Source organism: Mesorhizobium sp. M7A.F.Ce.TU.012.03.2.1, from assembly GCF_004006095.1.
Taxonomy (GTDB): Bacteria; Pseudomonadota; Alphaproteobacteria; order Rhizobiales; family Rhizobiaceae; genus Mesorhizobium.
Map to the genome: position 1 here is coordinate 2006330 of NZ_CP034779.1, position 57671 is coordinate 2064000.

The 57671-nt window shown below is 59.0% G+C and carries 48 protein-coding genes and 7 pseudogenes; 34 read left to right on the forward strand and 21 right to left on the reverse strand.

Annotated features, from left to right (window positions below; translation table 11 throughout):
• Positions 1-1223: beta-ketoacyl-[acyl-carrier-protein] synthase family protein (locus tag EJ079_RS09710; RefSeq protein ID WP_164873756.1), on the forward strand; the 1223-nt coding region annotated here is incomplete at its 5' end.
• A 562-nt stretch (positions 1224-1785) separates the two neighbouring features.
• On the opposite strand, the gene EJ079_RS09715 is transcribed toward EJ079_RS09710, so the two are convergent.
• A complete protein-coding gene (locus EJ079_RS09715) occupies positions 1786-2013 on the reverse strand; it encodes a hypothetical protein (protein WP_127331210.1) in 228 nt (75 codons plus the stop codon).
• Positions 2014-2075: 62 nt separating this feature from the next.
• Here EJ079_RS09715 and nifA point away from each other — a divergent pair.
• Both nifA and EJ079_RS09725 read left to right on the forward strand, forming a co-directional pair.
• Positions 2076-3119 (forward strand): annotated as a pseudogene (nifA, locus tag EJ079_RS09720) (nif-specific transcriptional activator NifA); the annotation flags it as partial.
• Between the two features lie 587 nt (positions 3120-3706).
• The gene (locus EJ079_RS09725; RefSeq protein WP_024505228.1) at positions 3707-4273 is read left to right on the forward strand and encodes a sugar O-acetyltransferase; all 567 of its coding nucleotides are present in this window, start codon (positions 3707-3709) and stop codon (positions 4271-4273) included.
• Positions 4274-4579: 306 nt separating this feature from the next.
• Here EJ079_RS09725 and EJ079_RS09730 read toward each other — a convergent pair whose 3' ends face one another.
• The 15 genes and pseudogenes from EJ079_RS09730 to EJ079_RS09805 all read right to left on the reverse strand — a co-directional run bounded on the left by EJ079_RS09730 (position 4580) and on the right by EJ079_RS09805 (position 16081).
• Complete coding sequence (locus EJ079_RS09730; RefSeq protein WP_127331208.1) at positions 4580-5473, reverse strand: SIR2 family protein; 894 nt, start codon at positions 5471-5473, stop codon at positions 4580-4582.
• Positions 5474-5507: 34 nt separating this feature from the next.
• Positions 5508-5720, reverse strand: a complete 213-nt coding sequence (gene nifT, locus EJ079_RS09735) for a putative nitrogen fixation protein NifT (protein ID WP_024505230.1) — start codon at positions 5718-5720, stop codon at positions 5508-5510.
• On the reverse strand, positions 5717-6037 hold the full coding sequence (locus EJ079_RS09740; RefSeq protein WP_127811310.1) for a nitrogen fixation protein NifZ: 321 nt from the start codon (positions 6035-6037) through the stop codon (positions 5717-5719). Before EJ079_RS09740 ends, nifT begins: the two co-directional genes overlap by 4 nt.
• A gap of 85 nt (positions 6038-6122) precedes the next feature.
• The gene (locus EJ079_RS09745; protein ID WP_024505232.1) at positions 6123-6317 is read right to left on the reverse strand and encodes a 4Fe-4S binding protein; all 195 of its coding nucleotides are present in this window, start codon (positions 6315-6317) and stop codon (positions 6123-6125) included.
• Between the two features lie 26 nt (positions 6318-6343).
• Positions 6344-7825: a nitrogenase cofactor biosynthesis protein NifB gene (gene nifB, locus EJ079_RS09750; protein ID WP_127331206.1), complete on the reverse strand. Its 1482-nt coding sequence runs from the start codon at positions 7823-7825 to the stop codon at positions 6344-6346.
• 273 nt (positions 7826-8098) lie between these two features.
• Positions 8099-8202, reverse strand: a pseudogene (locus tag EJ079_RS09755) (helix-turn-helix domain-containing protein); the annotation flags it as partial.
• A gap of 907 nt (positions 8203-9109) precedes the next feature.
• Positions 9110-9592 carry an alpha/beta fold hydrolase gene (locus EJ079_RS33755; RefSeq protein WP_348629731.1) on the reverse strand — a complete coding sequence of 161 codons (483 nt, stop codon included), beginning with the start codon at positions 9590-9592 and terminating at the stop codon, positions 9110-9112.
• 255 nt (positions 9593-9847) lie between these two features.
• A complete protein-coding gene (locus EJ079_RS09770) occupies positions 9848-10147 on the reverse strand; it encodes a ferredoxin family protein (RefSeq protein ID WP_024505235.1) in 300 nt (99 codons plus the stop codon).
• Between the two features lie 12 nt (positions 10148-10159).
• Complete coding sequence (locus EJ079_RS09775) at positions 10160-11464, reverse strand: FAD-binding protein (protein ID WP_024505236.1); 1305 nt, start codon at positions 11462-11464, stop codon at positions 10160-10162.
• A 10-nt stretch (positions 11465-11474) separates the two neighbouring features.
• The gene (locus EJ079_RS09780) at positions 11475-12584 is read right to left on the reverse strand and encodes an electron transfer flavoprotein subunit alpha/FixB family protein (RefSeq protein ID WP_024505237.1); all 1110 of its coding nucleotides are present in this window, start codon (positions 12582-12584) and stop codon (positions 11475-11477) included.
• Positions 12585-12600: 16 nt separating this feature from the next.
• Positions 12601-13452 carry an electron transfer flavoprotein subunit beta/FixA family protein gene (locus tag EJ079_RS09785; protein ID WP_024505238.1) on the reverse strand — a complete coding sequence of 284 codons (852 nt, stop codon included), beginning with the start codon at positions 13450-13452 and terminating at the stop codon, positions 12601-12603.
• A gap of 185 nt (positions 13453-13637) precedes the next feature.
• Positions 13638-14018 carry a nitrogenase stabilizing/protective protein NifW gene (gene nifW / locus EJ079_RS09790; RefSeq protein WP_127808908.1) on the reverse strand — a complete coding sequence of 127 codons (381 nt, stop codon included), beginning with the start codon at positions 14016-14018 and terminating at the stop codon, positions 13638-13640.
• 180 nt (positions 14019-14198) lie between these two features.
• A complete protein-coding gene (gene nifS, locus EJ079_RS09795) occupies positions 14199-15410 on the reverse strand; it encodes a cysteine desulfurase NifS (protein WP_063169388.1) in 1212 nt (403 codons plus the stop codon).
• Between the two features lie 12 nt (positions 15411-15422).
• A complete protein-coding gene (locus EJ079_RS09800) occupies positions 15423-15743 on the reverse strand; it encodes a hypothetical protein (protein WP_127331198.1) in 321 nt (106 codons plus the stop codon).
• A gap of 17 nt (positions 15744-15760) precedes the next feature.
• Positions 15761-16081, reverse strand: a complete 321-nt coding sequence (locus EJ079_RS09805) for an iron-sulfur cluster assembly accessory protein (RefSeq protein ID WP_024505241.1) — start codon at positions 16079-16081, stop codon at positions 15761-15763.
• Positions 16082-16667: 586 nt separating this feature from the next.
• On the opposite strand from EJ079_RS09805, the gene EJ079_RS09810 reads away from it, so the two are divergent.
• Entirely contained in the window at positions 16668-17804 is a 1137-nt protein-coding gene (locus tag EJ079_RS09810; protein ID WP_127808909.1) for a ChuX/HutX family heme-like substrate-binding protein, read from the forward strand.
• Between the two features lie 156 nt (positions 17805-17960).
• Here EJ079_RS09810 and EJ079_RS09815 read toward each other — a convergent pair whose 3' ends face one another.
• The gene (locus EJ079_RS09815; protein ID WP_127808910.1) at positions 17961-19193 is read right to left on the reverse strand and encodes an MFS transporter; all 1233 of its coding nucleotides are present in this window, start codon (positions 19191-19193) and stop codon (positions 17961-17963) included.
• A 1480-nt stretch (positions 19194-20673) separates the two neighbouring features.
• Here EJ079_RS09815 and EJ079_RS09820 point away from each other — a divergent pair.
• From EJ079_RS09820 to EJ079_RS09840, 6 genes and pseudogenes are all read left to right on the forward strand, one after another.
• Positions 20674-21852 (forward strand): cytochrome P450, encoded by a 1179-nt coding sequence (locus EJ079_RS09820; protein ID WP_164873932.1) that lies wholly within the window; start codon positions 20674-20676, stop codon positions 21850-21852.
• 29 nt (positions 21853-21881) lie between these two features.
• A pseudogene (locus tag EJ079_RS33760) lies at positions 21882-22004 on the forward strand (ferredoxin); the annotation flags it as partial.
• 138 nt (positions 22005-22142) lie between these two features.
• Positions 22143-22730, forward strand: a complete 588-nt coding sequence (locus EJ079_RS09825) for a nuclear transport factor 2 family protein (RefSeq protein ID WP_050580531.1) — start codon at positions 22143-22145, stop codon at positions 22728-22730.
• A gap of 148 nt (positions 22731-22878) precedes the next feature.
• Positions 22879-24480 (forward strand): SDR family oxidoreductase, encoded by a 1602-nt coding sequence (locus EJ079_RS09830; RefSeq protein WP_063169384.1) that lies wholly within the window; start codon positions 22879-22881, stop codon positions 24478-24480.
• Positions 24481-24618: 138 nt separating this feature from the next.
• The gene (locus EJ079_RS09835; RefSeq protein WP_024505249.1) at positions 24619-25671 is read left to right on the forward strand and encodes an LLM class flavin-dependent oxidoreductase; all 1053 of its coding nucleotides are present in this window, start codon (positions 24619-24621) and stop codon (positions 25669-25671) included.
• Entirely contained in the window at positions 25658-26284 is a 627-nt protein-coding gene (locus EJ079_RS09840) for a nitrogen fixation protein NifQ (protein WP_127808911.1), read from the forward strand. The genes EJ079_RS09835 and EJ079_RS09840 overlap by 14 nt, the downstream gene beginning before the upstream one ends.
• Here EJ079_RS09840 and rpoN read toward each other — a convergent pair.
• The gene (rpoN, locus tag EJ079_RS09845; protein WP_127808912.1) at positions 26281-27714 is read right to left on the reverse strand and encodes an RNA polymerase factor sigma-54; all 1434 of its coding nucleotides are present in this window, start codon (positions 27712-27714) and stop codon (positions 26281-26283) included. The two genes, EJ079_RS09840 and rpoN, sit on opposite strands and share 4 nt — an antisense overlap.
• 68 nt (positions 27715-27782) lie before the next feature.
• A complete protein-coding gene (locus EJ079_RS09850; protein ID WP_024505252.1) occupies positions 27783-28316 on the reverse strand; it encodes a peroxiredoxin in 534 nt (177 codons plus the stop codon).
• A gap of 2318 nt (positions 28317-30634) precedes the next feature.
• On the opposite strand from EJ079_RS09850, the gene hisC reads away from it, so the two are divergent.
• From hisC to EJ079_RS09870, 3 genes and pseudogenes are all read left to right on the forward strand, one after another.
• The gene (gene hisC / locus EJ079_RS09860) at positions 30635-31789 is read left to right on the forward strand and encodes a histidinol-phosphate transaminase (protein WP_127808913.1); all 1155 of its coding nucleotides are present in this window, start codon (positions 30635-30637) and stop codon (positions 31787-31789) included.
• 47 nt (positions 31790-31836) lie between these two features.
• Positions 31837-32871 carry an LLM class flavin-dependent oxidoreductase gene (locus EJ079_RS09865; protein ID WP_095484287.1) on the forward strand — a complete coding sequence of 345 codons (1035 nt, stop codon included), beginning with the start codon at positions 31837-31839 and terminating at the stop codon, positions 32869-32871.
• Positions 32872-33125: 254 nt separating this feature from the next.
• A pseudogene (locus EJ079_RS09870) lies at positions 33126-34329 on the forward strand (IS3 family transposase).
• On the opposite strand, the pseudogene EJ079_RS09875 reads toward EJ079_RS09870, so the two are convergent.
• A pseudogene (locus EJ079_RS09875) lies at positions 34321-34465 on the reverse strand (transposase); the annotation flags it as partial. The pseudogenes EJ079_RS09870 and EJ079_RS09875 overlap by 9 nt on opposite strands.
• A 356-nt stretch (positions 34466-34821) precedes the next feature.
• Between EJ079_RS09875 and queC the strand changes: the two are divergent.
• The 21 genes and pseudogenes from queC to EJ079_RS33775 all read left to right on the forward strand — a co-directional run bounded on the left by queC (position 34822) and on the right by EJ079_RS33775 (position 54960).
• On the forward strand, positions 34822-35520 hold the full coding sequence (gene queC / locus EJ079_RS09880; RefSeq protein ID WP_024505257.1) for a 7-cyano-7-deazaguanine synthase QueC: 699 nt from the start codon (positions 34822-34824) through the stop codon (positions 35518-35520).
• A complete protein-coding gene (gene queD / locus EJ079_RS09885; protein ID WP_024505258.1) occupies positions 35520-35876 on the forward strand; it encodes a 6-carboxytetrahydropterin synthase QueD in 357 nt (118 codons plus the stop codon). The genes queC and queD overlap by 1 nt, the downstream gene beginning before the upstream one ends.
• A gap of 5 nt (positions 35877-35881) precedes the next feature.
• Positions 35882-36607, forward strand: a complete 726-nt coding sequence (gene queE, locus EJ079_RS09890) for a 7-carboxy-7-deazaguanine synthase QueE (protein WP_164752747.1) — start codon at positions 35882-35884, stop codon at positions 36605-36607.
• A 767-nt stretch (positions 36608-37374) separates the two neighbouring features.
• Entirely contained in the window at positions 37375-38127 is a 753-nt protein-coding gene (locus tag EJ079_RS09895; protein ID WP_024505260.1) for a carbonic anhydrase, read from the forward strand.
• Positions 38128-38287: 160 nt separating this feature from the next.
• Positions 38288-38484, forward strand: a pseudogene (locus tag EJ079_RS33765) (7-carboxy-7-deazaguanine synthase QueE); the annotation flags it as partial.
• A 1092-nt stretch (positions 38485-39576) separates the two neighbouring features.
• The gene (nifH, locus tag EJ079_RS09905) at positions 39577-40470 is read left to right on the forward strand and encodes a nitrogenase iron protein (RefSeq protein ID WP_024505261.1); all 894 of its coding nucleotides are present in this window, start codon (positions 39577-39579) and stop codon (positions 40468-40470) included.
• A gap of 87 nt (positions 40471-40557) precedes the next feature.
• Positions 40558-42060: a nitrogenase molybdenum-iron protein alpha chain gene (gene nifD / locus EJ079_RS09910; protein WP_127811312.1), complete on the forward strand. Its 1503-nt coding sequence runs from the start codon at positions 40558-40560 to the stop codon at positions 42058-42060.
• 129 nt (positions 42061-42189) lie between these two features.
• Positions 42190-43731 carry a nitrogenase molybdenum-iron protein subunit beta gene (nifK, locus tag EJ079_RS09915; protein WP_024505263.1) on the forward strand — a complete coding sequence of 514 codons (1542 nt, stop codon included), beginning with the start codon at positions 42190-42192 and terminating at the stop codon, positions 43729-43731.
• A gap of 61 nt (positions 43732-43792) precedes the next feature.
• On the forward strand, positions 43793-45268 hold the full coding sequence (gene nifE / locus EJ079_RS09920; protein ID WP_095489376.1) for a nitrogenase iron-molybdenum cofactor biosynthesis protein NifE: 1476 nt from the start codon (positions 43793-43795) through the stop codon (positions 45266-45268).
• 8 nt (positions 45269-45276) lie between these two features.
• Positions 45277-46629, forward strand: coding sequence for a nitrogenase iron-molybdenum cofactor biosynthesis protein NifN (gene nifN, locus EJ079_RS09925; protein WP_126104986.1), 1353 nt, complete (start codon positions 45277-45279; stop codon positions 46627-46629).
• Positions 46626-47123 (forward strand): nitrogen fixation protein NifX, encoded by a 498-nt coding sequence (gene nifX, locus EJ079_RS09930; protein WP_126097324.1) that lies wholly within the window; start codon positions 46626-46628, stop codon positions 47121-47123. Before nifN ends, nifX begins: the two co-directional genes overlap by 4 nt.
• Positions 47124-47139: 16 nt before the next feature.
• Positions 47140-47619 carry a NifX-associated nitrogen fixation protein gene (locus tag EJ079_RS09935; protein WP_024505267.1) on the forward strand — a complete coding sequence of 160 codons (480 nt, stop codon included), beginning with the start codon at positions 47140-47142 and terminating at the stop codon, positions 47617-47619.
• Positions 47616-48431, forward strand: coding sequence for a response regulator transcription factor (locus EJ079_RS09940; protein WP_063169370.1), 816 nt, complete (start codon positions 47616-47618; stop codon positions 48429-48431). Before EJ079_RS09935 ends, EJ079_RS09940 begins: the two co-directional genes overlap by 4 nt.
• 95 nt (positions 48432-48526) lie before the next feature.
• On the forward strand, positions 48527-49399 hold the full coding sequence (locus tag EJ079_RS09945; RefSeq protein ID WP_063169369.1) for a universal stress protein: 873 nt from the start codon (positions 48527-48529) through the stop codon (positions 49397-49399).
• A gap of 842 nt (positions 49400-50241) precedes the next feature.
• Positions 50242-51540, forward strand: coding sequence for a SidA/IucD/PvdA family monooxygenase (locus EJ079_RS09950; RefSeq protein WP_063169368.1), 1299 nt, complete (start codon positions 50242-50244; stop codon positions 51538-51540).
• Between the two features lie 675 nt (positions 51541-52215).
• A complete protein-coding gene (locus EJ079_RS09955; protein ID WP_127808914.1) occupies positions 52216-53220 on the forward strand; it encodes a TlpA disulfide reductase family protein in 1005 nt (334 codons plus the stop codon).
• A gap of 335 nt (positions 53221-53555) precedes the next feature.
• Positions 53556-53953 (forward strand): annotated as a pseudogene (locus EJ079_RS33770) (DUF269 domain-containing protein).
• Between the two features lie 45 nt (positions 53954-53998).
• Entirely contained in the window at positions 53999-54202 is a 204-nt protein-coding gene (locus EJ079_RS09965; protein WP_127811313.1) for a CCE_0567 family metalloprotein, read from the forward strand.
• Positions 54199-54516, forward strand: coding sequence for a ferredoxin III, nif-specific (gene fdxB, locus EJ079_RS09970; protein WP_174800308.1), 318 nt, complete (start codon positions 54199-54201; stop codon positions 54514-54516). The genes EJ079_RS09965 and fdxB overlap by 4 nt, the downstream gene beginning before the upstream one ends.
• Positions 54517-54596: 80 nt before the next feature.
• The gene (locus EJ079_RS09975; protein ID WP_245481891.1) at positions 54597-54758 is read left to right on the forward strand and encodes an exopolysaccharide production repressor protein; all 162 of its coding nucleotides are present in this window, start codon (positions 54597-54599) and stop codon (positions 54756-54758) included.
• A gap of 79 nt (positions 54759-54837) precedes the next feature.
• Positions 54838-54960 (forward strand): exopolysaccharide production repressor protein, encoded by a 123-nt coding sequence (locus EJ079_RS33775; RefSeq protein ID WP_245467838.1) that lies wholly within the window; start codon positions 54838-54840, stop codon positions 54958-54960.
• Positions 54961-55557: 597 nt separating this feature from the next.
• On the opposite strand, the gene EJ079_RS09985 is transcribed toward EJ079_RS33775, so the two are convergent.
• Positions 55558-57360 (reverse strand): ABC transporter ATP-binding protein, encoded by a 1803-nt coding sequence (locus tag EJ079_RS09985; RefSeq protein ID WP_127808917.1) that lies wholly within the window; start codon positions 57358-57360, stop codon positions 55558-55560.
• Positions 57361-57671: the final 311 nt, after the last annotated feature.

Sequence of the window (57671 nt, forward strand, 5' to 3'; positions counted from 1 at the left end):
AAGGCCGCTCCGCCATCGGCCCGATCGCCAATTCCGAGCTTCATGACCTGGAGGGCATGACCGGCGCTGAGATCAAGGCGCTGCCCCAGCACGACATCGATCGCAAGCAGCTCGTCTCCATGGCCCGCTTCAGCTTGCTCGCCGTGCTTGCAGCGCGCGAAGCCATGCGGCAGGCCGGACTTTCCTGCGACGARGGGAATGCCCATCGCTTCGGCGCTACAGTGGGCGTCGGCGGCTTGGGCTGGGATGTGATGGAGGAAACTTACCGGGCCCTCCTTTTGGACGGCGCGAGGCGAGTTGGCATCCTCGCTGTACCCAAAACGATGCCAAGCGCCGCCGCCGGCCAGGTGAGCTTGAGCCTCGGCTTGCGCGGGCCGGTCTTCGGGGTGAACTCCGCATGTGCCTCGGCCAACCATGCGATCGCCTCGGCRGTGGACCAGATCAAGCTGGGCCGGGCCGACGTAATGGTTTCCGGRGGCAGCGACGCACCCTTCGCATGGGGCGTGCTGAAAGCATGGGAAGCAATGCGCGTGCTTTCACCCGATACCTGCCGGCCCTTCTCCGCCGATAGGAANGGCAGCGACGCACCCTTCGCATGGGGCGTGCTGAAAGCATGGGAAGCAATGCGCGTGCTTTCACCCGATACCTGCCGGCCCTTCTCCGCCGATAGGAAGGGCCTGGTGCTGGGCGAGGGTGCGGGCATGGCCGTGCTGGAAAGCTACGAGCATGCCACGAGGCGTGGTGCCACAATTCTTGCCGAGATCGCCGGCGTCGGCCTTTCCGCCGATGCCTTCCACATTGCCGCGCCATCTGTCGAGGGGCCAGCGTCGGCGATGCGCGCCTGCCTTGCCGATGCCGGGCTGAATGCCGAGGACGTCGACTACCTCAACGCGCACGGCACCGGTACCAAGAGCAATGATCAGACTGAAACGGCGGCGATCAAGCGTGTGTTTGGAAACCACGCTTATTCGATGTCCATCTCTTCCACCAAGTCCACGCACGCGCATTGCCTCGGCGCAGCGAGCGCGCTTGAAATGATCGCCTGCGTGATGGCAATCCAAGAGGACGTCGTGCCGCCGACCGCCAACTATCGCGAGCCAGATCCCGCTTGCGACCTCGACATCACACCCAATGTGCCGCGCGAGCGCAAGGTGCGCGTCGCCATGAGCAACGCCTTCGCCATGGGCGGTACGAACGCAGTTCTGGCATTCAGGCAGGTGTAGAAGCCATGCAAGACGCCTCATTTGAGGTCACCTGTCGTATCTAGCTGCTTGNTCGCCATGGGCGGTACGAACGCAGTTCTGGCATTCAGGCAGGTGTAGAAGCCATGCAAGACGCCTCATTTGAGGTCACCTGTCGTATCTAGCTGCTTGAGGGGCGGGGCATTGTGATACAGGGAGAGCTGTGGGGTCCCTCCTTCTCGGCCTCGACGATGTGGAAGGAGCCTGTGCGGCGAAACGGGCTAGACGCCCCCCAGGCCCAGAACTTGGGCGAAACCAACACCAAAGGACAGCCGGTTTAGTAGCCGAACAATGAACCCTCGCTCGACGAGCCGCCGTCTCTACTGTCTCCGGCCTCACGCGGTTGACAGCGCAGCGGCTACTGTTCCGCACAACTCGGATGGCAATTGGGACAAGTCCGCACATGTCGTCACGTACGCTGAACGCCGCAGATACAGCCAAATTGGGGGCGGGGCGTTTCTGCCGTTTTGATAGAATTCTATCAAACTGACAATTTTCCTTGCATAAATGCAAGGAAAGCTCGGTTGACTCCCCTCCTTTCTTGTCAAGGATGAGTTTGCAGGCTGCGGTGCGGCAGAAGCCGGACAGAACAGCGACCGGTCGAGTAAAGGCCTGCGCAAACCGCATACTGCGAGCGCCCGCGCGGAGGAAGACGCTCGTCCTGGTGAAAGGCAACGATGCTCAGGCGCCATTGCCATTGCCGAGGGCGTCCGCGCGCCGGAAATTTCGAAGCAACAAAGGTGAGATCGAGAATGATGATGACGAAATACAACACAGCTCACCGTCCAGTGCAGTTCTACCGGCGGGTGGCGGAGTGGGATGGGCTGCCAAATGGAACGTAAAAAGATCAGCAAGGAGATGCTTGGCGATAGTCAGGCGCTGCGCAAGCTGCGTGAGCACCTTGTCAAGGTGGCCAAGGCGAAGACTACGGTCCTGTTGCGAGGTGAATCCGGAACCGGCAAGGAGCTGGTTGCCAAAGCCATTCACGAGCTCTCGCCTCGCGCCAAGCAGCCCTTCATCAAGGTCAATTGCGCGGCGCTCACCGAGACGCTTCTGGAATCTGACTTGTTCGGTCATGAGAAGGGTGCCTTCACCGACGCGAGCAGTTTGCGCAAGGGGCGCTTTGAGGCTGCCGACAAAGGCACATTGTTTCTGGACGAGATTGGCGAAATATCAGGTTCGTTCCAGGCTAAGCTGCTGCGTGTCCTGCAGGAGCAGGAGTTTGAGCGCGTCGGCAGCAACCACACCATTAAAGTTGATGTTCGCGTGATTGCCGCAACGAACAGGGACTTGGAAACGGCAGTTCAACGCAAGGAGTTCCGGCAAGACCTCTATTATCGCATCAACGTCGTCACTTTACGCGTGCCGGCATTGCGCGAAAGGCGAGGTGATATTCCGCTCTTGGCCGCTCAGTTTCTCAAGAATTTCAATACTGAGAATGATCACACGCTGACCTTCGCTCCCGAAGCGATTGAGGTGCTAATGAACTGCGAATTTCCAGGCAACATCCGAGAGCTCGAAAACTGCGTTCAACGGACGGCAGTTCTGGCGACGGGTCCATCAATCCTCAGAACTGACTTTGCCTGTTACGCGGATCAGTGCTTGGCCGCGGCGCTGTGGAAGAACGGACCGCCGACGTCAGAGAAGTCGACTACGATCGAGCCTTCCGCCGCCTGTGCCGCCCCGCCCGTCGGCGACGGGCAAGCGCCGATAGGCCCTGCCACGAGTCGTGGTAGGGTGCCCGATGCCGATACGGTCATTGCTGCCATGGAAAAGTGTGGCTGGGTGCAGGCAAAGGCGGCGCGCCTGCTCGGTTTGACCCCGCGCCAGATCGGCTACGTGCTGAGAAAACGCGGTATCGAGATCAAGCGTCTCTGAAAAAACCCGCCGAGCAAGAGTTGGAGCAGGCCAAGCATTGGTGCTCTGGCGCCGAGCCCATCGGCCAGGCTTACGAAGTGGGTTTGAACAGCGCTCCCAAGATTCCGGCCGTGTGCTTTCTACCACGCAGTCATACTGGGGCTCTGCGACTGACAAACTAAAGAGGAGTAATCCTATGGCTAGTAACTTCGCTCTACACCGCAAGGGCAAATCAATTCGACGTGCCTGGAATCCAGAAATAATCGATGTATCATTGGTGACACGCCAGCATGCGTAGAGGCGACGCGCAGATCTCCGCTGGCGGGACCTGGTCGATACATTAGCTGATGGCTTACCGCTCGATATCACGCAATCTGAGATGGGCATGAAAGTGAGTTCGACCGCTGGACAGTTGCCGACCTCGTCAGGTATTGGCCCCTGCGACCGGTTGATCTGCGATATCCAAATTCGCGGAAGTTGGTCGAGACGAAACTGTCGCCCCGGCTCGTGACCGACCGCGCGCCCAGCAAGACCGAGTTACAAAGTTGCCGAGGCAGTTTGATGTGCGTTCCTGCATCACTGTACGGGACACGACCTGACGGGAGACTATGATGCGTAGCCAAAAAGAAAAGATGCTCGCAGGCGAGTTTTACAATGCGGCGGATCCGGAGATCCAAGCTGACCTGTTGGCCACCGGGGCTTGGCTCAAGCGGTACAATGATACGCTGGGGCAGACCACGGGGCATTGGCATGAGCTTTTGTCCGAGCGGCTGGGAGAGGTTGGGCGCGGAACGGTCATCCGTCCGCCCTTTTTTTGCGACTACGGATTCAATATCCGCATTGGAGCCAATGCCTACATCAACTTCAACTGCGTTATTCTTGACGTGGTAGAGGTCAAAATCGGGCAAGGAACGGCAATTGGGCCTGCTGTGCAGATTTATACCGCCGATCATCCACATGATGCCGAGCAGCGGCAGGCCGGCCTGCAGGTCGGGCGTCCTGTTCACATTGGCAGCCGTGTCTGGATCGGCGGTGGAGCAATCATTCTGCCTGGCGTCACGATTGGTGATAATGCAGTGGTAGGCGCTGGCTGCGTGGTCACACGAGATGTTCCCGCCGGGGCAAAGGTAGTGGGAATTCCTGCTCGCGTGGCCGACCCACATAAACAGGCATAATCACCTCGTTGACCCTGGAGGTGCATGCGAACTGTCGAAACTGTGCCGAATTTTTGTCGAAGCCATTGAGCGCTGCATATGTTGTCGCGACTCGGGCGCTTCAGTTCTTTTGCCACGGGGGTCACAAGATCATGTGCGTAATGCCGCCGCAACGTGCTCACGTCCCGCAGCAGCGGACCCTTTCACATGGCCCAACGAATTCAGAGCCTACGTTGTGCTGCCACTAGCATTACTGCTCACGAATGTATTCCCAACTGAGTTTTCGCCCTTGGAGGCAAGCAGCGACTCACCAGCAATCGCTGGCCATTAATCCTGGCTAGCATCGACCCCGACGAGGCGAGCCGCGGCGTTGCGGATCGGCATGTCGATGACCGTGATTGCGCCTTCGGCAAGGAAACGACGTTCGTTTCTGGTCAGCGTAGCCGAATCGATCACCGCAAAATGTGGGCCAGTGGAGCGCTTCATCAGCTGTCTGGCATATGTGCGCAGCATCTGATCGTTGAAGCGGCAGCCCACGAAGAAAAAACCCCGGTTGACGCGCCGTTGCTTCACCGCGTCCGGGATCGGCGTCTGGATATCAATTTCGGTTAGGACTTCGACGTAATCGGAATCAGCCACGAGGAAGTTTGCCGCCGGCCTGACGCTGCCGTGCGGCGCATAGAGCACCGTCCTAGCCACTTGCTCGGCCTCGAGTTCTGTTCCTGACAAATCGTAAGTTCTCGTCCAGATGTTACCGATCCCGGTTGCGCGCGTCGTTCCTTGTATCTCGACAACGTCTGTTTGGCCGGCCTCTGCAAGGGCTGCTCGCATGGCGCCATCGTACCAGCTGTCGATGATGACAGACAGTTGAAGGGTTGCGAGCCAGGCGTGAAGAACGGTCGGCTCGGCGGGGGCTGCGAATATCTCCGCCATCCACGCTTGGAGAGTCCGACGATGTCGGCGCTGCTCGATAAACTGCGCGACCGACCACATATTGGTGCGAATCCTGGAAGGGGCAGGCGCCCGCTTGTTGAGGGCCGCGGCGACATCTTCAGGGGTGCAAGGTACAGGTGATTCCTGTGGGTTAAGCTGCAGAAGACCAGGACCGAGATAGGGGATCACTCGATCGGCCTTGAGAGCGCCGTTCAGCAGGTCAATCAGTTTTTTGGCAAAACTGCCCCGGACGACGACGAGATGGTCCCAGCTCAGCATCGTGTTCATACGCGTTTCCTCTCCGCCACTGAACCCACCGGCATCAGGCCCCGTCGGAAATCTTCATCGCCTCGACGGTGATCGGCAAACGCGTGTCGCGCGGAAGGTCGGGCAGCATGAGCCGCCAACCGTTCCTGAGCGTCACGGTCCCGCCCCATAAGTCAGCGTTCTCAATCTCGGTGATCGGCTCTTCGAGATCCTTCTTGGGGACATAAGCCGACAAACCAGTAGCGGTCCTGCGAATCATTACTTTCATCCGGCTGTTCCCCCGTTGGAAATGCCTTCAGCTCCGCAGGGAACCTCGACTTTGTCGAGGCTAATGAGTTCGCGCGCTCGCATGCCGACGACCGTGCCACGATCGATCCATTCGACCGCATAGATGAAGAATTGCTGGAGAAAGGTTCCAATGTCGCGCACGTAGCCTTCGTCGCCCTTCCGCACGAGGTCTTCGCCGATCTCCTTGCCGGGATAAGTGCCGTCGTTTTTTATGTGGCGTATCGCACGGACCCGCTCACCCTGCATGAACCGTGGCGGTCTGCCAATTTCCACCTCCTGTTCGCGTCTGGACCACATGCTGTCCATTCCTTTCTCGAGGCTTTTGTTGTGGTCGCGGGTTGCAGGCGTCGTCGTGCTGCGAACCCGACCGTTTCGGTAGGAATCAAGCGGGAACGCAGGTTTTCGGTACCGGACAGACCGACACGCATTGCTGCGTATCGAAGGCCTCCTTGCATTCGGTGCACTTGTTTGGATCGATCACATAGGCGTCACCCTTGAACTTGATCGCTTCCGAAGGACATTCGAACTCGCAGGCCCCGCATTGGGTACATTGGGATGCGATGATCTTTAAAGCCATTCTAACTCCTGGTTATCGGACACGGCTCAGGCCGTCGCCGCTAGTGGTCTGATCCCAAACTCTGCCGCGTAAAGTGCGCTTACTGCGGTCTCGATGTAGTCATGGCCATAGGCGTCGGTTACGCGCAGTCCAGCTCGCGAGAGTTGTTCCTTCGGGCGATTTCCGATCTTGGCGCATAGCACTATGTGTATGCCTTCGAGCGCTGCGATGACGCCCTCGAGGATGGCGTCTTCGCCCCCGCCTCCGAGGCAATACCGCTCGACCTTCCGATGCCCGACCAGGCTGATCCCTCTAGGCGAGACTTCATAAACCTGGAATTCCTTCGCGTGGCCGAAGTGTTCGTTGACCCGTCCACCTCCCTTAGTGGCCACCGCAACCAGAAGCGACTTTTCGGAGTCTGTTGCCTTGACCATACCGATGGCCTCGCTCCTCGCCGCCTCATGATCACGGCGCTCGTGTGCGACCACCTGCCGATAGGCCTGACGCTGGCCAGCATCGTAGGCGACATCGTCGGGAATCCCGTCCAGCGTGAATTCCTGGCCACGATCTTCACCGAGCAGGCCGACAGCATCTGCCCGGCACTGCCGGCAGTGGCGCATCAACTTGGCGCCACCTTCAAGTCGATCCTGAAGAGCCATCATCTCCTTTGCCGTTGGGCCGCGCTGCCCGATGAGTCCGTAGTGGGTACCGTGCGCCGGGTCCGAAATCAGAGGCATCACGTTGTGCAGAAACGCGCCCCGCTCCCTGACCATTTTGTTCACCTCAAACAGGTGCTGGTCGTTCACTCCAGGAATCATCACCGAGTTGATTTTGGTGAGGATGCCGCGCGCGCTCAGCATCTCCAGGCCCAGCATCTGCCGCGCGTGCAAGATTCGAGCGGCTTCGATGCCGAAGTAGCGGCGATTTTCATAAAAGATCCATGGATAGATCTTCGCGCCGACTTCCGGGTCGACCATGTTGATGGTGATCGTCACGTGATCAACATTCATTTCGGCAAGCTCGGCGACATGGTCCGGCAGCACGAGCCCATTAGTGGAGACGCACAGCTTTATGTCGGGGATTTCCCTGATGACGCGGTCGAACGTTGCCTTCGTTTTCTCCCAATCGTAACAGGCATCCCCCGGCCCAGCGATGCCAAGAACCGAAAGCTGCGGAACTTTGTTGGCAACGGCGATGACCTTGCGTAGCGCTTGGTCGGGCGTCAACTTCTCAGACACAACACCAGGCCGGCTCTCGTTGGCGCAATCGTATTTGCGATTGCAATAGTTGCACTGGACATTGCAAGCCGGCGCGACCGCCACATGCATACGCGCGAAATAATGATGCGCTTCCTCCGAAAAGCAGGGGTGATCCTTGATCCTTTCCCAAATAGCCGGATCCCCTTCGCCCGGGCTGGTCGGCGACGAGCCGTAGGAAGACGATGCGCAGCCACCGGATTTCGCGGCTGCCAGAAAACCCTCGGATGTCGTGCTAGTCGGCCCCTCAATCGAAACTGTCGGTGAGGACATCAAACGGCTCCGTTGCTGGTAACGTCGCGGTTCAAGGTGCAAGAGCCATACCAACTGAAAAAAGCGGCTTCAGTTCACTATTCGGGTCGATATCGCATTGTGTCAGGCCGGCGCGACACAATTTTGTCCTGCTTGCGACAGTGCAAGTCCAAATCCGTTCAGAAGCACGAAGCACTCCTTGTCGCGCACAGGGCGCGCAAGACCACTGGCCTGACGATTGGCTCATCAGGCTCTTAGAAGTTCCTTCACCTCGATACTATGCCGGCGTATCGCCTAGCCGACTTGTCGCAGCTTGAGGCCGAGAATTCGAGCCGCATTAGCCTGAACCCAGCCGGCCTTCTCCATTGTGTCGATCAGCCGTCACGCTCCGTCCGCCGCGGTCCCAGCCCCCGTCCGGCCGTATCGTTAGAATCGCAAGTGCCCATCTCGTGTTCAGGCGGGCGCCGATGCGCCGAACCGGCATCGTGCTGGCCCGTGAGAGCTCGTCGATGACATTGCCACGTTCCGAAAGATTGGTTCCATCCAGAGGAGAACGCCAAGCACGCAGTTCTCCGGCTCGCGGACGTTGCCGGGGAAATAGCATTGCGAGATCAGCTCAACTGCCGACGGCGCAAAGCCATGGTTCTCCATATTTCAAGGGTAAGCGCTGTGTCCTTCCAGGAGGACCCGCGATCTGTGGGCCTGCCGATTCTGAGGTGGATCGGAGATCGGCTTGTGTCTGAACTTGAACTTACGATTGACCCTGAGCGGCAGCCTCGGCGTTTTCGAGGGTGATCAACGGCGCTGTTGGTCGGCGGCATTGGTCGATGGACGACAAGGCACGGAGTCATCTCCGAGACCCTGGAGCCGACGCGGTGATCTCGGAGGTTGCCCGGCGCTACGGGCTGCGGCCGCGGCGGAACGCTCGCAAGCTTGCGACGTCGGCAGGACAGGCCACTCCCGCCTAGTGGTTTCGGTGGCGCCACCGGAACGACCCGTTGGGCCTACATCCTTGCACCAGAGCTCAAGGCCACGGCCTGAGAATCGGCCGCCGTTCCCCCTACTTGGTTCCTCAGCCGACAGCGCTAAGAAGGAGAGCAACTTCCGTCGGCGCGAGGATCATTGCGTCGTGGCCAGTGGCGAGTTCCTGCCACGCCCAGCCATCCTGCTTCGCGACCCATTCTCGCGCTCCCGCCATCGGCGGGTGGAGTGGATTAGTGCAGACGACATAGGTTCGGGGTCTGCCGTTGCCGAGCGGGTGCTCGAGCTTAAGTCCGCTTTCGTAGGTGCCTGCCGGATGCGGTGTTATCCGGCGCCGCACCCAGTCCGTGAGCGAGTGTCCCTCGGGAATGCCGAATGCTGTTGGCGGCGGAGTCGGCATGAAGATACCCCGTCCTTCCTCCGCAACCAATTTTCGACGGGCGGCGACGATGTCGGGGGCATGGTGCTGAATACACTTTGACCGCTCTCGACGATGGCGCCGTCGAGATAAACGAGATGGCTGATATGGTCGGGTATCCGGTCGGCGGCGCCGGTGATGCTGATGCCGCCTAGACTGTGACCGACAAGGATCACATCGCTCAGCTCTTCCGTTACAATGTGGTTGACGATGTCGGTCACGAATGTGTCGGGCGTGATGTCCTTGCACAGCAAATGTGCGCGTTCGCCGACACCTGTCTGGGTAGGCGTGGTCACGTGGTATCCCATCTTACGAAGATTGGCGGCCACGTCCCGCCAACACCATCCGCCATGCCAGGCACCATGCACTAGCACATACGTCTTTATCACGGATTGTGCCGTTCCATTTGCTCACCGGCCGTTGTGGCTGCCATCCGGCACGATGGCCGGACATTGTCCAAAGGGGCTCGACCACGTTACCGGTGGTAAGTCCGGCACAGGCGCCCCGTGGCCTGAGGATACCCCTACCAAGTCGAGGAAACTTGAATTGCGAAACCCAATATTCACTAGCTCTTTGCAAGTGGATGGAGAGGCTCATGGTGTGCCGCAGTTGCTCGCTGCCGGCATGCTCTTGGCACCGGCTGATCATCCGAACTTGAACAGGACACCAAAGCCGCCGCGCGGATAGTTCCACTCGATGTCGCCGCCTTTCTCGCACAATATCCGGCAGGTGCCGCATTCCATGCAGCCGTCGGCGGTGATCTCGACTTGACCCTTGTCATTCAACTCATAGCATTTCGCCGGACAGACGTAGGTCAAGGCAAGCAAGTTCGCGCTTGGCTTGTCGTGCGGTCGCACTATGATATGGGGGCGGCCGGAATCGACCAGATAGCGGTTCTGGTAAAGTTTGTCCTCGACACGAACCTTCGTCACTGCGATCGTCATCTTGTACCCTCTTCAGCGCCATGCCAATGCCAGGCGGACCGCGTCGCTGACCAACCCCCAGCGCGAGCGCGCGTTGATGAAGGCGGCCGTGGTGTTCTTTTCCTTCTCGATCTTCGGCGTGCCGTCGACACGCATGAAGTTCTGAGCGGCATGCGACATCAACCGCGGATAGCTGTCAAAAAAGTTGCTGGAATTGGTGTGGAGTAAGGCTGGCATGTCCTTGTATTTCTTAAGATCCTTGATGACAAAGGAGTCATCCAGCATCGTCTTGTAGAGCGCAAGGTTCGCTTTGGTCATAGGACCGTTGCGGCTTTTGACTTTGATGATCGCCTCAGCCGCGACGCGACCCGAGGTCATGGCAAGGTTCGAACCCTCACGGTGAATGGCATTGTTCAGTTGCGCTGCGTCGCCGACGATGACCCAACCGTCGCCGAAGAGCTGCGGAATGGCCCTGTAACCACCTTCGGGGATAAGATGGGCGGCATATTCTTTCACCTCCGAGCCAGCGATCAGCGGCCGGATCGAAGGATGGTTTTTCATCGCATCCAGGAGGGCGGACGGGCTCTCCATCGTCGCGGCGAAATCCGAGACCAGGCAGCCGATGCCGAGTGAAATCGACTCCTTATTGGTGTAAAGGAAGCCGAGCCCGGCCATGCTGCGAGAGATCGTGCCCACGGCCTCGATTACGCAGCCTTCATCGCCCTTGACACCGAACCGCTGGCCAATGACCTCTTCGGGCAAGAAATGCATTTCCTTGACGGCAAGCGCCACGGTCTCCGGCTTCGGCATCTCGCGCAGGCCTGCGCGAGTGCCAAGCAATCCCGACACCCCTTCTGCGAGAACGACCACATTCGCGAAAACCACTCCGCCAGCCCGGTCTGTGCGGACGCCGATCACCTTGCCATTGCCATCACGGACGAGTTCCGTCGCGGTCGTCTCACACAGGACCGTCGCGCCAGCCTCGCGCACCTTGCGGGAAAACCATTTGTCGAACTGGGCGCGGATGATCGTGTAGCGGTTGGGTTTCGCCTCATTGAAGTCGTCCGACCGGTAATGAATTCCGGTGTGAGACGTGTCGTCCATCACCCAAAGTCGCTGTTCGACCAGGTGCCGCTCGAGGGGCGCATCATCGCGGAAGTCCGGGATGATCTTCTCCAGCATGTTCGCGTACATTATGGCACCCTGGACGTTCTTAGAGCCCGGATATTCCCCGCGCTCCAACTGCAGTACCTTCAGCCCCTGGCTTGCCAAAGTGTAAGCAGCTGCGTTTCCAGACATGCCGGCTCCGACCACAATGGCATCGAATTGTTCAATCATGTCCTCTCCCTCAACTCGCAAGCTTGTCTCGACTGTGCGGCGACAGCCGCCGGGTGAAGGCTTCCGTCAGTGCGGGCAGGAAGCGGATTGCATCCGTGACGATCCCGAGGTGGGCGAACTCGAAAATCGGCGCGTTCGGATCGGTGTTGATCGCGACGATGAGATCGGCCCCCTCGACCCCAACTCGGTGCTGGATGGCGCCGGAAATTCCGGCCGCGATGTAAAGCTTCGGTCGAATGGTCTTGCCAGTTTGTCCAATCTGTCGATCAGCCGGCATCCAGCCCTTCTGGACCAAGGGGCGCGAACAGCCATGCTCGGCGCCGATCGCTCGGGCAAGATTCTTCACAAGCTGAAGGTTCTCCGCCGCTCCGAGACCGAGGCCTCCCGCAACCACGACATCCGCATAGGCAAGATTTGCCATTGCCGACTGGTTATCCGGTAGGAAGCCGAGGACTTTGGTGACGATATCGTCCTCAACGAGCGACAGCTTGTGCCGCATGACACGCCCGACCGGCTTATCCACCCGTTGCGGCATAGGCATGACCCTTGGTCGCACCGTCGCCATTTGCGGCCGGTAATTTAGTGTATAGATCGTACACAACAATGAGCCACCAAAAGTCGGACGGGTCGCGGCGAGTGAACCGTCGGAATCTACATCAAGTTCGGTGCAGTCGGCCGTGAGCCCCGTCTGCAGGGTCGTCGCTACCGAGCCTGCAAGATCCCTGCCCAGTGTGGTCGCGCCGAGAAGGAGGATTTCGGGTTTATGGGTATTGACCAGATCCGTGAGCGCCTTGGCGAACGGCTCGTTCCGGTAGTCGGCGAGCGGCGGCGCATCGACGATGTAGACAAGATCCGCCCCGTAAGCGAAGGCCTCGGCAACAGCGTCCTCGACCATCTCGCCCGGCGGTCCCAGCACGACGCCCGCGAGCTGGACTTCAAGCTTGTCGGCTAATTTGCGGCCTTCGCCCAGCAGTTCGAATGATACAGGATGCACATTGCCGCGTTCGAGCTCGAGGAAGACCCACACGTGCCGGTAGTCTTTGAAACGGTCGGGAAGTTCTTTCTTTACACCGGCACGGCCGGGGGCAATGCGAGGGGTAGTTTGGCTTGCGGTCGACATTTTCTGCTCCTGGCCGTCACGTGCCGCTGTTGAAGGCCAGCTCATGTTCCAGCGCCGGCCGGCGGGTTAAGATATCGGCGATGAGTTCATCGGCTATGTCCTGCAAGCCCCTTTCCGCGGTGTCGATCTGCGCCGCCCTTTCTGCCCGTGCGGTGGGGGCGAAAACACGCTTGACGACTGTAGGCGAGCCACGCAGACCGCACCGGGTGAGATCGTCAATGCCGGCGTCGGCTGCAGTCCACTTCACGACTTGGCTGCGCGCCGCGCACAGAGCCTGCTGGAGCGAGCCCCGGCGGATTTCGTTGGTGTCTTCCAGCATTGTAATGAGGCAAGGGAGTCTGCTCTTCAGCAACTGGGTGCCGCCTTCGGCGCGACGCGCGACTTCGATCTCTCGCGTATCGCGGTCGATGGAGGCAATCTTCGCGACATAGGTAAGTTGCGATAAATCTAGGCGCTTGGCTATGCCCGGTCCGACCTGGGCGGTATCGCCGTCAATCGTCTGCTTGCCGGTGAAGACGATGTCCGGCCTGCCGAAAGTCTCCCCAATTTTTGCGATTGCTTGCGAAAGAGCAAAGGAAGTCGCCAGCGTATCGGATCCGGCAAAATAGCGGTCCGTCAAGAGAACTGCTCGGTCAGCACCGTAACCGAGCGCCTTTCGCAGCGAGTCCTCCGCCATGGGCGGACCCATTGTGAGCACAGTAACCTCGCCACCATGAACGTCGCGCAGTTTGAGCGCTTCTTCGAGGGCGAACAGGTCGTAAGGATTGATGATGGTCGGAACACCCTGACGCATGATCGTGTTCGTCACCGGGTGCACGCGGATCTGTGCCGAATCCGGCACCTGCTTGATGCAGACTACGATATGCATTGGCGGTTTCTCTAAGCTCCCAGTCCGGATTCGTGCTTGGCGGTTCACCTCATTGCCTGCATCGTTCATGCCAAGTCGTCTTCCTGCCTCTATTCCAGAAGGTGGCTTCGTTTGCTTCCGAGGAGGCGTCATGAGGACTGGATTTGTCGACTTCTCGACATTGTCGCGTCGCAGCCGTGTCGGGCTCAATACTTTCCGAACCGCTTCAGTGCAGAGTCGAGCGGGACGAAGGCGCGGCCAGGTGCGGGACATATGTTTGGATCGTGGTCCCTTAGCACCTTGAACACACGTTGCGTGAGCGGCGAGGAAGTCGCGAAATCTTCGTAGGCGCGTTCCAGCTTGGCGCGCACCCGCGCGGCGATTACCTGGTTAGGCAGACCGGAGAAATCTTCTTCGGCAAGGTATTGGCCCACGCGCTTCATGATATGGAGCCGCGAGACATTCATCACTTTCGGGTCGTAGGAGACGTCAAGGCAGGCGAAGAAGTCCTCCGCGGCCGACAGGCCCTTCAGTCGCGCTAGGATATCGGTGCGATCGATCGGGCGGCTATCAGCGGAGCAGTTCATTGTATTCTCCCGGCGCGAAATTGTGGTGTCGATGCATTGGTGACATTGCTGACGGCGTGCCGACCTCTGGCACGGCGGCTGGGCAAGAGACTTGGCGATCTCAAGCTTTTCTTGAAGTGGTGAAGGCGACCCCGAGTTTGACTGCTCTCCTTGCGCAGGGTCGTCACGTTGAGGAAGACCTCACGGCTCGTCGGCTATTGTGCCGCTCGGACCCGGGCCGGAATGAAGCTGTTCTGCACCTCGCCCGCACAGTCCAGCACTGGGAACGGCCCGTAGCTTCTCGGTGATCGCAGGCAGGACCTCAAGCACGCGGTCTACGTCATCTTCGCCGTTGTCACGCGACAAGGAGAAGCGGACTGCCCCACATGCCGCGTTCATAGCGATCAGAACATGGCTCGGTTCCAGTGAGCCAGAGGCACAGGCGGACCCGGCGGAACAGGCGATTCCCAGCCGGCTCAGGACAATTGGAATTGCATCGCCTTCGATACCTTCGAATCCAATGTTTGCAGTGTTTGGCAATCGCTCTTGCGGATCGCCGTTGATGGATGTGTTTGGGATGCGCTGGATGATCCCGTTCTCAAGGCGGTCGCGCAACCATTTTATTCGTTTTGTCTCGTCCATGAATTTCAAGGCGAGTTCGGCCGCCATGCCCAGTCCGACTATGCCGGGTGTGTTTTCAGTGCCTGCACGCCGGTCGCGCTCTTGGTGCCCACCCTTGATCATGGAGGAGAAGCGCACGCCACGTCTTACATAAAGCGCGCCTATCCCCTTTGGACCATGCAGCTTGTGGGCGGAGAGCGACAGCATGTCGATCGCGGTCGATTTCAGCTCAATCGGAAGCCTTCCGACCGCCTGCACTGCATCAGTGTGGAAAAGCGCGCCGACTTCCCTGGCTAGATCGGCAAGCTTAACCACGGGAAAGATCGTACCGGTCTCATTGTTCGCCCACATTATCGAGACGATTGCCACTTGTGGGGTGAGGGCGGTTCTGTAGGCGTCCAGGTCGAGCCGGCCGTAGTGATCGACTGGGATAATGTGCACCTTGACGCCGCGCGTCTTCTCAAGGTGCGCGCACAACTTCAGAACGGCCGGATGTTCAACCGCGGAAGTCACTATTTCCGTTCGGTCGGGCATCACCTCCAGCGCCGAAAGGATGGCTGTACTGTCGCTTTCAGTCCCGCCCGAGGTGAAGATGATCTCGTCCTCGAATCCCGCGCCGATGAGGGCTTGCAACTGTTGCCTCGCCTTTCTCACGGCTTCAGCAACCGATGCGCCATAGGCGTGCATGGACGAATGATTGCCAAATTGCTCCGTAAAGAAAGGCAACATCGCTCCAACGACTGCAGGATCAACCCGCGTCGTTGCGTTGTTGTCGAGATAGACAGGGTTCATGGGAGTGATCCTTCAACTGCTGAAATGATTCAAGGGTAGGCGGGCGGCCATTGAACCTCTGGCGCATATCGTATCTGGTAAGGTGGGCGGCCGGGCGAGCGATGGCTTGGCTGACCGGTCGCTGTCGACATTGCCCTTTGGTGGCGGCATCCGCCGGGAATTCAGCTGTTTCGGGCAATTTTGTTTGCTTGCCCACGGCAACGATCGATGATCGCGATTTGGCGCATCACCGAACGCAATTGTTCCGGGCCGACAGTGCGTGTCGGCCGGTTCCAGAGCGCCGGCGGTTACCGGTTCGACGCAGTATTCCTTGGCGTCGCTATTGTCGAACATAGCCTGTTCCCTCGCAATCATTTGCAGGACTTGCCGCAGCCGCACGTCTCACGCGCATTGGGGTTATCGAAAACAAAGCCGGATGTTTCGAGCCCAGTGACGAAGTCCACGGTCATGCCGGCGGCATGGGGTTGGGAGCCTCTATCCATGAACACCTTGAGCCCATCTCGCTCGATGATCGCATCGCCCTCACGTGAGACGCTCTCCAGGCCCATTGAGTATTGGAAGCCGGTGCAGCCGCCGGCATGGACCATGATGCGAAATCCTTCCGCCGGCTCGCTGGCGCGGTAAAGAGCGGCCTTGATGGCGGCAACAGCGTTGTCGGTGAGCGTAATCATGGCTCGATTTCTCCTCGGTCCGGCGTTTTCGCGGATCATCTCGCATGGACCGTGCCAAAGGGAAGACGTGTCAAAAACCGTAGGACATCCCGACGTCTCTTATGCTCGATTGCTGGGGAGACGTCCGACAACCGACACTTACTGTCGGGTTTGTCGCGTCCGCGTCACAGGAAGGGCGCCTGAGTTCGCGATGCACTCACGCGTAAAGCAATGAACAGAGCCAAAGATGTTCAGAGCTTGCCGCGGAGCAACTGGCACGATTTTTGTGAAGCCTTCGTTGCGGCGGCAAAATTGCCGGCCGATTCACCTTTGGGTTGCCCTCGCAATCGAAGAACGAAGGAAAGCAATATGATCCATCAGACCCGCCTTAAGTGGGAAAGCAGCACCGCCGGTGGTACCCGAATGCTCGATCGGCCGATTGGCGCCGACCACCCAACAATCGCTCTCTACCGGCGATTGGCCGCTGACCCCCCGGAGACAGGATTCGACTGGCATGTGCCTGACGATCGATCGCGTCCGCCGTGCACACCCCTGAGGCCCGTTTTTCGATCGATCGTCAAAAGAAGAACGGGGCAGGGGTAAAAACATGGATCAGCGCAAGAAGCGGTCGCCCAACGAAATCCGGCGTGCGTGGGAAGTCTGTCCGAACATTCCCGCGCGTGATTTCGCCGCCCAATTGGCCATTTCGGAAGCGGAACTGGTCGCGGCCCATTGCGGTTTCGGCGCGGCACGCATCGACCCGCGCATCAATCACCTTCTGACGGGCCTCGAATTCGTGGGCGAAGTGACGGCGCTGACCCGCAATCAAGGTGCCGTGCACGAAAAGATTAGCGTCTTCAACAGAGTGATAACCGGCAACAATCACGCCATGGTCCTTGGTGACGAATTCGACCTTCGCGTCTTCCCGCAGGCTTGGAGGTATGGTTTCGCTGTTGAAAGGCGCCATCGCGGCGGAATCCAGCGCAGTTTGCAATTCTTCGACGCCGCCGGCGCAGCAGTGCATAAGGTGCATCTCAGGCCGGTCTCCAACCTTCATGCCTATCGAAAGCTGGTGGCCGAGCTCGTATCCGCCAACCAGGAGCCGACCATGTCGCTTAAGGCGAGAGTAGCCGACCTGGGGGCGAGGACTGCGGACTGGGCCGGCACGGTGGACGACCTACGCGAGTACTGGAGCCGGCTGACTGACGTCAACCTTCTAAAGACGCTCAAGCTCAGCCGCTGCCAGGCTTTGCGCATGGTCGGCCAGGATTACGCTTGGCTGCTCGACAATGCCGCAGTTGGCGCCGTGCTCCAGCGTGCGGCCGAAGACGAATTGCCGATCATGTGCTTCGTCGGCAACCGAGGTTCTATCCAGACCCATTCCGGCTTAATCAAGTCGGTCAAGCAGATCGGGCCGTGCATCCATGTGCTGGACGAAACGTTCCGGCTGCATCTCAGGACCCACCAAATCCGTGAGGTTTGGGCCGTGCGCAAGCCGACCAATGACAGTCACGTCACCTCGCTCGAAGCATATGGGTCCGACGGCAAGATCATCATCCAGTTGTTCGGTGCGCGCAAGGAAGGCGAACGCGAGCGCGACGACTGGCGGGTTCTGGCGGAAAACCTGCCTCGTTTCCCCGACAGCTACATGAGAAAAGACCGATCGTCGTCGGTGGGACGCCGGCGCCCATCTGCCTCCGCAGCCAGTAGCCGGGCATTGAAGCCGAGACCGGGGACACGATGACGCAATAAGCGCGCTGTATTATCGCAACGCGATGAGCAGGAAGCAATTTGGCGCTGCCCCATCGACCGCATGGTTACGACGAAGCCGCGGCCTTTGGGCCGAGCTCAGAGGTGACAATAGCGTGAACGCCGCCGACCGTCACTCCCCACCAGGCGGTCAGGTTTTGCGGTTCGGGCCGAGCAAAAATACTGTCAAGACAGCGAGGAACGTGGCAACCGCGCTGTAGACAAAGACACTGGCAATACCCGTGTGATCCACCAATAGGCCACCGAAAGTTGTGCCGGCTGCGATGGCCACTTGGAAGGTTATGACCATCAGTACACCAGCGCTCTCGGCCTGTTTCGGAGCGGCGCGTAGCACCATCCATGTCTGCAATCCGACCGGGACCGCGCCAAAAGCAAAGCCCCATACGGCAACTGCAATTGCCGAGGTCAAGGCCGATGCTCCCATGGTCAGGAGCGAGACAGCGGCTACGGCAATGAGCAGGGGCGGCAGGGCCGCGACCGCCTTGAGACTGTGTTTGGTGAGGAATGCGCCGGCTAAATTGCCGAAGACGCCGGCCGTGCCAAAAGCAAGGAACACGAGCGGGATTGACTTCTTTTCGAGCGCAGGAACGCTCTCGAGAAAGGCGCGGATGTAGGCGAAGCTGGCAAAATGGCCGGAAGCGACCAATAGCACGACTAGCACCGCAACCTTCATCGCCGGATTCTTCGCGACATCCAGCGGACTGCGGAATCTGCGCACTTCGATCGGAGGCAGTGGCGGAATGGTTACGAGTTGCACGAGCAGCGCAACGGCACTCACGATTGCGGCGACCTTGAACGAGGCTCGCCATCCCCAAATGTCACCGACATAAGCGCCGATTGGAGCCGCGCAGACGGAGGCGACAGAAACGCCGGTGAGGATGATCGACATGGCGCGCGGCATGAGGTGACTTGGAACCAGCCGCATCGCCAACGCTGCCGAAATTGACCAAAAACCACCAAGCGATATGCCAAGGACGACGCGTGCCGCCAGCAAAACCGGCAGCGACCCCGCAACCTCTGCCAGAACGTTCGACAGGATCAGCAGGAGCGTCATCGCCCAGATGACGACCCTGCGGTCCAGACGCTTTGTCACGAAGGCGATTATCGGTGCCGAGATCGCCGCGACGATTGCGGTCGCTGTTAGCGCCTGTCCAGCCGTGCCCGTGGTGATACGGAGATCATGCGCGAGCGGTGTCAGAACGCTGGCGGGCAGAAACTCTGCCGTCACAAGCCCGAAGGTGCCGAAGGAAAGCGAAATGATGGCACCCCATGCAGGGCCAGAACGTTGATAGGGACTTTCTGGGTCAAGCCGATCTCGGTCGAACAAAGCCGCGTCCACTAAATCTGTCGCCGATTCGGTCATGAATGAGTTCTCCGGCTAGTGTTGCAGCAGGGGTGGCTACATCGCCGGGGATCAAAGCCGCGAGACCTTCCGGCGGCGGCCAGTCGGCATCAGTCGAGGCCTCGGCGCCCGACGCATCCGAGGCCTCATCGGAGGGCCGACGGACCCAACCGTCGACAATGCGGGAGAGTTCTCGGCGCGGTCGCATCGATCGCATTCGTGAAGTGCGGTCTGTTCACTGCGAACCAAGCAAGCCGAACGCGGTGTCCTCGATTGAGGCCTTGATGGGGGGATGATCGACGATCTCTATATTGCTTTGAAGCAGGAAGTTCCGTCGCCATATGTGGTTATCCTGGCAGCCAGAATTGAGCGGTTGTCGCAAGCACCAAGGCGGTCGCAATGAGTGCAACGAGGCGGAAGTCTGATGGATGGCTGCGGTTCGATGGCCGCGCGATCGACAAAATTGAGGTGATGAGTTATCCCTTTTGAAGCCGTTGCTCCCAATTCTGGGATAAGGTAATTGCAGGCGGTCCCAGCAACGTCGGGCGGCCTTTTTGGTGATCGAATTCATGGGACGACACTCTCGGTCCGTGACGCATCTGCGAATGACTGCGCAAGTTCCGTGCCATCAACGACAAATCTGGCTCTGCTGAGCGGGTGGTGGAGGCACGAGCGTGGTCTATCCCAAGAGCTTGCCGCAAGGTTGTTCGAAGTTGAGGTGCCGGATAGACCGCAAATATGTCGGGCGGCCTGGGGTTGGCCAACACGAAGATGCGCAAGTTCAAAAGGACGAGCTGAACCCTTGCCGATATCCGTCCGAGGCTGATCTGGAGAAGGTCAAGAACTGCGTCTTGAAGGCTTCCGCCGCACCGGCAAATGCGAAGCCAAGGTGCTGGGCAAGATGGACAGGGCCATCCAACCCGTCGACTGGACGCTCATTAATGGCGTCGGTGTGGCTCTGTAGCTGGCGAGAAAAACGCCCTGCTGAAAGACAAAAGCTCGTGTGACCGGCTCTGAAGGACGGCCAATGAGGCATGCGAGGAGAGGCTATAGTCCATTCGTGTAGACTGATCTTGTCCCACGGAGGCGGCTAACCACCCCGCCAGACATCATCGAGGGGAGCGCCACTAGGCTCACCCCAAGTGTTGGTCGTTTCCACCTGGTGACCTCGGCCAAGTCACCAAGCCGCTTAGCGCAAGCTTTCGAACTGGATGCTCCCCGGGCACATGATCGGCTAGCGATCCCACCAGTTGAGTTGCTCCAAGTCGGTGTCTAGCTTTCTACATTCTGTGTCCGACGCTGGACAAGAATGTTGCAATCCCGACCAGTAAGTCAGCACAGGCGCCACCTGTTGCCCAGCAAAACGGCAAGGATTATCGAAAGACGAATTCGGCACGGAGCTTGCACCAACGATTGCATGCAAACGACAGCATCTCATGAACGGTCTCTCGATTCTGGCGCGGTTAAATCGCGGCCGGTTCCAGATCATGTCCCGCCCGAAATGGTGAGGGACTTCAACCTGTTTACGTCGCCCGGCATGTTGCCGACGGCTAACGGGGATCCGCATGCAGCGGTTGCTTGCGTTCATGCCGGGCCTCCGATCTTTTATTCAACCAGCAACACGCGCGACGGTCGGGGTACCTGGGTCATCACTCGCGCGAGCGACCAGCGCCGGGTGCTGCAGGACACCGAAACGTTTTCCAGCCATCGCAGCATCTTCGCCTCTGTGCTCGGCGAGAGCTGGCCGATGATCCCGCTTGAGCTCGATCCGCCATTCCACGGTGTTTTTCGCTCACTGCTCAATCCGCTGCTTTCGCCAAAGCGGGTAATGGCATTGGAGCCGGCTGTCCGGGAACGAGCGATCAAGCTGATCGACAGGATCGCCGCATCAGGCACGAGCTGCGACATCATGAAGGATTTTGCAGTTCCGTTCGCGGTCAATATCTTCCTTCGCTTTATTGGGCTTTCGGACGACGGACTAGAAACATTTGTCGGCTGGGCTAGAGATCTGCTCCACGGCGATAAGGAGCAACGACCACCCGCAGCCCGGGCGATCGTGGCCTTCATCGACGAACTTGCCACCGAGCGCCGCAAGGAGCCGGTCGATGATTTCATGACCTTCATCGTGAAGGCAAAGGTCGAGGGTCGTCTGCTCAGTGACGAAGAAGTCCGTGGCATCGGCGTGCTTGTGTTCGTCGCGGGACTCGACACGGTCTCAGCAGCCATATGCTTCGACTTGGCCCATCTCGCGCGCAACCCCAAAGATCAGGGATTGCTACGAAGCGAACCTGACCGGATTGCCGTCGCTGCGGAAGAATTGCTGCGCGCCTATTCGACCATTCAGATGATCCGAGTGGCAACGAAGGATGTCGACTTCAAAGGCGCGCCGATCCGCAAGGGAGATTATGTTTCCTGTGCCACGATGATTGCCAATCGTGACCCGGCGGAATTCGAATGCCCGAATGAGATCGATCTGGCGCGCGAGGACAACCGGCACGCTGCCTTTGGCTATGGTCCCCATCGTTGTCTTGGCTCACACCTTGCCCGGCGGGAGATTGTCATTGGCCTGGAGGAGTGGCTGGCGCGCATCCCAGCCTTTCGGATCAAGACAGGGACTGAACCTATCACCTTCGGCGGCCATGTGTTCGGGATCGAGAATCTGATCCTGGACTGGTCCTGAAGTTTCAGCCAACGACATTGGAGTTCGCTATGCGTGTCGTCGTACATAAAGCCAGATGCCAGGGTCATGCGCGCTGCTGGGCGCGGGCGCCGAGAGTCTTCAAGCTTGATGACGCCGGCTACATCTTGCCCGGTGATATTGATGTTGCCGATGGGGAGCAACTGCTTGCCTCAAAAGGGGTACGAGCCTGCCCCGAACAAGCTCTGGAAGTTGACGAGCCCCCCGCTAACTCAGTTGTAGAGAGAGACACACGCAAAGTGCAGACTGGCATCGGGAAGGACAAAACAATCATACAATTCGCGACAGACCCTGTCGACCACGCGAAAATTACCGAACTGCGTGACCGAGAGGCGATCCGCAACTGCCTGTATCGGTACTGCCGCGGGATAGACCGCGCCGATGAGGCGGCGCTGCGTAGCGCATACTGGCCCGAAGCGTATGACAGGCACGGTCCCTATTGCGGACCGGCAGAGGACTTCATCCAATTTGCTCTCGGTCTGCCGGGGCACCGTAACATCCATCAAATCACGAACAGCCTGATCGACTTCATCAGTTCAGCAGAGGCCGCGGTCGAGAGCTATTTCACCGCGCTGCAACGCGGACCGGATACAGACCAAGAAATACGTCAGACGCTGCTTTGCGGCCGTTACTGCGATCTGTTTCAGAAGAGGCAGGACGAGTGGCGAATTGCGGAACGGACAGTCGTCTACGATTGGGTTGAGGAGCAAATCCCGCCAGCGATTCTTGAGGCAGATAGGTTCGGCCGGCGACAGCCGATTGGAGCACCACATCCAGACGATCCCATCTACCAGTTGCTCAAGGGTCACATCCCCACCGACCAAGATGGCGTCGAGGGTCCCCAACTGGGAGCTGCATAAGTGGGTAGAAATGGAGGATGAGCGCCCTACGGGAACGACATCTGTGTGGGGCCGCAACTGGCGGTCACTGCAACGATTTGGCTCGGCCCTTCATTCCGCCCAAGGTTGATGGGCTGAGATCACAAGCGGTCATCGTGGAGAAGCTCTCGTGAAACTGGCAGCACGCACCGTAATCATCACAGGCGCTGCGGGCGGGATCGGCCGTGCCCTGGTCGATATCCTTGCCGCGGACGGAGACACTGTAGTTGCGGTGGACCTTCCGGGCAGTGGTGTGGTTGAACTGGCTCGGGATCTCGGGTCGCCGCACGTCGGTCTGGAGTGCGATGTGTCGCGAGAGAAGGACATGCTCTCACTTTTCGGCCAGGTCGAAGCACGCTTCGCGCAAATCGATGTCCTCATCAACAATGCGGCGGTTGGACCCACGATGGATAGGATCATCGACACCGCTGTCGATACCTTCCGACGCGGCGTGACAGTGAACCTTATTGGGCCATTCGTTATGGCCAGGGAAGCGGCGCGGCGCATGAAGCCGGGCGGTGCGATCGTCAATGTGGCTTCGATGGCGGGCGTGGTCGGCAATCCCAGGCGCAACGCCTACGCAGCCTCGAAAGCTGGCGTGATCTCGTTGACAAAGTCCCTTGCATGCGAGTGGGCTATGCGAGGAATCCGCGTCACGGCGGTGGCGCCGGGCTCCGTCCGCACCCCAATGGTCACAGAACTGGCACGCGCTGGCAAAATGGACCTCGCGGCGATACGCCGCCGCGTGCCGATGGGGCGCTTGGCTCGCCCCGACGAGATCGCCAGGGTCGTGCGTTTTCTGAGCAGCACGCAGGCGCGCTACATCACCGGCTCGGTGCTGGCAGTCGACGGAGGCTGGATGTCATTCAACCAGCCGGGGGATGCTCACCCGCCGGTGGATGGTGCGCTCCAAGCCGAGCTCTCCTGTCCGGCCGAATGCACAGATGCGCGAATCGTGCTCGTCACCGGTGGCGCAAAAAGCATTGGCGCGGCCGTCGCTCGCCGCTTTGCCGCGAACGGCGACACCGTCGTGATTGCTGATAAAGATGGCACTGCAGCGGCAGAGCTGGCTACATCGCTCCCCGGCAAGCATCTGGCGAAATCGCTGGACGTGGCCGTCGAGAGCGATGTGGTGTCGATGTTCGAAGAACTGAGGGGACGCTTCGGGTATATCGATGTTCTGGTCAATAGTGCTGATACCGCCGACAGGATTGTGCCTGCGATCGAGCAACTGTCGAAACAGCTCGAACACGTCCTGGATGTCAACCTTACCGGCGCCTTCACCTGCGCGCGCGAAGCGATCAAGGCTATGCGCCCGGGCGGCGTGATCCTCAATCTCGGGTCGATCGACAGCTTTCTGCCGTTCGCGCCGCGCCATGCCTACGGCGCCTCCAAGGCGGGGATGGATATGCTGACCCGTTGCATGGCGGCCGAACTCGGGCCGGTCGGAATTCGGACAGCCACCGTCGCTCCTGGCCACATCCGCACGCCCGCACTTGCTCAGTTGGCCAAAGCCGGCCGCATCGACCTGACAGCAATCGGACGACGCATCCCCATGGGCAGGATGGGACGGCCAGAAGACGTCGCAGATGCATCGTTCTTCCTTGCTTCGTCTGACGCCTCATACATCAACGGCTCGATCCTCTACGTGGACGGCGGCTGGACCTCGTTCGGTGATGCGGGAAACGCCAGCGAGCTCTATGACGAATGTTTTGCGGAGGCGGCAGGTTAATTGCCAGGCCTTCGCAGGGCGACCGGCCGAGCATTATGAAGCCTCGGCTCCACGACGCACCTGAGGTGCTTGAGATCCAAGCATGCGCATGCCGAGCACATTCCCGGTCGGCTGACGTGTCTATAACGAGGAGAAATCATGGAATTTGCCACTTTCATTCTGGCCGCCCAGCGTGGCTATCACCAATCCTCAGAAAGCGTCATCCGCAACTCCATCGAACAGGCCGTCGCTTCGGAGCAGGCTGGGTTCAACACCGCGTGGTTTGCTGAGCACCACTTCAACAATTACAGCCTCATACCATCCCCGCTGATGATGGTGGCGCACTGCGCCGGCTTGACAAGCACGATTCGCCTGGGCACTGCCGTCTGCGTGCTGCCGCTTTACCAACCGCAGCGCCTGCTGTCCGAGATCGGCTTCGCCGACATCGTTGCGAACGGCCGTCTCGAGCTCGGCGTAGGCTTGGGATACCAGCAGTTCGAGTTCGAACGGTTCGGCGTGGACATCGATGAGGCGCCGGCCGTCTTTTCGGAATACCTGGACATCATTCTCAAGGGCCTCAACCAAAACGTCTTCGAACACGACGGCCAATATGAGAAGATCCCCCCAACAGCGATTTCGGTCCGCACAGTCCAGCAGCCGACGCCGCCTATCTGGATCGCTGGCGGAGCCGCACGGATGGCTCGGGCCTACCGCGAGGGGCACAATTTTTTTGTCACAGCCTTCCACGACGGCTTAGAGACTTTGACCACACTGCGTGAATCAGTCGAGAGGGCGGCGGCATCCGAGGAAAAGAACGTCACCGACGTCAAGATATCGCTGCTGCGCTGCTGCTATGCCAGCCACGACGAGTTGGAGATCAACAGCTATCTCGACAATGCCCGCTTCCAGCGCCGGCTTTCTGAAGCCCTGCATCAGCGCCGCCAACAGAGCCACGATGGCTACCTGCTGCAGGAGACACCGACCCAGCAGGATCTGTCCTTCGAGACCATGCGCAAAAATTTGCCGATTGGCAGCGTAAATCGCGTGATTGATCGCCTGCTGGAAGAGATCGATATCTTGAAACCGGACCAGATCGCAGTTCAGACTCAATTGGGCGACTTCGACCAAAAGACGATGCTGCGCCAGATCGAGCTCTGGGGCGACAAGATCATCCCTGCGGTCAACAAGGCGCTTTGTCATGCCGGAAGCTGAAGCCGGCCGTTACGATGATGGCTGCCTATCCAGCGCGCAATGGCGTGGGTCCGAGCTAGGGAGGAGCTTCGATCAGCATGTGCTGCCCTGCTTACATTCACGTTCGCTTGAGGAGGTCCAGGCGGGCGAGGTGTTGGCGACGGAGGGGACAGGCCTTTCGTCTGTCGAATTGCGTGATGTCTTGGCCGCAACTTTCCCGTCTACCTCCAGCAGCGTATTCGCTTTGGAGGAGTTGAGCGAGCCCGAGCCGGAACTGGAAGAGGAACTGCTACGCCGGCTGCTGCTAGCGCATGCTGCGCCGGCCGACCCGGCGAGCGCCCGCTTGGCCAAGATCATCGCCCGGCGTGCGATGCGCATGGACCATCTTTGGCGGGATCTTGGCCTCTCAAATCGCGCTGAGCTCAGCCGCCTGCTTGCCAGACATTTTCCCGCGCTGGCGGCAGGCAACACAGAAAACATGAAATGGAAAAAGTACTTTTACCGCAAGCTGTGTGAGGCCGAAGGCTTTTCGTCATGCACAGCACCCAGTTGCGGGGAATGCCATGACTTCGAAAGCTGCTTCGGCCCGGAGGAAGTTGAGAGTTGCCTCTCGCCGACCACGAATGTCGGTTAGTCACTTCGCTTGATCGCAGCTGCGGACAAACGCTTATCGCGGCGCCGTCGTATGGAGGAAGGGATGTTCATCGCCTCGCGATATTTGGTGACGGTACGGCGAGCGACATCGATGCCGGTCTCCTTGAGTTGAGCAACGATGTCTTCGTCGGAATGTACCTTGTCGAGCGATTCTTCGGCTATGATTGCCTTGATCCGATGGCGGACAGCTTTGGCGGAGTGCGCATCGCCGCCCTCGCAGGATGCGATTGGCGCAGCGAAAAAATACTTCAGCTCGAACACCCCGCGCGGAGTTAACATGTACCTGTTCGAAGCCACCCGGCTTACCGTCGACTGGTGCATGCCGATCTCGTCAGCGACATTTTTGAGACAGAGAGGCCGCAGATGGGCGGCGCCGTGTGTAAAAAAGGCATCCTGCTGGCGCACGATTTCGGTCGCAACCTTAAGGATCGTCTTAGCGCGCTGCTTGAGACTGCTGATCAGCCAGTTCCCTTTTTCCTGGTAATGGTCGAGAAACGCTTTGCCTTCCGGATTTTGCTTGGTCAGCTGCGAGATTTCGGCGACATAGGTTTGGTTAATCAACACTTTGGGCAGCGTGGCCGGATCAAGCTCCACCCGCCATCCACCTTCGGACGAGGGCATTACCCAGACGTCCGGTACGATGGTTTCCGGCGTCCCGGACTGGAACCGGTCTCCAGGCTTGGGATCGAGCGCGCGGATTTCGTTCCTCATGTCGAGGAGATCCTCCTCGTCGACTCCGCAACGCTGCTTCAATCCCTGAAAATCCCCCCGTGCAAGCATCTCGAGATTGGCGACCAAAGCTGCCATAGCCGGGTCGAACCGGTCTTGCTGGCGCAGCTGAATCTCCAGGCATTCGCTGAGAGTTCGCGCAAAAATGCCCGGCGGATCAAATTGCTGCAAGATTCCGATGACCCGTTCCACATCAGCTTGCCGAACGTTTAACCTCCTGGCCAGATCGAAAAGGTTTACCTGAAGATAGCCAGTGTCCTCCAGATGAGCGGCGAGCTGTCCGGCAATCAGCCGCTCCTGGGGGGTGAACGGGGTGAGGGCGACCTGGCGGGCGACATGGTCGTGCAATGTTTCGGTGTGGGCGGTAAACTCCTCGACGGCAGGTCGATCGTTGCCGCTACTGCGTTGCGACTTCCATTGCCCGCGCCCGCCAGACGGCCCGCCAATGGGCGATTCGCCGATTTCGCTTCTGCTTTGACTGCTCCGCTGATCCACCCCTGGCAGCGGCGAATCGTCGTCAAACGGGTCAGGCTTCAAAACGGGGTTCTTCTCGAGTGCCTGCTGCACGAGCTGATGGAGTTCAGTATGCGTCAATCGCAGCAAGCGAATAGCTTCAATGGCTTGAGGCGATAAGACCATACGTTGCTTCTGGCGTTGAAGCAGGCTTGCTGAGAGATGCATGTTGAACCGTGATCTGCCGAGGAGGCTCTAGTGTGTGCTTGGGTTGTGTGAGACTTTCCACTTCTGGGTCATGCCGCCGCCTTCAATTTGTCGAGAACGTTTTGCGGGGATGAAACGCCATAGGGGTCCGTCTCGCAGTTGTCACAGAAGCCTTCCTCCTCGAACCACTGCTCCACCACGCCATCGTCGATCAGAGCGGCGTATCGCCAGGAGCGCATGCCAAAGCCCAGATTGTCCTTCGCGACCAGCATGCCCATTTTGCGCGTGAACTCGCCCGACCCGTCTGGGATCAGCTCGATCTTCTGCAGCCCCAAGGACTTTCCCCACGCATTCATGACGAAAGCATCGTTGACCGAGACGCAGTAGATCGCGTCGATTCGCAGTTCCAGAAATTGATCATAGAGTTTTTCGAAATCGGGCAGCTGGAAGGTCGAGCAGGTCGGGGTGAAGGCGCCAGGCAGCGAGAACAGGATGATGCGCTTGCCCCCGAAATAATCGTCGGAGGTCTTGTTCTCCCACCGATAAGGATTTGGCCCCCCGATCGACTCATCGCGAACACGCGTGCGAAAGGTCACGAGAGGAACGTTCTTTCTATAGGTCATTGATTTGCTTCCAGGCCAAAGTGGTACGGTGCATTTTTCGGTTAAACTGAAGCGGCATCGACTTCGGTCGACAGTTCCGGCAGCCTCGCGCCTTGGCGTGGTTGCCTCGGACCGGTCTTGTGCAAGACCGCCCCCGAGCAGGCACGTTCAACGGCGACGAGCTTCCGCGGAGACGGGGAATTTTGCTCGCGTGCTTTATCGAGCTTTGAGAGGTAGGCATGGTCTGCAACCGTGATTTTGACTGCGTTCTATCGACCGAGTCGCAAGCGCCATGCCAATTGACCCGATGCCTTGGGTTCACTTCGGTTTTTGCAGCAACTTTCGTGTTGTGCAGTAATGCCGGTCGATATTATTGCTCAAGCAGCACTGGAAATTGGGTGCGACTCCGTTCGGCAAACCCGGCCTTTGTCCGAAGCCGGACACGAATGTCGGAAATAGCCAAACGCCAGGATCTGGGGCGGGTTAAGAAACGTTGCCGTGGGCACCGGCTTCAGCACAATTGCGCCACGCGAGCATGGCTCCCAGCGTCAATGCCGTGCAGCAGCGAGACGAAGTCACTGCAGAATATCAACCTCTGCGAAGTCGTTGAAACCCAGCATGTGCGAGCCGTTCGAGGCGCAGATCAAGGCATGCTCGAGGAAGAGCTCGTGCTCTCGGCAGCAAGTGTTGCGACGTCTGACAAGGATCGTCGCGCTTCAAGGAAAAGAACCTGAATGGTGCACGGCTTGTGAAGGCCGGCGCATGGAAATGGCTGGGCTGATCATCCTCCATGAGGGTTGAATGAAGAGCTGGCCCCTATCTCCCTCAGCTGCAACGGGGGGAGATAGGGCATGTCCGTCTATCGCGCTGGGTAACATTCCTCGGTGATGCAATAAGGGGGAGCAATTTCTCATTTCGGCAGACACGACCCAGCTCTCCTTTCATGCGCTGATTCCCCCAGGGGAAATCGCGACTCCAGGCTTCCTATGCAGCGAATCGCGGTGCTGTCCGATGTCCGACAATGTCGGATGCGGATCGTAGCTGGGCTAGATCCGTCACTTTGCCTCGATGGTTTCCCACTGGCCTTATATCTGCTTCGCCCAAATGCGGCGACATAACCTGTGCGGCATCTGTGAATGGATCGACTTCAATCCAGACCTCGGAGGTCCCGATGCGCGAAGGGAGCTTGCCGATATGACGGCCACCATAGCGAACCACGGTCCGGACGACGAGGGGACTTGGATCGGCGGGCCTGCGGCGCTGGGACACCACCGCCTGGCAATCATCGATATCCAGGGCGGCCGCCAGCCGAGGATGCTCCAGGAGGATGGCCGACCTGACTAGGTGCTCGTCTACACGGGTGAGACTTACAACTACCGCGAGCTGCGTCAACAGCTGGCCGGCCTAGTCCATCGCATGAACACGAACAGTGACACCGAGGTGGTGCTGCACCGCCCCCGCGAGTAGGGCTCTTCGGCGGGTACACTTTTTTCACGAAATCCGTGAATGTTTCTCGCGACATCATCCCGCAATCGGTGGTGCAGCGGGTGAAGAGCCCGTATCCGGCTATCCAGAATGCCGCCTACGACAAGATACTACGTACGCGGTTCACTGTGATGCTGGACGACCTAGTGCCGGCAGTGGCACCGCTGTTGTCCGTCGACAGGTCCCGCGCTTGCTCGGTGCGACCAACAACCTTAAGCGCTAGGGCGTAACCTGACCCTGCAAGATCTCCTCACCGACTATAAGGTGCGCCTCACGATCTGAGACGATGGGACAGGATGGCTAAGGAGGTGCGCCGTCTTGCATGCCCCGCCAGCGAGGCGAACCCTCTTGGCTACGCGCGCCACCAGCGACGCTCCATATCGTCAGGCCTGCGTCTCATGCTCAGATGAGCCGGTATTTGGCTCTCTCATCAGCAAACCGAGAGAGCCCATGCCAAGACGGAAGCAAGCAAGACGAACGAGCGTCAGAGATATCCTGCGCCTGACCCATAAACAGGGCAGTCCGGTGGGCCAGGTGGCAGAGCAACTGAGGTTCGGCAAGACTTCGGCTTCCACCTATCTGCGGGCGCTGGAGACGCGCTGTCGTGCAGGCCCCGCATGCGGCTTTGAGGACGATGCGATGTTGAAACACCGTCTGTTGGGCCGAATCGGCCGTCGGCCACACGTTGGGTCGTCATCAGGTTCTCGACAGCTTCCCGGTGTCAAATCCAAACCGTGGTCGGCGATCCCCACCAGGGTGGGAAGGCAGCGCTGATATAGCCGAACGTCGATCAAGTCACGATCAACGATTGCCTCATGTCACATGCCCTGCGGGACTGAAAAACGGAGAAGAACATGTGCGATGCAAAACTGAAGACCGTGCTTTCGCTTTTTTCGCCGGTGGCCAGCAAATTAGATGCTCTCTCGTCCAACGGACCAGCGACGGATGCAAATTGCGTTAAGCTAAATACGAACGAGAACCCGTTTCCGTTGCCGAAGAGCGTAATGCAAAGTGCAATTGCTGCGATCGAACACCAGTATCTTTATCCGGAAGACGACAATCTCAGCTTAAGGGCAGCTGCCTCCGATGCTTACGGATTTTCCAAAGATCAAGTGATTGCCGGCAACGGTTCGTCGGAGCTGCTCGGACTCATCTACAGAGCTTTCCTCGCCCCAGGAGATAGAGTGGCAATGCTGTCGCCCGGATTTTCGTTCAACCGTAAACTTGCCATGTTGCAGGGTGCCGAGTTTCTCGAAATCGCATCGAGCGAAGCTCATCCCCTGCCGATAGAAAAACTGCTGTCCGGCCCCGCAAAAGACGCGAAGTTCATTCTGTTGGCTAATCCGAACAATCCGACCGGAACATTCGTGCCGGTGGCCGAAATCGAACGCCTTGTGGAGCAAGCAGATCGCTTGATCGTCTTGGATGAGGCCTACGTTGACTTCGCACCCGACCATGCCCTGCGCCTCGTCAATAGACATCCGAATCTTTTGATCTTGAGGACTTTTTCAAAGAGCTATGCTGCCGCTGGCGTGCGAGTCGGCTTCGGTTTCGGTCACCCAGAAATCATTGGCAGGCTGCGCAACATCCAGAATGTCTTCAACATGAACGTGATCGGGCAGGCGGTCGGGAAAAGCATTCTTGCGCATCGCCACGCCTACGAAGAGAACCACAGGCACATCAAGCATGAACGACAGCGAGTGACCCTGGCGCTGTTGCAACTTGGCTTTTCCGTAACACCCTCCCACGCAAACTTTTTGCTGGCCCGTGTGCCGGCGGGACAGGAGGGCTCATGCTGGCAAGCCGCGTTGAAAGAGCAGGCGATCCTCATCGCCAGCTTTCCTGACGTAGATTTGAAGAACTGTATTCGCGTCAGCATTGGCACCACAGAGCAGATGGACAAATTCCTTGCTGCCGCCGAACGCGTCTGTATGAACTTTAAGAAGAATCGCGGTGTTCACAAGCATGAAGTCGATTCACATCAAGCATCAAGTAATGATATGTCGTGAGCTATGATGATTAGCGAATAAATATAGGTAATTTGGAGAACAATTAATTGAAGAAAATTTCCGCTTCGGGCCTGACCTTCGGCATCTTCGATCATCTGGACGAAAACGGCGATGACATCGCACAACAATATGCAGATCGGCTGAGCCTAGCAGAAGCGTGCGATGGCTATGGCTTTTATGCGTATCATCTCGCCGAGCACCACTGTACGCCGCATGGCAGAGGTCCATCACCGAATTTGTTCTTAGCGAGCGTCGCCCAGCGAACCCGCAGTCTTCGTGTTGGTCCCATGGTAATGCTACTTGCGCTCTATCATCCGCTGCGTGCCTTCGAGGAGATCTGCATGCTTGATCAGTTGAGCGGCGGCAGGCTTGAACTCGGCATAGGGCGCGGCTCTGCTCCCACTGAATTGGGATACTTCGGGGTTGCTGTAGAAGCAGCACCAGAACAGTATGCGGAGGCCAGTGAGATTCTCATCAATGCGATGAAAGGCGGGACGCTTTCTTATCAGGGCCGCCACTTTGAGTTGAAAGATGTTCCGCTGACGTTGAGACCTCACCAATATCCCCATCCGCCGACATGGATCGCCACCAATCGACCCGAGCCGGCTAGCTGGGCCGCTGCGAATGGGGCAAACATCGCCTGCGTCGGACCTTCCACTTCTGTTCGCAGCGTTACCGACGCGTTCCGCGCCGCCCGAATTCACGATGCTGACATTGGCCAGCAAGCGCCATTTCTTGGATTGCTCCGAATGGTGGTGATAGGGCGTTCTGAAACAGATGCGTATTTGCTCGCAGCACCTGCCTATGAACGATGGCTCAATAGCTTCAAATTTCTATACGAACTAAATGCCATTTCCACTCCACCAAACTTGCCTTTGAACTTCGATGCAGCAATTGAAAGTGAATTGTGCGTCGTGGGAACGGCAGATTCTGTCCGAAAAGCTCTCCTTGATCAGCTGGAAGAGGCAGGTGCTAATTATCTTCTGTGTCAACTGGCATTTGGGGATTTGCCGCTGGATGCCTCACTATACACCGCATCGGCCATTCGATCCGAAATCATGGCTCGAGTTGCCGCATCGTGAATCCGTCGTGTGATTGGAGGAGCAGCGGCAGCGCTGCTCCTCATTGCGAAACGGTTGTGGGGGCCGGACTCCTGTGTCAGGTGTAAACCATTGGAGCACGTCCTATCTGATCCAGGTCATATCCTGCGGCTTTGAAGTAGTTGGCACATTCGGCTGGGGTGAAGAGGTCGACGACCGCGCCGAGGCGTCCTGACCTTGCCCCTCTGATCTAATCCGGTTTGAAGTTCGTTCTGGCCCATCCAGAGGACCAGGACATGAAACGCAGCCGCTTCTCTGAAGAGCAGATCATCGGAATTTTGAAGAAACACGAGGCCGGGGTATCGGTTGGCGATCTGTGCCGCAAGCACGGGGTCAGCGACGCCTCGATCTACAATTGGAAGGCCCGCTTCGGCGGGATGGATGTCACCGAGGCTCGGCGACCTGAAGGCGCTGGAGGACGAGAACACGCGCCTGAAGCGGCTTTTGGCCGACGCCATGCTCGACAATGCCGCGTGGAAGGACCTTGTGGGAAAGAAATGGTGACGCCCGCCGCCAAGCGGAAAGCTGTCGCTCGCCTGAAGGAAGGCTTCGGGATGAGCGAACGGCGGGCGTGTAAAGCCATCGGCTGTTGCCGCATGACGGTTCGCTACCAGACCAGCAGGCCGGACGACCGGGAGGTTCGCGAGCGGATGAAGGCGATCGCGCAGGAGCGTCGCCGGTTCGGCTACCGGCGTCTTCTCGTGATGCTGAGGCGGGAGGGCCTGGTCGTGAACCACAAGAAGCTGTTCCGGCTCTATCGGGAGGAGAAGCTCGCCGTTCGCCGCCGTGGCGGCCGCAAGCGGGCGATCGGGACCAGGGCGCCGATGCTGGTGCCGCTGAGGCCCGACGAGCGCTGGTCGCTCGACTTCGTATCGGACCAGCTCACCGACGGGCGCCGCTTCCGCATCCTGGCCGTCGTCGACGACTGCACGAGACAGTGGCCTGGCACTCATCGTTGATACGTCTCTCTCGGGCATGCGGGTTGCCCGCGAATTGGACCGGCTCATCACCGAGCGGGGCGGCCCAGGATGATCGTCAGCGACAATGGCAGCGAGTTCACCTCGAACGCCATCCTCTCCTGGGCGGATCAGAACCGCGTCGAATGGCATTACATTGCGCCCGGCAAGCCGATGCAGAATGGCTCCATCGAGAGCTTCAACGGCCGACTGCGCGATGAACTGCTCAACGAGACGCTGTTCACCTCGCTGGCTCAGGCGCGGGTAGCCATCGCCCTGTGGCACGCCGACTACAACACCGCGCGGCCGCACTCCCCCCTGGCAGACCCCGGCCAAGTTCGCCAGCACCTTCAATCCGCGACGGTCGCTCGCGCTGCGCTATGCCAAAGGCTCCGCGCCAGCGCCCGTCGCTTCACCCGCCCAGCAGGGCACAACCCACGCCGGAAACGAACTCAAAACTGCTGGGGCAACGTCAGTCCCATAGAGCCTTGATGGTTATCTCGGCCTTTGCTCGCAGCAGCGCCTTAGGTTGGGCGAAGGCGTTCTCAATCGGATTGAAGTCGGGACTGTAGGGCGGCAGGTAGAGCAGGCTCGCCTGCGGCCTCAATCGCGCCGCGCAGGGTTCTCCAGGCGGATGTCGCCAATGAATCCATGTCGCCCTCGCCAACCGCACAAGCGAAGGCCAGAAAGCCAACATGTGTTCTGCGGCTTAATTAAGAGTCAGCCGATGTCGGCCGAACATCACCTTGTCTCGAAGTCGACGATCGGACAGCAGGTTGCGAAAGTTGGCGCGATGCGAAACAAACTGCTGAAGCGCTCAACTTTTATTGATCACGCGTGTTGGACGCGACGCACTCCCGTTCCAATCGGGCTGAGCGCAAATTCTCCCGGTTCACAAAACTGAGTCGCTGGAGTAGTGGGGGCGCAGAGAAATCTCCGGTCGCAGCCTTACCCGGTCAAAACAAGGATACCAATGATGAAGACTCTCGCCGTCTGCTCTGGCGGATTGGACTCCGTTTCCCTTGCTCACATGGTGGCAGCGGAGCACGAACTCACCGGCCTTCTATCTTTCGACTATGGCCAACGGCACAGGAAGGAATTGGGCTTCGCCGCTCTTTGCGCGCAGCGACTGAAGGTCCCGCACCAGATCATCGACATCGGCGAAATTGGCCGTGGCCTTTCCGGCTCAGCGCTGACTAGCAGTATCGACGTGCCGGACGGCCACTACGCCGAAGACACGATGAAGATTACGGTGGTGCCGAACCGCAATGCCATCATGTTGGCAATCGCCTTCGGTCTCGCCGCCGCCCACAGCGCCGAAGCGGTGGCGGCGGCCGTGCATGGTGGGGACCATTTCATCTATCCCGATTGCCGTCCGGCCTTCATTGAAGCTTTCCAGACAATGCAAGACCGCGCGCTCGACGGCTATGCGCAGATACGGCTCTATGCACCGTATGTGAATCTCAGAAAAGCTGACATTGTTGCGGATGGCGCAAGATACGGCACCCCGTTTGCTGAGACCTGGTCCTGTTACAAGGGCGGCGTGCGTCACTGCGGACGATGCGGGACCTGCGTCGAGCGGCGCGAAGCGTTCCATCTCGCCGGGCACGCTGATCCCACCGACTACGAGGACGCCGATTTCTGGCTTGAGGCGCTGCGCAGGAGGCGCGCGTAATGTTCCACATCAGCAAGGAATTCCACTTCTCGGCCTCGCATCAGCTCACCTCCTTGCCTCCCAACCATCAATGCGCGCGCCTGCACGGGCATAACTATGTCGTCGTAGTGCAGCTGTCGGCCAAGGAACTGGACGCCCACGGCTTCGTGCGCGACTATCACGATCTGGCGCCGCTCAAACGCTACATTGACGAGAGCTTCGACCATCGGCACCTCAACGACGTGCTGGGACATGAGAAGGTCACGGCGGAATGCCTGGCCAGACATTTCTATGAATGGTGCAAGGCACGTCTGCCGCAGACCGCGGCCGTGCGCGTTAGCGAAACACCGAAAACTTGGGCGGAATACCGTCCGTGACCGACATGCATCCCGCAATCCGTGTGAGCGAGATATTCGGGCCGACTATCCAGGGCGAGGGCGTGCTCATCGGCTTGCCGACGGTGTTCATCAGAACCGGCGGATGTGATTATCGCTGTTCATGGTGCGACAGCCTTCACGCGGTGGACAATCAGTATCGCCATGAATGGCTACCGATGCCGATCGATGCCGTGTGGCAAACCGTCCATGCGCTTTCCGGCGGCAGGCCGGTTATGGTCTCCTTGTCAGGCGGCAACCCGGCCATTCAGCCGTTCGGTCCCCTCATAGAACGCGGCCATCGCGAGGGCTATCGTTTTGCACTGGAAACGCAGGGTTCCGTGGTGAGGGAGTGGTTTGCGGATCTTGACGTGCTGACCCTTAGCCCAAAGCCGCCGTCCAGCGAGATGACGACCCGTTGGGCTGCGTTTGATGCATGCCTCGAAGCGGCGCAAGAGAAGCCGCAAATCGTGCTCAAGCTCGTCGTTTTCGACGAGAGTGACTATGCCTACGCCAAAGAAGTCGCGGCGAGATATCCGCACCTTCCGATCTATCTGCAACCCGGCAATCACACGCCGCCGCGCCCTGGCAGTGAAGACGCCTCTGTCGACTTGGACGGAATAATGATGCGAATGGAATGGCTTGTCGAAAGGGTGACTAGCGACAGGTGGTTCGAAGCCCGCGTGTTGCCGCAGCTGCACGTTCTGCTTTGGGGTAACAAGAGGGCGGTCTAGTCTGCGGCTTGCGTCGCACCGGAAGGCCGGGCTCCAACGGCTTGGCAGGCTCTCTTCGCGTGCCGAGTACAGCCGAGCTTTGTTCGCGTCAGCGGTCTCGCGATTGTGCGGCTGGAAACCGCCCGGACACCCCGCTGCCGGCGTGTGTCACCTTGACTCCGATGAGCTGTCGTCACGCAAAGTTGAAATCCGCAAGAACTGGCCTTCTCGCCCCACCTGCTCCGTCGCAAGCACGTCATCCCCTCATCCTTGTCCAGCTCTTATCGATGTATCTCATTGTCCGGCCTGACGCACGACTGTCAGCATGGGAATGCATCCATTGCGCAAATGCCTTCCATAAAGAAGATCGATTTCCTCACTGGCCCAACGTGAAATATAGCAACGTTTTCGTGGCGTCGTCGGCTGCGTCGGGAGTAGCGATGAAAACGTATTGGGGTCGCCTGCGTCTCCTTGGGCAGCGAGTGTAAAGTATAGCGATGCGGCCTCAGGCGCGCGGCAGCCGCGCAGTGATCACCTTCGCCTGTGCCTTTGCGGCGGGGGTCAAGCGCTGGTCTGCTCAAATTTTTTATCGTTTAGCTGGTTGAAACTGCCCCCGTTGCGGGCTGCAGAAGCCGGCCAGCCGAGAAACGGGAGCCGCACTTATGAAAGCACGCCAAGGCATGCGGGCATCCATCAGTTGCAAAGGACAATAGTGGCCGCGCCGATTGGCCATCACGCGTCCATTAGGGCAGCCACCAACATCAGTTCGCAAGAGGAGCAAAAGCAATATGTATCGTCGTCACCTGATCAAAGGGTTGGTTGCGCTCGGCGCATGCCGGATTTGCGTTCAAGCCGCCCAAGCGACCAGTGCCCATTGGGGGTACACCGGTCCGGTCGGACCGGAGCACTGGGCTGATCTGGATAAGGAAAATTTCGTATGCTCTGCCGGCACGCAGCAATCGCCGATCAATATCAACAGCGCGGTCAAGGCGGATATCCCGCATATCGCCATCGGCTGGCACAAGGGCGGCGGCAATATGGTGAACAACGGCCACACCATTCAAATCAATATGCCACAAGGCAGCACGCTGACCCGCGGCGATCGTGTCTACGAACTGGTACAGTTCCATTTCCATGCGCCAAGCGAACATCACGTGGCGGGCAAGAGCTTCCCGATGGAGGTGCATTTCGTTCACAAGGACACGCAAAGTGGTACTCTGGGCGTGCTGGGCGTCTTTTTAACGCCCGGCGCGACAAATGCCAGCTTTGCTGCCCTTGCTGCGGCCTTTCCCGAACTGCCGAATGGGGAGGTGACGATCGACGAGGTGAATCCCAACTGGCTTCTGCCAGCCTCGCTTGGCTATTGGACTTATGAGGGCTCATTGACGACGCCGCCGTGCACCGAAAACGTCGAGTGGATGGTGGCGATGGAACCGGTTGACGTTGATCCGGCAGACATCCAGCGATTTACCTCACTCTACCCGTCGAACGCGCGCCCTAGTCATTCACCAAATCGACGCTTCATCCTGCGCCAGAGTTGAGCGCCGCCCCAGCGGTTCCGCACGGTCCAACATTCTTGGCACAAGTTGGCGCGAAGCCTCCTCTTCCGGTCTGGCGGTCTGACGGCGCTCCCCAAGCTGGCTAGTCTAAATGATAGGGATTCGGTGCCGGCACCACTCGTCCCAAAGACGTCGCGGCGAGGTTTGTCTGCAACCCGGCAATCACACGCCGCCCCGCCGTGGTAATGAAGACGTCTCTGTCGAGTCGGACGGAATATGATGCGCATGGAATCGCTGGTCGAAAAGGTGACCAGCGACAGGTGGTTCGAAGCCCGCGTCTTGCCGCAGCTGCACGTTCTACTCTGGGGTAACAAGAGGGCGGTGTATACCTTCTCCTAGCTTCGCCGCCAACTACTCGGTTTTCCGAATTGCTCTCTATATTCTTGAAGGCGATGCGTTCGTTAAAGACATATGCTGCGCACCTGGTGTAAAAGCTGCTCTCATCATGCAGAGGTCAAGCCAGTCGGGCTCATCCGAAGCTATGGCCGTGAGCACTGTTCAGTTCGGCAGAGAGGGCGCTTTTGTACACCATTTGCCATCGAGGCGGCCCCCGTAGCAGTCTGCAAGCGCCGCGACACTTCCTCTCGAACCCGCCAGCCCGCCTTTCGTGCAGCTCCTCTGAACAAAACAACCGCTCGCCCTTCAGTAGGTTGATGCGCGTCTCCCAGTAAGAGTCCTGTCCAAGAACGTGATAATCTTCTTGCCAGTGTTGTAGCTGATGTTGCCCTTGATGCCGCAGCCTACCGCGGCGGGACCAAACTCTATGGCAAGCAGGCCGGCTAGGATCGTGCAGCCAGTCGCGAGCCTCGCCCACAACAGGGTCTCACGCGCATGAGGGCGCCGACCATGGGTTCGGCGGTTCATACGCGTATAACACGTATCTTTCTGAAAAAATCAATGCTCTCGGCTAAGCTACTGAATTATTTGGCTTCCATATAGCGCGTCGGCGGAACCGACTTGTAGACGGGCTATGAAAGGTTAAGCGCGGATGTCTATCGGCCGCCGGCGTTCCCGCTCTGTAAGCCTGCCTGAACTACCCGCGCCGCGGTCAAGCCCCTAGCTCCTGCTCATCCAGCGACCGCCCGATCAATGGCAGGCTGGAAAGACAAGAGCCGATGTCTTCAGATGGTCTCGCCATCAGCTTTGGGCTAACTTCCCCATTCTCCCGCTTCGAGCTCGACACACGGCGGGTTGGATGGCGCACGACAATCTGTGTCGGCTTTGTCGTGTCCGTGACAGACGCCTGAAAGGCCCGTTCGCGCGTTTTGCCGCCGTCTAAGCGGCTGGAATTTAATGACAAAGTTTCTTCTGGGATCGGCCGATCACGCTGGTACGCTTTTTGCGATGCTTGGTGTGAGGCGGCACGAGCTGCCTATCGGCACTTGTGTCGCGGGCAGTCGCGATGATTAGAACGAAGGAAGGAAAGCTATTATGTCAGGTCTGCGTCAGATCGCCTTTTACGGAAAAGGCGGCATCGGCAAGTCCACCACGTCCCAAAATACGCTCGCTGCCCTTGTCGACCTCGGGCAGAGAATCCTCATCGTAGGATGCGACCCCAAAGCCGATTCCACACGCTTGATCCTGAATTCGAAAGCTCAGGATACCGTCCTGGATCTCGCCGCACAGGAAGGTTCGGTGGAAGACCTCGAACTCCAGGACGTGCTCAAGGTGGGCTACAGAGGCATCAAGTGCGTGGAGTCCGGCGGCCCCGAGCCGGGTGTCGGTTGCGCCGGCCGCGGCGTCATCACCTCGATCAATTTCCTCGAGGAGAATGGCGCTTATGACGATGTCGATTATGTCTCCTATGACGTCCTCGGCGACGTGGTATGCGGCGGCTTCGCCATGCCGATCCGCGAAGGCAAGGCCCAGGAGATCTATATCGTCATGTCCGGCGAGATGATGGCGCTCTATGCCGCCAACAACATCGCCAAGGGCATCCTCAAATATGCCCATTCGGGCGGTGTGCGGCTGGGCGGGCTGATCTGCAATGAACGTCAAACCGACCGCGAACTCGATCTGGCCGAAGCACTGGCTGGCCGATTGAATTCCAAGCTCATCCACTTCGTGCCCCGCGACAACATCGTCCAACATGCCGAACTCAGGAAGATGTCGGTGATCCAGTACGCGCCGGACTCAAAGCAGGCAGGGGAATACCGCGCTCTGGCCGAGAAGATCCACGCCAATTCGGGCCAGGGTACGATCCCGACGCCGATCACCATGGAGGAGCTGGAGGAGATGCTGCTCGACTTCGGCATCATGAAGACCGACGAGCAGATGCTTGCCGAGCTTCACTCCAAGGAAGCGGCGAAGGCGGCGGCCCAGTAGTGACATTAGCGCTGCCATCAATCGGCGCGCCTTGCAGAGAACGGCGCCTATTCTTTGAGGCGTCACCCAACCTTGAAAGGGGGACTCATGAGCCGGGAATACGAGAATGACGGTGCTCTTCATGCGAAGCTTATCGAAGAGGTGCTGTCGCATTATCCCGACAAGGCGGCGAAGCGCCGCAAGAAGCACCTCAACGTCGCAAAGAGCGGCAACGAGGCTGGCGGGGAAAGCGAGGTCCTTTCCGAATGCGACGTCAAATCGAACATCAAGTCCATTCCCGGGGTGATGACGATTCGCGGCTGTGCATATGCTGGTTCGAAAGGCGTGGTGTGGGGGCCAGTCAAGGATATGGTCCATATCTCGCACGGCCCGGTCGGCTGCGGCCAATATTCTTGGTCGCAGCGCCGCAACTACTACGTCGGTACAACGGGCGTCGACACGTTCGGGACAATGCAGTTCACCTCCGATTTCCAGGAGAAGGACATCGTCTTCGGCGGCGACAAGAAGCTGGAACAGATCATTGACGAGATTGAAGTCTTGTTTCCGCTCAACAACGGCATCACCGTGCAGTCCGAATGCCCTATCGGCCTGATTGGCGATGACACCGAGGCCGTTTCTCGCAAAAAGACCAAGGAGTATGACAAGACGATCGTGCCGGTACGCTGCGAGGGCTTCCGCGGCGTCTCGCAGTCGCTTGGCCACCACATCGCCAATGATGCAATCCGGGATTGGGTCTTCGACAAAAAGGATGTCAAGTTCGAGGCCGGCCGCTACGACGTCAACGTCATCGGCGACTACAATATCGGCGGCGATGCCTGGGCCTCGCGCATACTGCTTGAGGAGATAGGGCTGCGCGTGGTTGGCAACTGGTCGGGTGACGCCACACTCGCAGAGATCGAGCGCGCCCCGAAGGCTAAGCTCAATCTTATCCACTGCTACCGGTCGATGAATTACATCTGTCGGCATATGGAGGAAAAGTATGGCGTCGCTTGGATGGAGTACAATTTCTTCGGTCCCTCCCAGATCGAAGCCTCTCTGCGCAACATAGCCAAGCATTTTGGGCCGGAAATCGAGGAGAAGACCGAAAAGGTCATTGCCAAGTACAGGCCGCTTGTTGATGCGGTCATCGCCAAGTACCTGTCGCGCCTGGAAGGAAATACCGTGATGCTCTATGTCGGCGGCCTGCGCCCCCGCCACGTCGTCACGGCCTACGAGGACCTCGGCATGGTCATCGTGGGCACCGGCTATGAATTCGCCCACAGCGACGACTATCAGCGCACCGGCCACTACGTGAAGAACGGCACGCTGATCTACGATGACGTGACCGGCTATGAGTTGGAGAAATTCATCGAAGGGATTCGCCCAAATCTGGTCGGCTCGGGAATCAAAGAAAAATACCCGGTGCAGAAGATGGGCATACCGTTCCGCCAGATGCATTCCTGGGATTATTCAGGCCCGTATCACGGCTACGATGGCTTTGCCATTTTCGCACGTGATGTGGATCTCGCCATCAACAACCCGGTCTGGGACCTATTCCACGCGCCTTGGAAAAGAAGCCGGGGCGATGAGCGGGCGATGGCTGCCGAATAAACATTTGCTTCAGCCCCAGTCTCCCACTGAGACGGTGAACTCCCGCGGCCTCTGATCCGCCGGAGCCTGGAACGTCTTGACGTCCTGAGCTGCCGTCCCGCGCAGCCAGATGCAAAAGAGGTAATCATCATGCCGCAGTCGGCTGAAAAAATTCTCGATCACGCTCCCCTGTTCCGCGAGCCGGAATACAGAAAGATGCTCGCTGAGAAGAAGCTAAACTTCGAATGTCCGCACCCCGATGAAATCGTTTCCGATCAGCGCGATTTCACCCAGACGTGGGAATACCGCGAAAAGAACCTCGCCCGCAAAGCGCTTGTCGTGAACCCGGCCAAGGCCTGCCAGCCGCTGGGTGCGGTATTCGCTGCCGCCGGCTTCGAGCGAACCATGTCCTTCGTCCACGGCAGCCAAGGTTGCGTCGCCTATTACCGCTCGCACCTGTCGCGCCATTTCAAGGAGCCTGCCGCGGCGGTCTCCTCCTCAATGACCGAGGATGCGGCGGTGTTTGGCGGCCTGAAGAACATGGTCGACGGGCTCGCCAACACCTACCAGCTCTACGACCCCAAGATGATTGCCGTGTCGACGACCTGTATGGCAGAGGTCATTGGCGACGACCTGCACAGCTTCATCCAGAACGCCAAGGACGAAGATTCAGTCCCGCGCGACTTCGACGTGCCCTTTGCCCACACCCCGGCCTTCGTTGGCAGTCATGTCGACGGCTATGACAACATGGTCAAAGGCATTTTGGAGCACTTCTGGAAAGGTCAGGAGCGTACGCAAATCGAAGGAACCATCAACATCATTCCGGGCTTCGACGGCTTCTGCGTCGGCAACAACCGGGAGCTCAAGCGCCTGCTCGATGTAATGGGCGTGTCCTATACATTGATCCAGGATGCCTCTGACCAGTTCGATACGCCTTCGGACGGTGAATACCGCATGTATGACGGGGGCACGAAGATCAACGAGGTGAAGAAGGCCCTCAACGCCGAGGCAACGCTTTCGCTGCAGCATCACAACACCCGAAAGACACTGGGCTATTGCGAGGAGGTCGGGCAGGCGACGGCCTCGTTCCACTATCCGCTCGGCGTTCAGGCGACGGACGAATTCCTGATGGAGGTCGCGGCGATTTCCGGCAAGGAGATTCCCGAGGCAATTCGCCTCGAGCGCGGCCGACTGGTAGACGCCATGGCGGACAGCCAATCCTGGTTGCATGGTAAGAAATACGCCATCTACGGTGATCCCGACTTCGTTCACGCAATGGCCCGCTTTGTCATGGAGACCGGCGGCGAGCCAACCCATTGCCTCGCCACCAATGGCACCTCGGCATGGGAAGCCGATTTGAAGAAGCTGCTAGCATCCTCGCCTTTCGGCAAGGCTGCCCAGGTTTGGGCGGGCAAGGACCTGTGGGCGCTGCGCTCACTGCTCTTTACCGAGCCGGTGGACCTTTTGATCGGCAATTCCTACGGCAAGTACCTGGAGCGCGACACCGGAACACCGCTGATCCGGCTGATGTTTCCGATCTTCGATCGGCACCATCATCACCGCTTTGCGCTCTTTGGCTACCAGGGAGCGTTGCGCGTGCTGACGACGATCCTCGACAAGATCTTCGACAAACTCGATCGCGAGACGAGCGAGACGGGTGTGACGGATTATTCCTATGACCTCACGCGCTAAGAGCCGTGGCCGGCTTTTCGCCGAGGCCATTCCTTGCCCAATGGACTGGGGAGGCTGAGCGATGTCCTCCCTCAGCGCCAAAATCAAGGACGCCTTCGATGAGCCCGCCTGCGATAAGAACCGTGGCAAAGATGCCAAGGCGCGCAAGGAGGGCTGCTCGAAGTCGCTGACACCAGGGGCGGCAGCCGGCGGCTGCGCCTTTGACGGAGCCAAGATCGTCCTGCAGCCGATCACCGACGTTGCGCATCTGGTCCATGCGCCGCTCGCCTGCGAGGGCAATTCTTGGGACAACCGTGGTGCGGTTTCGTCAGGGCCGACCTTGTGGCGGACAAGCTTCACGACCGACCTCACCGAACTCGACCTTGTGATGGGGCAGGGCGAGCGGAAACTCTTCAAGGCGATCCGCGAGATCAAGCACACATACGCGCCGCCGGCGATCTTCGTCTACTCGACTTGCGTAACGGCGCTGATCGGTGACGACATCGAGGCCGTGTGCAAACGCGCCACGGAAAAGTTCGGTTTGGCCGTGGTGCCGATCAATGCGCCTGGCCTGGCAGGCTCCAAGAACCTCGGCAATAAGCTCGCCGCCGAGGCGTTGCTCGATCATGTCATCGGCACGGTCGAACCCGACGACCCCGGACCCTACGACATCAACATCCTTGGCGAATTCAACCTCTCGGGCGAATTCTGGCTTGTAAAGCCGCTCCTCGATCGGCTCGGGATCCGGGTGCGCGCCTGCATTCCCGGCGATGCGCGTTACCGCGACATTGCTTCCGCGCACCGCGCCCGGGCGGCAATGATGGTGTGCTCGACCGCGCTGATCAGTCTTGCCCGCAAGATGGAGGAGCGCTGGGACATCCCGTTCTTCGAGGGCTCCTTCTATGGCATCTCCGACACATCGCAAGCTCTTCGAAACCTTGTCAGGCTGCTGGTGAGGAAGGGCGCCGATCCGGAGATCCTCGAGCGCACAGAGACGCTGATCGCGCAGCAGGAGGCGATCGCGTGGAAGAAACTCGAATCCTACCGGCAAAGGCTCCAAGGCAAGCGCGTGCTGCTCAACACAGGCGGTGTGAAGTCCTGGTCGGTTGTCCATGCGCTGATGGAGATCGGAATCGAGATCGTCGGCACCTCGATCAAGAAATCTACGGTGCAGGACAAGGAGCGCATCAAACAAGTTCTCAAGCACGACAAGCACATGTTCGAATCCATGGCTGCGAGCGAGCTGTACGCCATGCTCTCTGAACACAGGGCCGATATCATGCTGTCGGGCGGTCGCACGCAATTCATTGCGCTCAAGGCCAAGACGCCCTGGCTCGATATCAACCAGGAGCGCCAGCATCCTTATGCCGGCTATGACGGCATGGTGGAACTCGTACGCCAGATCGACCTCGCCATTCACAATCCGATCTGGTCTCAGGTGCGCCAGCCGGCCCCGTGGGATTGCCAGCCTGAGCTGATAGGCGAATTGCCGTGCACGAGGAACGAGACCGCGTACCTGTTTGATGAATTCGCCTGCGCGACGGCACACGAGTGTTGAGGCGACCGATGGCCCGCATCCTTCCCCAGAGCAAATCGGCGGCAGTCAACCCGCTGAAGTCGTCGCAGCCGCTGGGTGCCGCCTTTGCCTTTCTTGGCGTCGACGGTGCGATGCCGCTGTTCCACGGCAGCCAAGGCTGCACAAGCTTTGCGCTCGTTCTCTTCGTGCGGCACTTCAAAGAAGCGATTCCCTTGCAGACTACGGCGATGGATGAGGTGGCGACCATCCTCGGCGCAGCCGACCATCTGGAAGAGGCGATCCTCAACCTCAAGAACCGCACGAAGCCAACGCTGATCGGGGTGTGCACGACCGCGCTGGTGGAGACGCGTGGCGAAGATTGCGCGGGTGATATTGCCAACATCATGCGGAAGCACACGCAACAGCTTGCGGGTACGGAGGTCGTGCTGGCCAACACGCCGGATTTTGACGGCGCGATCGAAGAGGGCTGGGCCAAGGCAGTCACCGCAATGATCGAAGGGATTACGCGCTCGGGCGAACGGGCGCGGCACCCGAAGAAGATCGCAATCCTGCCCGGATGCAACCTCTCTGTCGCCGACATCGAGCATATGCGGGACATGGTTGAAAGCTTTGGGCTCAAGCCGGTTATTCTGCCCGACATTTCAGGCTCGCTCGACGGTACGGTTCCTGACCGCTGGGTAGCGACCACATACGGCGGCACCAGCGTCGAAGACATTCGCGAGTTGGGTACGGCCATGCGATGCATCGCCATCGGTGAGCACATGCGCCGCCCGGCGAAAGCGCTGCTCGGGTTGACCGGCGTGCCTTACGTGTTGTTCCAGTCACTGACTGGGCTGCAGGACACGGACCGCTTCGTGTCGCTGCTGTCTTCGATTTCGGGCGCGGCGGTACCGGCCCGCGTGCGCCGGCGCCGGGCGCAATTGCAGGATGCGATGCTCGACGGACATTTCCATTTCGGCGGCAAGAAAATTGCCATCGCTGCCGAACCAGACCAGCTGTTCCAACTTGCAACCTTCTTTGCTGGTCTCGGCTCCGAGATAGCCGCGGCCGTCACAACGACCGACAGGTCTAAAATTCTCAAGAAAGTCCCGGCGGTTTCGGTTCAGATCGGCGATCTCGGCGATCTGGAAAGTCTTGCCGTCGGTGCTGACCTGCTTGTCACGCATTCGCACGGGCGCCAAGCATCGGAGCGGCTCGGAATTCCGCTCATGCGCATCGGGTTCCCGGTCTTCGATCGACTAGGCAGCCAGCACAAGCTCGCAATTCTCTATCAGGGCACCCGCGACATGATCTTCGAGGTCGCCAGCATCTTCCAGGCCAACCAACACGCGCCCACTCCTGAGGCGCTTGATCCACTCCGTAATCGAGAAATATCACGATGAACGCTGTTCGCCGCCTCTCGCTGGTCAGTAATGAGGTTTTCGCCCCGATGCCTGAACGACGTAAGGGCGCATTGCGCGTTGCGATCGCCACTCAGGACATGCAGGACCTCAACGCCCATTTCGGGTCGGCCAGGCGCTTTGCTGTCTACGACGTGACGCGCGAGGAATGGAATCTCGTAGAAGCCGTGGCCTTCGATGACGTGTCCGATGAAAGCGGGGAGCATCGGGCCGAGCGCGATGATCGCATCACGCCAAAGGTGGATGCGCTCAAGGGCTGTCAGATCCTGTTTTGTCTGGCAATTGGCGGCCCTTCGGCAGCCAAGCTTGTCGCGGCAAAAATCCACCCGATCAAAGTGGCGGAGCCCCAATCGATCCCACAGGTGCTCTTGCGCACGCAGATGATGCTCAGGACGTGTCCTCCGCCTTGGCTGCGCAAGGTGCTGGCGCGAGCGGGCATTGCCGAAAAGAAACCGTCTTTCGAGGACGAGGACTGAAAAGAGGAGGACGCCAATGCCTGACCCCGCAATCCCCCCAGCTGTCGCCGAAGACGAGGCGGCTCTTTGCACCCCGTTCGTCAAATGCCTCGTGCGGCTGATCCGTTCTCAGGATTCCTATGGCTCGTGGGAACGCAAAGCGGACGCTGAGCTGCTGGGCGACTTCATCATTACCAAGGAACAGCGCCGAGGGATCCCAATCATCGGAGATCCCGATCCCGACGTGCTGTGGAGGCTCGACAAGTACTACGCCGCCATCGGGCTCGCGATCGAGGAGCGCTGCGGCCTTATGGCATCGCCGATGATCCAGGTGAGCCATGAGGGTTTTGGTCGGGTGCTTTTCACGACCGGACGGCTGGTCGTTTTGTCCAAAACGCTGCGCGATGTCCACCGGTTTGGCTTCGAGACGCTCCTGAAGCTCGCCACGGCCGGTACGAAGCTGGTCGACGATGCGATTTCAGTCATCGAAACCTTTCCCCACGTGGCGCTGGCATGATGGGCGCGATTTTCGAGAAAGGCCATCATGACGGACCCGAGAAACTATGTTGGCCAGTCCCCTCGATCCAGGGACTCGAGGCCGACCAGGTTGTTGGGGTATCGCCGATGAAGAAGCCGCTGGTCCTGATCTGCTCGCAAGATGCCGAGTTCTATCTGCTCTACAGTCACATACTGGAGGTTGACGGTTTCAGCAGTGAGACGGCAGACGGCGCGAAGGCTGCGCTGGCCTTGGCCGAACAACGGGAGCTTCAGGCCGTAGTGCTGGATTGCGACCCAGCCAGCATAAACGGGTCCGCAATTTGCGCCCACCTCAAGCGGGAACCGCGCACCACCGACCTGCCTATCATCGCCCTGATCGCGCCTGGCGCCGAGCACCAGCACCTCGATCTCTTGAAGGCAGGCGTTGAGAGCTTTGTGCGGCCGGTGGCTCCGGCCAAGCTGCTCGACTGCCTGCGGGCGAGGCTCGGGCTGACCAAGCGTGGTCCGAACGGGGTTGAAAACGACAGTTGGATTTGTTGTGGAGGCCTGGAGATGAAGCTCGATGCCCATCGGGTTCGCGGTAATGGCCACGACATCCATCTCGGACGGATCGATTTCAACGTGCTGCGGCTTATGATTGAGGCCCCCGGCAAGGTCTTCAGCCGGGACGAGCTTATCGGGGCGGCCTGGCTGCCCAACATTCATGTCGGTGCACGCACCGTCGATGTCCATATCAGCCGAATCAGGAGGGCGCTGAAAACGGCCTTGCCCGGCAGCGTCATTCGCACCGTCAGGTCGGCCGGCTACTCGCTCGAGAAGCCGGACGACTGAAATCGGTGATCGAACGTGGTGCCGCTCTCTCTTCCTCCTGAGAGCGGTGTTGCCGCTTTGAGGCGCTCCTAACGAAGACCAGGAGAAGCAGGCAAATGGAATTTAAAAGCATATTCAGTGTGACGGGTGCTGATCATTCTGATGAGGACCTCACAACAGCTGCCGGACTGTGTGCCGAGGTCGGCGCGCACCTATCGGTACTCATTATACCGCCTCCATTGCTCTTGATGTCGTCTCCGCCCCCCGAATGGAATACAGGACGTGCACAGGCAATTGCAGTACCGAACTATCGATTTCAGCAAATCGAGAAATTTTCACAGGACGTGACCAGAATGGAAAGACGGTCCGCGGATATCCTCAAAAGGCTGAAAGCTATGTCGCTTTCCTGTGACGTTGACACCGACTATTGCGATCCGGCTAGCCTCGGTGAAGTGGCACGACAGCGGGCGCTCTGCGCTGACCTGACGATCGTTGGAGGAGACCTCCTCAACGATGAGACTCTCGGACCTCCTGTTGTCAACGGCTGCTTGTTCGATAGCGGAAAGCCGGTGCTCATCGTGCCGAAGGGCGTTAAGGCGACGCTGTCGCCTCGACGCGTGCTGGTCGGCTGGGATTCGCGTGTAGAGGCCTCGCGTGCGGTTCGGGAAGCTCTTAGTATCCTATCCGCTGCCAAGGAAGTCTGTGTCGCTATGGTCGATCCAAAGGCGCAAAACAACGGGAAAGGCGCGCAGTCTGGAGCTGACATCGCTGCCTATCTTACTCGGCACGGTGCTCGGGTCTCCGTTGACCTGCTTAAGAGCGCCGGCAAATCGGCGGGCACAGTGCTGACCCAGCACGCGAACGACATCTGTGCTGACATGATGGTTATGGGTGCTTATGGCAGCCGTGGGCTGCGTGAGCGGATTTTCGGCGGTCCGCCGAGCTGGAGCTTTGGGAAGACCACATTGCCGCTGTTTTTGGCTCGCTGATCAGCTCCGTAGGAACACCGATCAGGTCGTAGGACCGCCAACCAGTCCGAAGTCGTCGTCGGTTACCGGTCGGATTGCGGAGACATGGCTGGATCCGCGAACATCTTGCGACGCTTGTCAGAGCCAAACCGGACGCCTCGACTGCTTCACGACGCTCTCGTGAACCAACTCGTGCGAGATCGTCCGCAACGGGCAGTAAAGACGAACGGCTGCAGCAGACCGCAGCCAAGCCACAGGGCGGGTGTACCAGGAGACCCCGCCTCGTGCGCGAACCCTGTTGGAAGGCCCCTTATCAGTACCCGGACGCGCGTCAAATCGGCGGCTGTCCCTGTCAGCCTGCGGTGTGCAAGGGCCGCTGCCGCGGAGCTTCCCCTGCCCGATCGTCGGGCGTGCGACAATGTCGGATTCCAGACGAGCTGGAACTGCGCGAACTCGTTGGTTTGACAGGTCTTTATCCGGCACGCCGCATGCATGGGAGTCTCCGAAAGCATTAAGAGCCGTTATCCATGGTTACGCCCCTCGAAAGAAAGAGCCGCTTCCGTCGTGGCAGGGAAACAGCCACTCCTGGGGTGGAGGCCGGCGCTAGAAGCCGCCGTAAGATCCGGAAGAGCCGCGCGACAGCATCACACACTTTCCTTCTGCTCTTGGGTTCGGATCACGCCGCGCCGCTGTCGATGCCGCCGACATTGAGCCCAAGACCTGGAAGGCGGCACACGCTTTTGCTGTCCTCTCAGTCGGGACCGCGGCTCAAGCATGCCTGTGAGGTTCGCATTGCTCAATGCCCGGCGATCGACGTCAACATGCCGCTGAGTTGGAAAACACTCCTAGAGGAGTAAGGATAAGTGGACCTCTTTTGTATTGGTGTGGGTGCTGGACCATCTAATTTGAGCCTTGCGTGTCAGATACAGGAAGAGATTGCGCAAGGGGCACTGTTCCTGGACCGGGAGGTCGATTTCCGAGGACATCCAGGCAGCGCTTTCGATTGCGCGGAGCTCCAGGTCGGCCACTTCCAGGATCTGGTTACTCTGGTCAATCCGCGATCAGCCTACACATTCGTAAACTACCTCCACGAGAACGGGCGTCTTTACAATTTCCTCAATGCGCAATTTCACGGGGTGCTTAGAGCCGAGTTCGCCCAATATCTCAACTGGGCGTTCCAGAAGAATCCGCTTGTCCGTGGCGGCGAGGCCGTTCGCGAAATCCGCTTTGACGGCGAGTTTCGCGTGCGGACGGACAACGCGGTCCTTGATGCAAGAAACCTCGTCATCGACATAGGCAAGCAGGCGCAAATTCCGCCTCAGTTTCATGGCTGGACTGGACCCAACCTGTTCCACTCATCTGAGTTGGCCCACATCAATCCTGAGGTGCAAAAAAAGCATGTCTGCGTTGTTGGCGGCGGACAGTCGGGAGCCGAGCTGCTACTGCACCTTGTCGGCCGGCCGAAAGAACGGCGGCCCGCGGCGATCACATGGGTCTTGACGCGCGAGATGCCTTTCGACGACCACGCGTTCACAAACGGGCTGTTCACGCCATGCTTCTCGGATCGTTTTGCTGCGATGAGCGAGGTGCATCGACAGCTGTTCCTGCGGCGTTTCGCGCTTGCCTCCGAGGGCATTTCAGAAAGCAAGTTGCGCGCGGTCTATCAGGCGCTCTACCACCACGCCTTTCTCGAGCCACACCAATGCGAGATCACATTGCGGCCAAGTTGCAACGTGTCGCGCTGCATCAATGCCGGAGCAGGGCACAGGCTCACGCTGCAACGCGGCTTGGACAACATCGGAGAAGTAACCGCCGATATCGTCATCCTGGCCACCGGTTACGAGAAACCGCTGCCGGGTTTCCTAGAACCGATCGCAGATCGCCTCGAACAGATCGGCAATGAGCTCGCCATCGGCGAGGATTTTTCGGTGTACTGGGACGGACCGCGAGACCGACGCCTTTTCGTTCAGAACGCCTGCCTTGGACAGCGCGGGCTGGCTGATCCGAACTTTGGGCTGCTGGCCTGGCGAGCGCGCCGCATCCTTGACAGCCTTCTGCGGCGCGCGCCATGCGCCAATCCCGAGCATCTAGGGTTCATCAACCGTCCCTTGACGGAGTGCTGGCCCGACCTCGGAGTCGAACAAATGGGCAGCGGGATATGATTCGTCGATATTGATGATCGGCGGTGGCATTCAGGAAAGATTTCCGCCTCTGGCGGCAAAAGCGGACGAGCAATATTCCTACGGCGTCAGATCGCTCTGCTCGCGCTTGAGCAAGGTAGCGTCGCGCGACTCCTGCTTGGCGTGAAACAGCAAAGGGCATTCAATCACGATGCAGCTTTACGTGCTGTCGGGCTCAACGCCACGTGGATCGAGCCCGACGCCGCCGTTGGCAACCGCGACGCGAATTATGACGCCGGGCCACATGCGGCGGTGGCTGCAAGGGTACCGAGCCTCTCCCGCACTTTCGACCCCATCGCCGAAGTGCGACTACTCCAGGACGCCGAAGCCGGTCTTACGCCAGCGGGCCAGCCAAACTCTCACCTTCCTAAACGGCAGCCGCTAAGGTGAGCCGTCGAAAGCCGACATTCAGGTTAACGTCAGCTGGCCATGTTAGGGCTCGCTTATTCAAGGCGGTACCGGCGCTTGCCGAAGCTAAGAAGGGTTGGCATGCCCTTTGCCGTGCTTGATGTGCGGCAACACGGTGAGAGCTCCGCTGAAGCAAGCGAGAGGGAGCAATGCCCTCGAGACCGTGTCCGATTTTGACTGGAAAATATTCCGCGACAAAAGAGACGAAAGGTGTGGAATGACTTTGGACACCAAGATGGAACTGCGTCCATGCCCCATTTGATCGAACTGCAGGAGAAATATAAAGACAGCGGATTCGAGATTATCGGAGTCGCAGCTTGCGAAAAGGCTGCAACCGCGGACGAAGCGCGGACCAACGTGGATGCCTGGCTGACCGAGAAGTTCCCGAATCTGAATTATCGGACAGCGTTCGATTGCACTGGCGAAATGAAAAAGCTCTGGCTGGAACCCAGCTCTTCGTTCGGGATTCCCACCTCGTTCGTGGTCGACCGCGACGGCCACATCGCTTATATCGGCCACCCGGCACCTCTCGATGACGTTTTGCCGAAAGTCCTTAACGGCAGCTGGCGCAGCAGCTATGAAGCGAAAGCCGTCGATGCAAAGCGAATCTCGCGTGTGCGCGAATCGTCGCTGAGTCAGCCGATATACGCCAAACTTGGGCCGGCGATGCAGGACGAGGATTGGCCAGCGGCACTATTGGCCATCGAAGAAGGCCTCGCCGTGATGCCAGACTCTTTTGATTTTCGGCGGGTTCATGCGGATATTCTGCTTCACAAGCTGCGCGACATCAAAACCGGCTTGCCGCTTATGCGCGAATTGGTCGAGGACGCGATCAACAAAAAGTTCGAAGCGATGTCTTGGGTGGTGATGGCGCTGAAACAACTCTTCCATCCCACGATCGACAACTCCCATCTTCCGCATGATGATCGCTTTGCGATGGGCAAGGAGCTCTCCGAACAGATCCTGGAACTTAATCCTCCGCAAGGCGATGGAGACTTTAAATTCGAGTGTTACTTTCCGGTCGCTCAGTATTATTACGAGAGCGGCAACAAGGACCGGGCGATCGAGTTGATCGAGGTGGCAATCAAATCGCTGGACCATTCGGAGCCAGTGCCGGACCAAACCAAACAGCGCTACCTCACCTCGTTGCTCCAAGCCCTGGCCAACTACACGGGTGAGCCTGCCTGTCACGCGGGTCTCTGTGTGGCTCCGCAAAACAAAACTTCCGAAACTCAAAACGCTGTCACTTCCTGAGCAAGGATCGCGAAGGGCATGACAATTGGAATTGAACACCGGCAAATCCGCCCGCCCAGGCGCACTTCGCAGCAATAACGTCGATGCCGCAAAAGTGCGCGGCTTGCGGCAGGTGGAATTTCCATTGCGTTTACCTCGGGTCGAACCGCGGCGCAGGCGTTCGCGCCGCGGTGAAAGGTCTGGCACTGGTGGACGTGCTCGAGGTCGGCCACGGGACACTGTTGCGTGGGATCGGCTCGCCCAAGCCATTCCCCGCCCACGCAAGCGCCCGAACCACACATCGCAGAAAAAGAGATCGTCCTTCAAGAGGAGTACTGAAATTGGGGAAAAGCGAAATTCCTCATGAACCGGTTGGCCCTGCTGTCCACAAGGACGACGAGGCCCTTGCTTCCCCGTTCGTCAAATGCCTCCTGCGGCTCATTCGTACTCAGGATTCCTTCGGCTTATGGGAAGGCCATTCGGATGCCGAGCTGCTGGCCGAGTTCATCATCACCAAGCAACAGCAACGTGCGGTACCCTTTGGCGGCGATCCCGATCCTGACGCGCTGTGGAGGCTCGACATGTTTTACACCGCCGTAGCGCTTGCGATCGAGGAGCGCTCCGGCGTGTCGACGTCGCCNGCGGTTGGGCGTTCTGTCGAGACGTCCACCGGTTCGGCTTCGAGACTTTCCGCAAACTTGCTGAGGCCGGTACGAAACTGGTCGACGATGCGACTGCAGCCATTGAAGCCTAGCCCGAGATGGAGCGCATCAAGAAACCATTGTTCCAGGAAGGATCTATGTCAGACCTAGATARGATGAGGAARAAAGTCYGAAAGCTCCAGTTGCGTGCAGCTATTGCCAAGATGGCATTGCAGGACCTYGTCGAGGGTCTGCCGGGCAAGTGGGCCGACATACAGGAAGTCGCCGAGAAAACCCAAGCCGTTTATGCCGAGTTGGATGTTGCCAAGAGAGAACTCGCTTCAATGAAGAATTTAGGATGATGCGCACATTCACCACCCGTGACGGCTCCATTTGGATGCCGTCGTACCTGACCTCCATCGATAGCAAGACCTGCATCGGCTGCTGCCGTTGTTTCAAGGTCTGCTCGCGCGATGTCATGCATCTTCACGGCGTTGATGATGCGGGTGAAATCCTCGGCCCCTGCGATGACGAGGACGACGATTTCGACGGCAAGCTCAATCGCATGATCATGGTTGTCGATGATGCCGGCCGCTGCATCGGCTGCGGAGCCTGCGGCCGCGTCTGCCCCAAGAACTGCCAGACGCATGTTGCGGCCGACGAGCTCGCAACATGATCTGGCGAAAACCAGGAGAACGGCGTTGCACTTCATCTTTTTGTCGGCTCGTGGGGCTGGTCCTGTGCAGCAATGCGTCGATGGTTTACTTCGCTTTGGATTCGCTCCGTGTGGCAGTCGTCACGACGCTGGCCTGTTCGCTGCTGCTTCAGGCCGGCTNCTGCATCGGCTGCGGAGCCTGCGGCCGCGTCTGCCCCAAGAACTGCCAGACGCATGTTGCGGCCGACGAGCTCGCAACATGATCTGGCGAAAACCAGGGGAGCGGCGTGCACTTCATCTTTTTGTCGGCTCGTGGGGCTGGTCCTGTGCAGCAATGCGTCGATGGTTTACTTCGCTTTGGATTCGCTCCGTGTGGCAGTCGTCACGACGCTGGCCTGTTCGCTGCTGCTTCAGGCCGGCTACTTCGGCTGCGTGCTCTTTTTCGCGGACGTCGATGATCTGTAGAACTGTTCATTCGCTCCGCAGAGGGCCGGCGAATCCAATCTCTTCCTAAGCCCGTTGGCCGTAATCGAAAGACACGGGGCCGGCGAGTTCGTGCTCAGCTGCCACTGTGCTAGCAAGGGAACGGAATCCAATCCCGGAGCAGATGGCCAGAGTTGAGCGAAGACTGCGGTCGGAGCTCCTGCGCTTCCGGGTCTCCAAGGGGACGACTTTGCGAACCGAAGGGACTTTGAACCGTTGACGTGGCCGGCGTGCGGTAGGTTGGGCCAGCGACAGGGATCCCAGCCGGCCGGGAAGCACCGCCCTCTCAATGTGCGTTGACTTCGCTTCCTTTGGCGAAATGTGGGTAACGGCGAGGGCCGCACTCTTCCCGGGCCGTCGACATTCCCGCCCTTTTGGTGCGTGCGCCGTTAGGCGCGACAATTCGGTGCCCGCGTGTAACTGCGCGCATTCGCCGAAGCTTAGACGTGGTGCATTCCCGCTCGCCCGTTTGGCGGACAGTTCCGGCCGTGCTGGTTTTGCCGCCTAACGCCCGCCGCTCGTCACTGCCACACCCCTCTCCGGCAACGGCTCGGCGCATCGCGCAAGCCGGTTTAGCGATCAGGCCAGGCCCTTCGCGAGTTCCAACGCCTGCCGTTCGAAGAGGCGGCGGTAAATGCCACCATCGAGATTGATCAGGGCGGCATGATCGCCGTCCTCCATGATGCGGCCACGGTCGAAGACGAGCAGCCGATCGAGCGAGCGGACCGTCGACAGCCGGTGTGCGATGACGAGTGTGGTTCGGCCCACCATCAACCGATCCACCGCTTGTTGAATGAGCACCTCGGATTCCGAATCGAGGCTCGACGTGGCCTCGTCCAGAATAAGGATCGGCGCGTTCGCGAGGAAGGCGCGCGCGATCGCCACGCGCTGGCGCTCGCCGCCGGAGAGCTTCAAACCCCTTTCGCCGACCAATGTCCCATAGCCCTTCGGCAGGGGCGCGATGAATTCGTGGGCACTTGCCAGTCGTGCCGCTTGCTCGATCTCGGCCTGGCTCGCGCCAGGCCGGCCATAGGCGATGTTCTCGGCAAGCGACCTGTGAAACAGGATCGGCTCCTGCTGCACGATCGCGATCTGCGAACGAAGGGACTCTTGGGTCACCTCGGAGACGTCCTGACCGTCTATCAGGATCCGGCCGCCGCTCAGGTCGTAGAGTCTCTGGATCAGCTTCACGAATGTTGTCTTGCCGGAACCGGAGGGTCCAACCAACCCAACCCTTTCGCCAGCTTCAATCGACAGCGAACATTCGCTATAGAGCGGCAGGGGATGGTTGGCGTAGCGGAAGTGGACGTTCTCGAAATCGATACGGCCGTTCGTGATCCGGATCGGCTTGGCCTCTGGACGATCGGCAACATCCACCTGCTGATTGTGGATGGCCACCAGTTCTTCCATATCATTAACCGAGTGCTGCACGTTGCGGACATGCATGCCGGCATCACGCAGATAGCCCTGCAGGACGATGAAGGACGTGAGAACATATGCTATCTCGCCCGGCGTTGCCTGTCCATGCGACCACAGAAGCAGGGCATATCCGACCACCGCCACCCTGAGCGCAACCAAAGTTACGCCTTGGGTTGAGCCGATGATCGTTCCGCGCACCCAGCTCCGGCGCGCGCGGTGCCGCCATTTCGTCATGATATTTGCAAGCCGCTCGTCTTCGCGAACCTCTGCGCCGAAGCCCTTGACCACAGCGTTGCAACTGACCGCGTCCGCAAGCGCGCCGCTGAGCCTTGTGTCCCATCGGTTGGCAAGGCTCGCCGCTGGCGCGACATAGCCGAGCGACAGCGAAATCGAAAACGCAAGGTAGACGAGAGAGCCGCAAGCAAAGATCACGCCCATGACCGGCCAGTGCCAGCCGAGCAGCACCGTCGAGCCGATCAAGATGACAAACGACGGGAGCAGCGTGACGAGTATCGTGCTGTTGAGGAGGTCGAGCGCCCACATGCCGCGCGTTATCTTGCGCACTGTCGAGCCGGCGAAGCTGTTTGCATGCCAGTCTGTCGAAAAGCGCTGCACATGATGGAACGCTTCGGTCGCGACGTCGGAAATCATTTTCAACACCAGGTCGCTCAGGCCAATGAAGGCGACGTGGCGCATGGCAATGCCACCGAGTGCCAATGCAATCGGTACAGAGAATGCTGCAACAGCTGAATCCGAAGCTGGTGCTGCCGCATTAGCAGCACGAGAAACAGCGTCGATGAGTCGGCCAGAATAGAGCGGCATCAACACGTCAGCCAGCGTGGAGGCGAGCATCGCGGTCATTATGATCGCGAGCCGGGCCGGCTGCCTGTTCCAGAGGCGAACAGTGAAGGCGAAAACTTCGCGACAAGTGGCGCCGCGCCCATGGACGGGGAAACGTTTCATAGTTTCCAAGCGGGCGCATCAACACGCTCCGTCCCAAAGACGTTAAAAGACAAAACTGGAATCTCGACCTCCCCCATAACAGCATCAATTTTGGCGGGCAGCTCCTGCCGCCTCACGATGGTGAGGTTCAAAAGTCGTGCCAACCGAGCGGGAACAGCCGAAGGGCAAATTCAGCAGGTTACCGAGCCTGGAGAAAGTCAGCCGCGATCCAGTCGAATACTATTGCTTCGGCTGCCCAACTCGGGAGATTGGAAAAGAGGGTCGATGTATCGATTGAATTCTAAATTGTTCCTGCCTCGATCAAATAAGTA

Coding starts and splice junctions, on each gene's coding strand:
- EJ079_RS09745 (WP_024505232.1), bottom strand. CDS start 6,317: ATGGCTTTAAAGATCATCGCATCCCAATGTACCCAATGCGGGGCCTGC.
- EJ079_RS09815 (WP_127808910.1), bottom strand. CDS start 19,193: ATGACCGAATCGGCGACAGATTTAGTGGACGCGGCTTTGTTCGACCGA.
- EJ079_RS09985 (WP_127808917.1), bottom strand. CDS start 57,360: ATGAAACGTTTCCCCGTCCATGGGCGCGGCGCCACTTGTCGCGAAGTT.
- queC (WP_024505257.1), top strand. CDS start 34,822: ATGAAGACTCTCGCCGTCTGCTCTGGCGGATTGGACTCCGTTTCCCTT.
- nifH (WP_024505261.1), top strand. CDS start 39,577: ATGTCAGGTCTGCGTCAGATCGCCTTTTACGGAAAAGGCGGCATCGGC.
- rpoN (WP_127808912.1), bottom strand. CDS start 27,714: ATGCATCTCTCAGCAAGCCTGCTTCAACGCCAGAAGCAACGTATGGTC.
- EJ079_RS09955 (WP_127808914.1), top strand. CDS start 52,216: ATGCCCCATTTGATCGAACTGCAGGAGAAATATAAAGACAGCGGATTC.
- EJ079_RS09835 (WP_024505249.1), top strand. CDS start 24,619: ATGGAATTTGCCACTTTCATTCTGGCCGCCCAGCGTGGCTATCACCAA.
- EJ079_RS09780 (WP_024505237.1), bottom strand. CDS start 12,584: ATGTCGACCGCAAGCCAAACTACCCCTCGCATTGCCCCCGGCCGTGCC.
- nifS (WP_063169388.1), bottom strand. CDS start 15,410: ATGAACCCTGTCTATCTCGACAACAACGCAACGACGCGGGTTGATCCT.
- EJ079_RS09785 (WP_024505238.1), bottom strand. CDS start 13,452: ATGCATATCGTAGTCTGCATCAAGCAGGTGCCGGATTCGGCACAGATC.
- fdxB (WP_174800308.1), top strand. CDS start 54,199: ATGATGCGCACATTCACCACCCGTGACGGCTCCATTTGGATGCCGTCG.
- nifX (WP_126097324.1), top strand. CDS start 46,626: ATGAACGCTGTTCGCCGCCTCTCGCTGGTCAGTAATGAGGTTTTCGCC.
- queE (WP_164752747.1), top strand. CDS start 35,882: ATGCATCCCGCAATCCGTGTGAGCGAGATATTCGGGCCGACTATCCAG.
- nifE (WP_095489376.1), top strand. CDS start 43,793: ATGTCCTCCCTCAGCGCCAAAATCAAGGACGCCTTCGATGAGCCCGCC.
- nifW (WP_127808908.1), bottom strand. CDS start 14,018: ATGAACTGCTCCGCTGATAGCCGCCCGATCGATCGCACCGATATCCTA.
- EJ079_RS09810 (WP_127808909.1), top strand. CDS start 16,668: ATGGATCAGCGCAAGAAGCGGTCGCCCAACGAAATCCGGCGTGCGTGG.
- EJ079_RS09805 (WP_024505241.1), bottom strand. CDS start 16,081: ATGATTACGCTCACCGACAACGCTGTTGCCGCCATCAAGGCCGCTCTT.
- EJ079_RS09770 (WP_024505235.1), bottom strand. CDS start 10,147: ATGACGATCGCAGTGACGAAGGTTCGTGTCGAGGACAAACTTTACCAG.
- EJ079_RS09840 (WP_127808911.1), top strand. CDS start 25,658: ATGCCGGAAGCTGAAGCCGGCCGTTACGATGATGGCTGCCTATCCAGC.
- hisC (WP_127808913.1), top strand. CDS start 30,635: ATGTGCGATGCAAAACTGAAGACCGTGCTTTCGCTTTTTTCGCCGGTG.
- EJ079_RS09800 (WP_127331198.1), bottom strand. CDS start 15,743: ATGTTCGACAATAGCGACGCCAAGGAATACTGCGTCGAACCGGTAACC.
- EJ079_RS09725 (WP_024505228.1), top strand. CDS start 3,707: ATGATGCGTAGCCAAAAAGAAAAGATGCTCGCAGGCGAGTTTTACAAT.
- EJ079_RS09740 (WP_127811310.1), bottom strand. CDS start 6,037: ATGTGGTCCAGACGCGAACAGGAGGTGGAAATTGGCAGACCGCCACGG.
- EJ079_RS09945 (WP_063169369.1), top strand. CDS start 48,527: ATGGAATTTAAAAGCATATTCAGTGTGACGGGTGCTGATCATTCTGAT.
- EJ079_RS09730 (WP_127331208.1), bottom strand. CDS start 5,473: ATGAACACGATGCTGAGCTGGGACCATCTCGTCGTCGTCCGGGGCAGT.
- nifT (WP_024505230.1), bottom strand. CDS start 5,720: ATGAAAGTAATGATTCGCAGGACCGCTACTGGTTTGTCGGCTTATGTC.
- EJ079_RS33775 (WP_245467838.1), top strand. CDS start 54,838: ATGGTTTACTTCGCTTTGGATTCGCTCCGTGTGGCAGTCGTCACGACG.
- queD (WP_024505258.1), top strand. CDS start 35,520: ATGTTCCACATCAGCAAGGAATTCCACTTCTCGGCCTCGCATCAGCTC.
- nifK (WP_024505263.1), top strand. CDS start 42,190: ATGCCGCAGTCGGCTGAAAAAATTCTCGATCACGCTCCCCTGTTCCGC.
- EJ079_RS09820 (WP_164873932.1), top strand. CDS start 20,674: ATGGTGAGGGACTTCAACCTGTTTACGTCGCCCGGCATGTTGCCGACG.
- EJ079_RS09895 (WP_024505260.1), top strand. CDS start 37,375: ATGTATCGTCGTCACCTGATCAAAGGGTTGGTTGCGCTCGGCGCATGC.
- nifN (WP_126104986.1), top strand. CDS start 45,277: ATGGCCCGCATCCTTCCCCAGAGCAAATCGGCGGCAGTCAACCCGCTG.
- EJ079_RS09850 (WP_024505252.1), bottom strand. CDS start 28,316: ATGACCTATAGAAAGAACGTTCCTCTCGTGACCTTTCGCACGCGTGTT.
- EJ079_RS09940 (WP_063169370.1), top strand. CDS start 47,616: ATGATGGGCGCGATTTTCGAGAAAGGCCATCATGACGGACCCGAGAAA.
- EJ079_RS09775 (WP_024505236.1), bottom strand. CDS start 11,464: ATGATTGAACAATTCGATGCCATTGTGGTCGGAGCCGGCATGTCTGGA.
- nifB (WP_127331206.1), bottom strand. CDS start 7,825: ATGTCCTCACCGACAGTTTCGATTGAGGGGCCGACTAGCACGACATCC.
- EJ079_RS09935 (WP_024505267.1), top strand. CDS start 47,140: ATGCCTGACCCCGCAATCCCCCCAGCTGTCGCCGAAGACGAGGCGGCT.
- nifD (WP_127811312.1), top strand. CDS start 40,558: ATGAGCCGGGAATACGAGAATGACGGTGCTCTTCATGCGAAGCTTATC.